The following is a 57,671-nucleotide window of genomic DNA, read 5'->3' on the forward strand; positions in this document are numbered from 1 at the left end:
AGCTCGCCGAGGCCGAGGACGACGCCGACACCCGCGCCGAGGCCGACCGTGAGCTGGAGCAGCTCCGCAAGGAGATCGGCGAGCTGGAGGTGCGCCCGCTACTCCTTCGGGGCCTCCTGGCCGGGCAGCCCCAGATCCGCCAGGGCGGTCCGTACCCGGCCCCGGGACTTCTCCAGCGACCGCGCCGCCGTGATGGCGTCCACACCGGCCAGCAGCGACACCAGGGCCGCTCTGGTGTCCCCGTCCGCCTCGGTGAGGGCGCGCGCGCAGTCGGCCTCGGACAGGCCGGTGGCCTCCATCAGGATGGTGACCACGCGCCCGCGCAGTTTGCCGTTGGTGGCGTCCACCCCCACCATCAGGTTCGAGTAGGTACGGCCGATCCGCACCATCACGGCGGTCGAGAAGGCGTTGAGCAGCAGCTTCTGCGCCGTACCCGCCTTCATCCGGGTCGATCCGGCGATCACCTCGGCACCCGTCGACACCCCCACGTGGACGTCGGCGCCGGAGGCCAGGGGGGCCTCCGGGTTCGCGCTGATCAGCACCGTGGCGGCCGACCGCTCCCGCGCCGCCTCCAGGGCCCCGCCCACGTACGGGGTACGGCCGCTGGCGGCCAGCCCCACCACGAGGGCCCCCGGCTCCACCGCGGCCGCGTCGATACGCCCCGACTCCCAGTCGTCCTCGATCCCCTCGACGGCGCGCGCCATGGCCTCGGCGCCGCCCGCGTGGTGGGCCACCACCCACTCCGGGGGGACCCCGTAGGTCGGAGGCAGCTCCGCCGCGTCCAGCGCCGCTATGCGCCCGGAGGTCCCCGCGCCGAAGTAGTGGATGCCCGCGCCGCGCTCCAGCGCCGCCACACCCAGCTCCACGGCCCGGGCCAGCTCCGGCAGCACCGCGGCCACCGCCGCGGCGACGGTGGTGTCCTCGGCGTTGATCTGCCGCAGCACGTCCAGGGCGGGGAGCAGGTCGATGTCGTAGGTGCCCGAGTTGCGCTCCTCAGTGGGCGCCCGCACGATCACGGCCTCACCCCCCGCCGAACCGTCCGCTTCCCGGGAGGGGTTCCTCGGGTCCTGCTCCGTGCCACCGTGCACTGCGCTCTCCTGTCCGGTCCGCACACCCGTCCTTCACGGCGGGGGCGGGTCAGTCGTCGTTACCAGTGGTGTCGGGGGTGTTCCTCGCGGCGGAGGCGTCGCCCCGCCGCCGTCTGCGGTCGTCACTCAGACGCAGCCCGCGGACCGCCTCGTAGGTGGTCTCCAGGGCCGTCCTGCTGTCGGTGTAGCGGATCTGCGCCAGGCCGACGAACAGGCAGTCCACCACGGTCAGCTGTGCCAGCCGCGAGGCCGTGGCACCCGAGCGGAACATGGTCTCCCGCGCGGCCGTGGTGAGCACGTGGTCGGCGAAGCCGATCGGTGACCGCGGGAAGTTCGTGATCGCCACCGTCCGGGCACCCCTGCGGCCCGCCTCGGTCAGGGCCTGCACGGTGTCGATGGTGGTGCCGCTGTGCGAGATGCCGATCGCCACGTCGCTCTCCTCCAGGAGGGCGGCACTGGTCAGCATCACGTGCGCGTCCGACCACGCGAACGAGGCCAGACCGATCCGGTGCAGCTTCTGCTGGAGGTCGGCGCCGACGAACGCGCTCGCGCCCACACCGTAGATGTCGACCCGCCGCGCGTTGGCCATGGCGTCGATGACCGCGCGCAGTACCTCGACGTCCATGGCGGCGCCGGTCTCCTCCACGGCGCGCGCGTCCGTGTAGGCGATCTTCTGTACCACGGTGACCAAGGTGTCGTCGGGGTTGATGTCGCTGGCCAGCTCGGCGGTGTTGCCGCGCGCGCCCCGGGCCTGTCCGGCCTCGGTGGCCAGGGCCAGCCTCAGCTCGCGGTACCCGCTGAAGTCGATGGTGCGGCAGAACCGGATGACGGTGGCCTCGGAGGTCGCGCAGTCCTTGGCCAGCTGGGTGATCGAGGAGGCGGCGGCGCGCTCGGGGTCGTCGACGACCCGCTGTGCCACACGCTGCTCGGCGGGTGCCAGCGAGGGGAGCAACGACCTGATCCGCAGGACCGTCGTGGGGACGGGTGGCGGAGCGACGTCGCCCGGGTGCACGCGGCCGCCAGACGGCTTCGGGATTTGCGCCATGGAGGAAAGTTTCTTTCGGTCGTGGTGCAGAGTCAACGCACTGGCGGGAAAAACCGGGAGATTCAAGGATTTCAAGGGACGGCCCCCTCGGCAAGTGTCCCCGATCCGATTGCGATGCCGCAGCTCAGAAGGCACCCTGGAGGCGAGGCGGCACGTTTCCACCCAGCACACCCGTGTCGGCCTCGCAGAGGGGATGGAGCCGTGCCGCTGTACAGCCCGCCGGAGGCCCGGGGCGCGGCGACCGTCGAATCCGCGCCCGAACCCGCCTCCCGGGGGCTCTACGTGAGCCTCCTCGGCCGCTTCGGTGTTCAGGTCGACGGCGCTCCGCTGAGCCTGCGCGGCGACCGCCGCCGCGCGCTGCTGGCGACCCTGATGCTCAACGCGGGACGGACCGTCTCCACCGAGGAGCTCATCGAGCGGGTCTGGGACGCTCCGGGGCCCGCGGCCAAGGGCGCCCTCCAGGTCCACGTGGCCCGGGCGCGGGCGCTCCTCGAACGCCACCTGGGTACCCCGCTCATCCTGGGAGCGGACGGCGGCTACCGCATCGACCTGGAGCGGGAGCGGTCCGACCTCCTGCTCTTCCGCGACCTGGCGGCCCTGGCCGAGCGCGCGGCCGAGCGGGGCGCGTCCGACGCCCACGCGGACCTCCTGCACCGGGCCCTGACCCTGTGGCGCGGGCCGGTCCTGACCGACGTCGCCGCGCCCCTGCTGCACTCCAGGGACGTGGCCCGGCTGAACGAGGAGCTGCTCGGTGTGGCCGAGCGGGGGTTCGAGACGGCCCTGGCCCGGGGCGAGCACGAGCTCGTCGCCGTCCGGGCGGGCTCGCTCGCCGCCGACCACCCCGAGCGCGAACCGCTCGTCCGGGTGCAGATGACCGCGCTCTTCCGCTCCGGCCGCCAGAGCGAGGCCTTGCGCGTCTACGCGAGGACGCGCGCGGTCCTCGCCGAGCGGTTGGGGGCCGACCCGGGCCGCGAGCTCCAGGAGACCTTCCACGGCATCCTGCGGGGCGACCTCGACTCCCGGCCCGGGGCCCGTCCACGGGCGACGACCGGCCCCGCCGGCGCCTCCACCGGGGCGCTCGTCCCGCGACCGCGCATCCATGACGAGGTCCGGCCCTGCGCCGCCCGCCGGACCCCCCGGCCCGCCTCGGCGCTGCTCCCCGCCGAACTCCCCTCGGCCCCCCGCGCGCTGGTGGGGCGGGCCGACGCCCTCGCCGAACTCGACCGCCTCGTCGACCCCTGCTCACCGGACCCCGGCAGTGTCCTGGTCCGCGGCCCCGCGGGGGCGGGCAGCAGTGCCCTGGCGGTGCGGTGGGCGCACTCGGTGGCGACGCACTTCCCCGACGGGCAGCTGTACGTCAACCTGCGAGGACCCGACGGGGCCCCGCGTCACCCGGCCGAGGTCCTGCGCCGCCTGGTGCGGTCCCTGTCGGCGGGGACGGTGGACACCGGGGAGCGGGGGGAGGAGGTGCCCGAGGCCGACGAGGTGGCCGCGCGGGCCCGCTCCCTGATGGCCGGGCGCCGCGTGCTGATCGTTCTTGACAACGCCTCCACCGCGCACCAGGTGCGGCCCCTGCTGCCGGGCAGCCAGGGCAGCTGCGCCGTGGTGGTCAGCCGCAACTGGCTCACCGACCTGCTGGTCCGGGACGGTCTGCGAGCGCTCCCGGTGGACGCGCTGCCGGAGGAGCACGCGATCACGCTGCTGCGGTCGCTGTTGGGACCGGAGCGCTGTCCCACGGCGGAGCTGCGCCGGGTCGCGGAACTGGCGGGCCGTCTACCGTTGGCGCTGCGCATGGCGGTGGCGTGGATGGACGCCCACCCGGAGCGGTCCGCCTCGGACCTGGCGCGGTTGGTGGAGAGGGAGGACCCGGCGCACGGGGTCTCGCCCACGGCGCGGATGGCCGCAGTACTGCGCGCCGGGCCCTTGGGGGCGGGCACGGCCGCGGGGAAGTACCGACCGGGACCGGAACCCCGGGGATGAGTCTGCGTGACCCGTCTTACGGACGGCTTTCATCCAGGCGAAGTCCTCGGTGTCGCGGCGCACCGCCCGAGGGTGAAGCGGTGCCCATGTGGCGGGAGTGACCTGGGGTCTCGGGAAAAGTTCGGGTTCCGGTCACCCCAACGGACGGTTGTGAGATCGACCAGATCTCGCCCAAGGGGTGCTCAGCGGTCGGATCAGTCGCTAGTGTCAAGGCCATGACGCAGAACAACGATCCCAACATGGACCCGGCGGGAACCACCCAGCACTTCCGCCGTTTCGTCGACGAGAACCCCGAGCCCGAGGAGGCTCCGCGCCGCCCGATCCTGCCGCTGGTACTCGCCGGAGTCGGTGTCGCCCTGACGGTCGGCGTCATCGTCGCCCTGTTCGTGGCCTTCTTCTAGCCGGAGCGGTACGGACCGTGCCCGGCGGGTTCCCCCTTCCGGGCCTGGGCCGTGGTGTGACCGGGCCTGTCCCGGTCGGACCCGGAATCGGTTCGCGGTGACCCCGAGGTCCTGCTAGAGTTAACTCCGTTGCCGCAGAGAGCCGCGAGGTTCGAGGCGGAGACCGGCGTCATTAGCTCAGTTGGTTAGAGCAGCTGACTCTTAATCAGCGGGTCCGGGGTTCGAGTCCCTGATGACGCACATGAAGGGCCCCGGCGGGTGGAGTTCGTCTCCACCGGCCGGGGCCCTCTCTCGTGCCCGACCTCCGCGTCCGACCAGGTCATGTCCGATGTTCCGGGAACGAATCCGCGAATCGGCCGAAACCTTCCGGCCTCCGGGTGCGTCTGGATAGGTACCGCCGTTCCCCTCCCAAGTCGGCGGGCAACCAACACCCCGTGGAGCCGTCATGCTGTCCGAAGCGCGCCGCCCCCTGCTTGGCCGTATCGCCCTCGCGGCGCTGGCCACCGGTGCCGCCCTGTCCCTGTCCGGGTGCGGTCTGCCGCTGCTGCCGCCCGCCCTCACAGGGGGAGGTGACGAGTCCACCGAGGCGTACGAGCCCGAGGCGGCCGAGGAGACCGACTACGAGGAGGAGACCGAGGAGGCCGACCCGCCCGCTGACGCCGAGGACCAGGACGTCAACGACCTGGCCGTGGGCGACTGCCTCAACGAGATGGAGACCGGGTACGACGAAGCCGTCAGCTCGGTGCCGATCGTCGACTGCTCGGAGGCCCACGACCTGGAGGTCTACTGGGGGGGCGACTTCGACAGCGGCCTCGACTACCCGGGCCGTGACGAGGTCATCGACATGGTCAACGAGAACTGCCTGGAGTTCTTCCAGACCTTCGTGGGAACGGCCTACGAGGAGTCCGTCCTGGACATCCAGACCCTCTTCCCCATGGAGGAGGGCTGGGAGATGGGCGACCGCGAGTACCTCTGCCTGATCGGGCAGATGGACGGTTCGCAGACCACCGGGACCCTCGCGCAGTCCAACCTGTAGCCGTCGAGCGGCCTTGGAGTCGCAGATCCGGATCGCCTCCCACGCCCTGACGACGAGGGCCCGCGCCACCCGGCGCGGGCCCTCGTCGCGTCCCGGGGCCCCGAACTGTCAGTGGTCCGCGAGATGATCTCCGGAGGGCCGTTCCCTTTCCGTTATGAGAAGGCTCGTGGAATCGTCGGAATCGATGTCTCCCATCGTTTTCCCGTCCTTCTCTTCTCCTCTCGCCTGATGGGAGAGCCTCCCTCTTGCGTGTGTTCTTCGTCAAGTGTTCCCAGGTCAAGTGGTCGGGAGTGTCCTCGGTTGCTCACGTGGAGTATTCCTTCGCTACGTATTCGTGTTCGCCCGGAAAATCAGATTGACATTCCGCGCGACCTGGTGAATTCTTTCGTTCTCGCCATCGCCGTCCCGGCAATGTCCCGCGAGTATTCATCCCCGGAGTATCCACATGCCTTCCCTCTCCCGCGCCGTGCGCGGCGCGGCCGTCACGGCCGCCGCTGCCTCCGCCGTTCTCAGCCTGTCCGCCTGCGACCTGCTCGACTCCGTCCTCGGTTCGGGCAACGTGATGGAGATCGGTGTCGGCGACTGCTTCACCGAGAGCGAGATGTTCACCTCCGACGCCGGCGACGAGGTCGGTGACGTCCCCCTGGTCGACTGCTCCGAGCCGCACGACTCCGAGGTGTTCCACGTCGAGGAGCTCCCGGACGGTGACTTCCCGGGCGCCGAGTCCGTGAACGCCTCCATGGAGGAGGTCTGCACGGGCCCCGCGTTCCAGGAGTTCGTCGGTGTGGACTTCATGGAGTCCGAGATCTACGCCAGCGGGCTCATGCCGACCGTCGAGTCCTGGGACCTGCTCGAGGACCGCGAGATCCTCTGCTACGTGTTCTCCGAGGAGCCGATCAGCGAGAGCCTCCAGGGCGCCAACCGCTGATCCGGGGCGGCCCGTGACGGGCCGCCCGGAGTCGCACACCGCGAACGAACGGCCCGCGCCATCGGATGGCGCGGGCCGTCGTCGTGTGTCGGTCGCCTCAGCGGGTCTCGTACGCCGACCTAGCCCAGGGGGCTCAGCAGCGGCCACTCGTGCGGGCGGTCGGTCCTGGGCAACGGGACCTCCGGAGCGCCGTCGAAGGTCGTCGCTCCCGGGTTCTCCGGCCGGGGAACGCCCCCGCACTCGATGTCGTCCGGGACCACGCCGTCGACCAGGTAGGCCTCCACCACGTCGTCCACACAGGGGTAGGCGGGCCGCCCGGTGTCCGGGGCGACCATCAGGGTGAAGCCGTGGCCGCCCTCGTCCGTGACGGTGAGCAGGGGGCTCTTCAGGCGCTCGGCCATGGCCGGTCCGCCGTCGTAGGCGGTGTTGGCGTCGTAGTCGGCGGCGATCACCAGCGCTTCGGGGTAACCGTCCCGCGCCAGCTGGACCTCGTCCTCGACGGGGGCGTTACGGGTGAAGGTGCAGGCCTGCGGCGTCGCCCACATGGCGCCGGAGCTGTACGGGTGCGCGTCCCGGTACTCACGGGCCTGCTGGTGGTAGAGGCCGAGCCGGTCGGGCCACTCGGCCTCGCAGGCCACGGCCGAGAACAGGTCGAAGTTCATGTCGAACACGGGGTCGGACTCGGGCCACTCCTCGTCCTCGCCCGGAACGGGCGCGTCGTCGACCAGCAACCGCAGGAACTGGGAACTGGAGTCCCAGTAGCCCTGGGACCGTGCCAGGCTCGCGACCAGCGCGTCGAACTGGGCCCCGTCGAGGTGCCCGGCGTTGGGGACGTCGTCCCGGGGCTCCTCGTCGAGTCGGGCGGAGGTCTCGTCGAAGACCGCGACGATCTCCTCCGGGTCGGTGCCGAACCCGTACACGTCGTCGTGCTCGGCGAGCCAGTCGGTGTAGCGCTCGACGTTGGCGGTGCCGGCGGGTCCCTGTCCCATGAACACGTCCCGCCAGATCCCGTCCGGGTTGACGGAGGAGTCCAGGACGCTGCGGTCGAGCCGCTCCGGGAACAGGGTGCCGTACACCGCGCCCAGGTAGGTGCCGTAGGAGTAGCCGAGGTAGTTGGTCGTCTCCTCGCCCATGGCGGCGCGCAGCACGTCCATGTCGCGGGCGGTGTTGGCGGAGGTCATGTGCGGCATGCGGTCGCCCTCGTTGGCGTCGCAGGCACGGGAGTAGCGGATCTTCTCCCGGGTGTCCTCCCTGATCTGGGCGTCGCTGGCCCGGGGGCGGATCAGCGGGAACTCGACCCCGCAGTCGAGGGGTGAGGAGGCGCCGGTGCCGCGCGGGTCCATGCCGATGAGGTCGTACGCCTCGTGCGCGAAGGTCCCGGTGAACATGCCCGCCATCATGCGGGCGGGGCCCCCGGGGCCGCCGGGGTTGATCATGAGGACGCCGCGGCGCTCCTCCGGTTCGGTGGCCTCGGCGCGGGCGGCGGCGATGGTGAGCCGCGCGCCGTCGGGGTCGGCGTAGTCGAGGGGGACCTCGTACTCGGCGCACTCCATCCCGAGTTCGACCAGTTCGGGTTCGGGGCACGCGGCCCAGACGATCTCCTGGTCGTGGAAGGGGGCCAGGGCGGTCCCCTCCACCGGGTAGCCGGTGGAGGCCGCGGTCGGGGGTGCGGCGACGGGGTCGGCGGAGGCCGGGAGGGCCGCCGCCAGGGAGAGGGCCAGGCCGGTGGCGGTGACCACCGAGACCGAGCGGATGGTGGTGCCGGGTCGTGGCACGGGGGGCTACCTCCGTTGTCCTGCCGCCGGGTGGGGAGCGGGCCCGCTCCGGCAGGTGGTGTGTGGTGACCCCGTCACGGTACGAAGCGCCCGATCAGCCGGAAAACCATCGAAAGTAGCGTCTTCGGGCTTCTTTGGAGAGGTGACCGCATGCGGCCATGAAGCGTTTGGTCTTTTGGGTGGTTTTGTTGCCCTTTGTTCTTTTTGTGATGCCGATCATGTCGCACAAAAGACGCCGTTTGGTCACGAAGGTGGCGTGGGACACAGGGGTGGCGTTACCGTGTCGTTCTATTAGGAAAGTTTCCTAATAAATCTGTGCCTGCCCCCACCCCATCCCCCACCACCGCCGTGCCCCCTGCTCGAAGGAGCCTCGTGGCCACCGAAATCGCGGCCTCCCCACCCCCACCGGACACCGGCGACCCCGGGCCCGCCGCCCCCGGGACGGCCCAGCGCCTCCTCAGCCGGATCTGGCGCAACTACGTCTTCGTGAAGGTACGCAAGGCCGTCGTCGTGGTCTTCGTGGTGGCCAACGTGACGTTCTTCCTCGGACGCGCCATGCCGGGCGACCCCATCGACGTCATGGCGGGCCGCCTCACCCAGGGCGGCATGTCGATGAACGAGGCCCGGGCCATCGCGATCCACTCACTGGCCTACGACCCGGACGCGCCCCTCTTCAAGCAGTGGTGGGAGTTCATCGTCGGGCTGTTCACGCTCGACCTCGGCGGCACCATCAACCGCCCCGGCTTCAGCGTCACCGACGCCATCGGCGCCTACCTGCCCTGGACCCTCTTCAGCATCGGCGTGGGCACCCTCGTCGCGATCGCCCTCGGCCTCGCCCTCGGCATGATCATGGCCTACCGGCGCAACCAGATCCTGGACCACGTGCTCAGCGTCCTGGCCTCGGTCCTGGGCGCCATCCCCAACTACCTCATCGCCATGGTGCTGGTCGTCGGCGGCGGCATGTACCTCGGCTGGTTCAACCCCATCGAACTGCGCGGCACCCTCAGCCCCGGCGTCCAACCGGAGTTCACGTTCAGGTTCGTCGGCGACGCGCTCTTCCACGCCGCCCTGCCGATCTTCACCTACGTGCTCGCCATCATCGGCACCTGGATGCTCGTCATGAAGGCCTCCACCACCGAGGTCCTCGGTGAGGACTACGTGACCGTGGCCCGCGCCCGGGGGCTGCGCGACGGCCGCATCGCCACCGCCTACGTCGGCCGCAACGCGGTCCTGCCGTTGGTCGCCCAGATCGCCATCTCCTTCGGCACCCTGGTCGGCGGTGCGATCTTCGTCGAACAGGTCCTCGTCTACAAGGGCGTCGGAGGCCTGCTCCTCGACGCGGTCAACTACCGCGACTACCCCCTCCTCCAGGGGCTGCTCATCATCATCACCTCGTGCGTGGTGATCGCCAACCTCGTCGCCGACCTGCTCTACAGCAGGCTCGACCCGCGCATCCGGAAGTAGGGGGACGCACGCATGGCCGTCACCACCGCACCAGCGTCAGCGGGCGTCTGGGGCACCATCTGGCAGGGCATCACCCGCAGCACGAGCGGGTTCATCGGACTCTGCCTCGTGCTCAGCGTCCTGCTGTTCTCCTTCGTGGGCCCGCTCCTGATCGACCACCACAACCCCACGGACGTCAGCAAGATCTGGGGTCCGATGAGCTCCGAGCACTGGCTCGGCACCAACCACGAGGGCAAGGACACCTTCACCCAGCTGGTCCTCGGCGGGCGCGAACCCATCCTGGTCGGCCTCATGGCCGCCCTGATCACCGTCGCCATCGCCGTCGCCCTCGGGGCCGTCGCCGGGTACGTCCGGGGCCGGGTCGACCACTTCCTGCTCCAGCTGACCGACATCACGATGACCATCCCCTTCATCGTCCTGATGCTGGTCATCGCCTCCTTCTACCGGACCTCCTCTCCGCTGGTGGTCTCCTTCATCATCGGCCTGGTCACCTGGCCGTACCTGATGCGGTCCATCCGCGCCCAGGTACTCACCCTCAAGGAACGCGAGTTCATCGAGGCCGCCCGCCTCCAGGACCTGGGCACCGCCCGCATCCTCTGCGTCGAGGTGCTGCCCAACATGGCGGGCTACATCTTCATCAACTTCATCATCGCCATCACCAACGCCATCTACGCGGTCGTCGGCATGTACCTGCTCGGCCTGCTGCCCAGCACCGCCGAGAACTGGGGCCTGATGATCCAGCAGGCCTGGTCCAACAACGCCTTCCTCCTCCCGCAGGCCGCGCCCTTCCTGGTCGCCCCGATGGTGATGATCATGCTCTTCCAGATCGGGCTGGTCACCATGACCCGCTCCCTGGAACAGGCCCTCAACCCACGACTCCGGGACAGGTGAGCCCCGTGAACGACCACCCCGCCGCCCCGGACGAGCCCGGCGGCCCCCTGCTGTCCGTCCGCGGGGTCGACGTCGGCTACCGCACCGGCCGCCGCACCCACGTCACCGCCGTCCACGACGTCTCCTTCGACCTGCACCCCGGCCAGTCCATGGCCCTGGTGGGGGAGTCCGGCTGCGGCAAGACCACGCTCGGACTCGGCCTACTGCGCCTCCTCCCGCGCACCGGAGTCGTCTCCAAGGGAGAGATCCTCTTCCGCCGCAAGGACGGTACGCGCGTGGACGTGCGGACCCTGGAGAAGGAGAGGCTGCGCCGCTTCCGTTGGAACGAGGCGGCCATGGTCTTCCAGGGCGCCATGAACGCCTTCAACCCGGTGCTGCGCATCGAGGAGCACTTCCTCGACACCTTCCGCGCCCACGAGCGGGCGGGCGGCCGCAGCTCCCGCAAGGAGATCACCGAGCGCTCCGCCGAACTGCTGGAGATGGTGCGCCTCGACCCGGCCCGCGTCCTCAGCAGCTACCCGCACGAGCTCTCCGGCGGCATGCGCCAGCGCAGCCTCATCGCCCTGGCGCTCGCGCTCCGTCCCCAACTGCTCATCCTCGACGAGCCCACCACGGCCCTGGACATCCTCACCCAGCGGTCCATCGTGGAGCGCCTGGCGGAACTGCGCGAGGAACTGCGGTTCTCGATGGTCTTCATCACGCACGACCTCGGTCTGGCCGCCGAACTCGCCGACCGGGTCGGCACGATGTACGCGGGACGCCTCATCGAGACCGGGACCACCCGGGACATCTTCTACCGCTCTCGGCACCCCTACACCTCGGCGCTGATCAACTCCGTGCCGCCGGTGGTCGGCGACCTCCACGTCCCCGAGTCCCTGCCGGGCGGCCCGCCGAGCCTCAACGCCCTGCCCACGGGCTGCTCGTTCGCCCCCCGTTGCGCGCACGCCCTGGACGTCTGCACCACCACGCGTCCGACGCTCGACGTTCTCCAGCACCGCGACGCGGGCCTGAGCCACACGGCGGCCTGCCTGCGCTCCACCGACGCCGCACTCCACGCAGAGGGGGTCTCCCGTGATTGACCGGACCGTCAACCCCGCCCACGCCGAACCGCGTCCCGACGACACGGCTCCGCGCTCCGCGAGCACCATCGGCCGGACCGGGGCCCCCGCTCCCGGCGAACCGGCCCCCGGCACCGTGATCGGCGCCGACGACGCCGCACGGGCCCTGGAGGCGGACGAGCGTCGCGCCCAGCCCCCCGTGCTCACCCTCAAGGGTGCCCAGCAGGTCTTCAGGACCCCGCGCGGCGACGTGCCCGCCGTGGCCGGGGTCGACCTCGACGTCCGCCCCGGCCAGGTGCTCTGCCTGGTGGGGGAGTCCGGCTGCGGCAAGACCACCACGGCCCGGATGGCGGCCGCCCTGTCCAGCCCCACCGCGGGCTCGGTCCTGTTCCGGGGCAAGGACGTCGCCACGATGGACCGCGGGGAGCGGGCGGCCTTCCGCCGCTCGGTCCAGTACATCCACCAGGACCCCTACGCCTCCCTCAACCCGGTCCGCACCGTCTACTCCACGGTCTCCGCCGGACTGCGCCGCCACAAGCTGGTGAAGGACCGCCACGAGGCCCGCCGCGTCGCCGCCGAACTGCTGGAGCGCGTCGACCTCTCCCCGGCCGAGGACTACCTGGACAAGTACCCCCACCAGATGTCCGGCGGCCAGCGCCAGCGCGTCGCCGTGGCCCGGGCCCTCGCGATGGAGCCCGAGGTGATCATCGCGGACGAGTCCACGTCGATGCTCGACGTGTCCATCCGCGTCAGCCTCCTCAACACCCTCGGGAGGCTCCGCGACGAACTCGGCGTGAGCTTCCTGTTCATCACCCACGACCTCGCCGTGGCCAAGTACTTCGCGTGGCGGGGCGAGATCGCGGTCATGTACCTGGGCAAGGTCGTGGAGCACGGACCCACCCCACAGGTGGTCAACGACCCCCAGCACCCCTACACCAAGGCCCTCATCTCCGCGGTCTGCGAACCGGACCCGGACCTGGCCAGGAACAAGGAGCGGGTCCGGCTGCGCAGCGCGGACATCCCCGACCTCACCGACCTGCCTCCGGGGTGCGACTTCCACCCGCGCTGCCCGATCTTCGCGCAGGGCAGCTGCGACACCGTTCGGCCACCGCTGGTCCGCAGCCACGACCGGCTGCTGGCCTGCCACGTCGTCACCCGGGGGTGAGGGGGAGTTGCTGCTCCTCATCGGACGCTTCGGCCTGTTCGTCGGGGCGTTCCTCACCCTCTCCTGCACCCTCACGGCCGTGATCACATCCCCCGGCACAGCCGAGTTCGTCATCAGCGTCGTCACCATCGGTGTCGGCCTGGCCGTGCTCGCCCTCGGTCTGATCGCCGTCCTTCTGGAAAGGAAGCGTCAAGAATGACCTCCACCCCCTCTCGCAACGCGATCCTGAACGACCTGAGCAGGAGGCGACTCCTCAAGGCCGTCGGCTTCAGCACGGTCGGGGTCGCCGGCGCCGGACTCCTGTCCGCCTGCTCCGCCGACTCCGGCGGCAGTTCCGACGCCAAGCAGTTCACCGGGGTCTTCGACTACGACCTGGACTCCATGACGCGCAACGTCCACCGCGAGGACGGCGCGCTGCTGCTCAACTCGGTCTACAAGGACCTGTTCCTGTGCCCCGGCGGCGTCTACAACTGGGCCGAGCACGAGTGGGACTACCTCCTGCTGGAGGGGCACGAGTGGGACGGCAACGACCTCGTGCTGAGCCTGCGCTCCGGACTGAAGTGGAGCGACGGGAACGACATCAACGCGGACGACATGATCCGCAGCTACGCCATGCGCGTCCTGGAGGCCCCGCCGTGGGGATTCGGCTTCCCCCAGGTCCAGGACCTGGAGAAGCTGGACGACCTCAGCGTCCGCCTCGGGTTCGAGAACCCGTTCCCCAACATCGAGCGCAGCGTCATCAAGCACCGCATCGTCTCGAAGGCCACCTACGAGAACTTCGGTGAGCGCGCGGTCGAGATGGTCAACGACGGCGTCCGCCAGGGCGACGACGAGCACGCCGAGTGGAACGCCGAGTTCATCGAGTTCAACCCGGACGAGATCGTGTGCAGCGGCCCGTACATGTTCGACGAGGCCCAGATGTCGGACGCGCGCATCACCCTGGTGCGCAACGAGAACGGCTACCAGGGCAAGGAGGTGAAGTTCGACGAGGTGGTCGTGCACAAGGGCGACAACCGGCAGTCGGCGCTGCTGGTGCAGCAGGGCGAGGTCGACTACTCCAGCCTGGCACCCTCCGCCGCCGACCAGCAGGCCTTCCAGAGCGTGGAGGGCTTCCGCTGGATCGAGCACGCGGGCTACGACGGCTGCGGCATCATGTTCAACCACAAGGCCAAGCCCGAGGTCCAGGACGTGCGGGTGCGCAAGGCGCTGGCCTACGTCCTCGACGGCGACCAGATCGGCCAGGTCGCGCGAGGCGAGGGTTACAGCAGGGTCACGCACTACGCGGGTCTGGCCGACATCCAGGCCGAGGAGATCCTCACCGCCGAGGAGCTGGCGGACTTCGAGACCTTCGACCAGGACCTGGACAAGGCCACGGAGCTGCTGGAGGAGGCCGGCTGGACCAAGGAGGACGGCAAGTGGTACCTCCCGGACGGCAAGGAGGCCAGCTTCGAGGTCATCGGTGTCTCCGGGTGGGGTGACTTCGAGCTGACCGCGACCCAGGTCGAGGAAGCCTGGAACGACTTCGGGATCAAGACCGAGGCGCGCAACGTCCCCGAGGACAACCCGTGGGGCATCTGGGGCGCCGGTGACTTCGAGGTCGCGGTGCGCCACTGGGGCAACCCCGAACAGCCCGACTACTGGGGCGCCTTCCAGATGAACTTCCTCACCGAGAACGCCGGTACCGAGGACTCCCCGGGCCAGGGCTTCGACCTGGAGGTCGAGAGCCCCTCCCAGGGAGACGTGGACATCAGGGAACTGGTGGACACCGCTCAGCGGGCCGAGAGCGAGGAGGAGCAGAAGGAGGCCCTGAAGACGCTGGCGATCGTCTTCAACGAGCTGCTTCCGCGCATCCCGATCTGGACGTACAAGTACCTGGCCCCGGCGGTGGAGGGCATCCGGGTGAAGGAGTTCCCGAGGGACACCCCGACCTCCCAGAACGAGCAGTACCAGGACAACCACGTCATCCTGTCGCTGATCAAGGGCGAGCTGGAGCCGGTCGAGGGCTGAGCCGCCGACACGGCGGTGACTGAGTGACGAGCCCCGGCGGGGGCGGTGCCCGGGGCGGGCGCCGCCCCCGCCGCCGCGTCCGTTCCCGGTCCGGATTACGGGCACGCGCACGTTTGCCCCTTCGGAGGACCGTTTGTGCGCGTTCGGGGCGAAGAAGGATAGTCTCCCGTGCATTCGCACGCGCACACGCCGTCACCCCCGACCCCACCCGTCTCCCCGCCCCCGGCGGGCCCGGCGCCGCGTCGCCCGCACCCCCGCCCGCCCCGCCCCCGGACCTGGAAAGGACTGGCGCACCATGCCCAAGGACCTGAAGGACCTGAAGGACCTGTACGACCTCGGCGAGGTTCCGCCGCTGGGCCACGTCCCGGCGCGGATGCACGCCTTCACCCTCCGCCGCGAGCGCTACGGCGAGCCCCGCGACGCGTTCGCGCGCGAGGTCGTCCCCGTGCCGGAGCTGCGGCCGGGCCACGTCCTCGTCTACACGATGGCCGCGGGCATCAACTACAACAACATCTGGGCGGCCCTGGGGCACCCCGCCGACGTCATCGCCGCGCGTGAGAAGGCCGGGGCCACGGAGGACTACCACATCGGCGGCTCCGACGGCTCGGGCGTGGTCTGGGCCGTCGGCGAGGGCGTGCGCGGTGTGGAGGTGGGCGACCACGTCATCCTCTCGCCGGGGCAGTGGGACGAGAGCTCCGACGACATCCGGATGGGCGGCGACCCCGTCGCCTCCCGCAGCATGCGGGTGTGGGGGTACGAGAACAACTTCGGCTCCTTCGGCCAGTTCACCCTGGTGCAGGACATCCAGTGCCTGCGCAAGCCGGAGAACATGACCTGGGAGGACTCGGGGGGCTTCCTCGTCAGCGCCGCGACCTCCTACCGGCAGCTCTTCGGCTGGGAGCCCAACATCGTGCGCCCGGGTGACCCGGTGCTGATCTGGGGCGGTGCGGGCGGCCTGGGCACGTCGGCGATCCAGCTCGCCCGCCAGGTGGGCGGCAAGCCGATCGCCGTGGTCTCGACGCCGGAGAAGGCCGAGGTGTGCCGGGAGCTCGGAGCCGTCGGCACGATCCTGCGCACCGAGTTCGACCACTGGGGGCGGGTCCCCGACGAGGGGGACACCCAGGCCTACGCGGAGTGGATGCGCGGGGTGCGCGCGTTCGGGCGGAAGTTCTGGGAGGAGCTGGGGGAGCGGCGGGCGCCCCGGATCGTCTTCGAGCACACGGGGGCGGACACCCTGCCCACCTCGCTCTACCTGTGCGACAACTCGGGGATGGTGGTGCTCTGCGGGGCGACCACGGGGTTCCAGGCCGACCTGGACCTGCGCTTCCTGTGGATGCGCCTCAAGCGCATCCAGGGTTCGCACTTCGCGACGCCCGCACAGTGCCGCATGGTGATCGACCTGGTGGCCGGAGGCCAGCTCGATCCCTGTGTGACCAAGACCGTACCCTTCGACGAGATCGGCGCGGCGCACCAGATGCTGAGGGAGAACAGGCAGCCTCCGGGGAACATGGTCGCGCTGGTCAACGCGGTTCCGGGGCAGGTGGGGTTCGATCACTGACGACCTCGCCGAAGGGTCCGGGGAAGGCCGTCGCAAGAAGGTGACACCCGGCAAGAATCAGACATATGTGTACAAATCCACCCCTTCCGAGGTGGTTCCGGCGGCGTTTTTCGACGTGTTTCCGCACGTCACCCGGGTGGTGCGCGGTGCCCTTTCGGCGGATCTTCGATTCTTCTGTCAAGCTGGGCGTCCTTTGTTAGTCTGACGAACCGAACGACGGTTCCCGGTGGAAGTACGGGAATTGTGCGGAGCGTGGACACTTGTCCACCGGAACGCGCGCTCGCGGTCGAACCCCGGACACACTCCGCGGCCCCCTCCCGCCAGAACCGTCGAGACGTCCCCCCGGCGTTCGGGACGTCTGGTCGTCTCCCAGGTCGAAACGGCCTGAGAAGCGATTTCCTCCCTGGTCAGGGCGGTGGTGCGGGGCCACCGCCATCCGCCCACCTGATGCGAGGAGACGAGATTGTGGCACAGGCGCAGTCACCGCACGATCGCGATGACCACTCCCTGGCCAAGATGATGTCGACGGAGGATGGGCGTGGAGCCAGGCGCGAAGGAAGGTTCCGCCGGGCCATCTCCCGGATGGTCAAGTCCCAGGAACCCCCGTCACCGGAGACCGAGCAAGGACATCCCGTGCATCAGCCCGTGCATCCGCACTCGCAGGACGCCGACCGAACGTCGGTCGGCGAGGAGACAGCCGCGACGGAGCCCCCCACCGGACCCTTCTCCGCGTCCGCCGAGAACGGTTACCGTCCCACCTCCCGGGTGAGCGTCCCCAACCCCTACACGACCCGGAGCCTGGAGATCGACGACGTCGACACCGGGGCCAACCCGGTCGGCCAGTGGCGCGGCGTCGGCCTCAACGAGCCCGAGCCGCGCAGCCCACACATCCCCGCCACCACGGACACCATGACCGACAGCCCCACACCTTCCGAGCGCGCGGAGCGGCCCCAGGCCCCCGTGCCACCCACGGCCCAGGCGGCCCACGACCCGGCGGGCGCCACACGGCACACCACGAGCGCCCACAGCGCCCACGAGGCGGCCAGGACCGAACCGTCCAGGGCCGAACCGGGCGTGCCCGAGGCCGCCGACACCCGGTACGCCGGCCCCCGCGCCGACCCGTACCGGGCCGCGGCCGAACCCGCCGCGCCTCCGGCGCCCGCGCCCGCGCCCCACGAGCAGCGCTACCCGGCCCCCGCCCAGGGCGCCGAGCCGGGCCGGGAGTACCGTCCGGCCGGGCAGGAGTCCCAGGCTCCCTACGGCGGTCACCTCGCGCACCAGGAGCGCAACGGCCACCCGGGCGAGTGGAACCAGCGGACCGCCCCGGCCCACCCGGAGCCGTACGGTCACCCCGAGGCGCGGCCCCGCCGCGATCACGGCGGCTACCCCGAGAACGCGGGCTACCCCGAGCAGGGCCACGGCTACCCGGGACACGGCTACGCCCGCCCCGAGCCCGCCCCGCACGCCTACCCGCGTCCGCCGCACGAGGCCCAGGGCCCCGCGCACTACCCCGGGTACGCCCCGCAGCCGCCCGCGTCGCACTACCCGGCCTACCCGCCGCTGCCCTACCAGAGCGCCTATCCGCTGCCCTACCAGCCGCCCGGCTACGTCCTCCCGGGCCAGCCGGTGGTCTACCCCGGTCAGTTCGCGCCCTACGGTCAGCTGAGCCCCTACGGGCAGCCGGTCCAGCACGTCATCGTGCTCGCCGCCGGACAGCAGCCCCAGGTGGTCACCGCCGAGTCGGCCGCCACGCTCCTGTCCGAGCGCGCCGAGTCCACCGTCGCTCCGGAGCTGGGCCAGGACCGCGCGCTCACCCGCTCCGAGCCCGGAACCGACTCCGAGACCGACGGCGGGGCCGCACCGGAGGCGGAGGCCGACCCGGCGCCCGCGCCCGTCCGGGACCGCGTCGAGGAGAGCGCCCCCGTGGCGCCGGTCGCGGCCGACGCCACGGAGGTCGCGACACCCGCCGCCGACCAGACGGCCCCCCAGGACGACCTCCTCAACGAGGCGCTGGCGGGTCTGGCCATGCGCGACCTCTCCCTGGTCGACGCCCTGCTGGAGATGGTGGAGTCGCTGGAGACCAGCGCCCAGGACCCGGACCTGCTCGACAAGCTCTTCCAGATCGACAACTTCGCGACCCGTATGCGACGCAACGGGGAGAACTTCCTGGTGCTGACGGGGCACGACGGTGGCGAGTCCGACGCCCACGACGAGATCGTCCCGCTGTTGGACGTCGCGCGCGCCGCGACCTCGGAGATCAAGGACTACCCCAGGGTCAGCCTGGGCAAGATCCCGCAGACCTCCATCACCGGTCTGGCCGCCGACGACATCAGCCACCTCCTGGCCGAGCTGCTCGACAACGCCACCGCCAACTCGCCGGAGCACTCGCAGGTCGTGATCAGTGCCCGCGAGCTGGACGACGGCCGCCTCATGATCGTCGTCGAGGACGAGGGCGTGGGCATCCCCGAGTCCCAGCTGGCCGAGCTCAACAGCCGTCTGGACGGCGAACCGGTCCTGGACGACGAGGTGCCCAAGCACATGGGCCTGTACGTCGCCAGCCGCATCGCCGAGAAACACAACCTGGAGACCAGGCTGGAGTCGCGCTCCTTCCGGGGGGTCAGCGCCTACACCATCGTCCCCAAGGAGCTCCTGCGGGTGGCCACCCCCCGGACCCCCGGACAGTCCAGTACCGCCACGATTCCGAGCGCGAGCCCCGCCGTGACCTCGACCGGACCGATTCCGCAGCAGTCCGCCAACGGCTCCTCGGGCAAGGGTTCCGCGGGCAACGGCCCCAGCGGGCCCAAGGCAGCGCCGAAGCCTCCCGTGGGAGGGACCTCGGCCGTCACGGCCGCGGGCCTGCCCCGGCGCAGCGCCACCCCGCACGGTTCGCCGCTGCGGATGCTGCCGCATCCCGACGCGCTGTCGGACAACCCGCCGCCGCCGCCGAAGGGCCGGGAGGACACCCCTGCCCGTCTCACCGGCGAGGCCCGCGCGGAACAGATCCGCGACGAGATCGGCGACTTCCTCGACGGTGAGCGCGCCGCGCTCGACGGCGAAGAGCTCGAGGACGGCAAGGAATGACCTCACACACGGGGGCCCGTGTGTTGCGCACGGGCCCCAGACCCCAGACCCCCAGCGAACACGACCTTCGGCCGAGGCAGGTAGAGCACAACCATGACTGAATCCACGAACGACAGCGTTGAGAACTTCTCGTGGCTCATCGACCGGTTCGTCCGGGACGTGCGCGGTGTCGAGCACGCCGTGGTGGTCTCCTCCGACGGCCTGGTCCTGACGCACTCCAGCGACTTCCCCGAGGTCCACGCCGAACAGCTCGCGGCCATCGCGAGCGGTCTGCACAGCCTCGCGGTCGGGGGCGCCAGCCTGTTCCAGAGGGGGGAGTGCGAGCAGCTCCTGGTCCGTTTCAACCACGGACACCTGTTCATCATGGCCATCAGCGACGGTTCCTGCATGGCGGTGCTCACCGCGCCGGGTACGGAGCTGAAGATCGTCGGTTTCCAGATGGCCAAGCTCGTGGACAACGTCGCCCACGTGCTCACTCCGCAGTTGCGCTCGCAGCTGCGCGAGGTCATCCAGAACTGACGACGGTGACCCGTAACGGTTCGGCAGGAATGAGGTTGCCGCGGCTATGAGCTTCCGCAGGCGAAGGAGTAACCGTGTTCGCCCGTTCACCTTCACGGGTGGGCGGACGCGGTCACGGCATCCGCTGATGGTGCAGACCCTGGTCTCGACGTCCGAGCCCGGGCAGGAACCTCCTGGCACCCTCATGCCGGAGTCGATCAGTATCTACAAACTGTGCCGGGAGACGCGGTCTCTCGCCGAGGTGTCGGCCGAGTTGAACATCCCCCTGGGTGTGACCCAGGTCCTGGTCAGTGACCTGGCCGAGCAGGACCTGGTGTACATTCACCCGACCATCACCGGTAGCAGTCCGTCCGAAAACCAGGTTCTGGAGAGGGCTCTTCGTGGTCTCGAACGACTTTTCCAGTGACAACAGGTCGAATCGCAAGAAGATGTCGAGCAAGATCGTCATCGCCGGTGGCTTCGGTGCCGGCAAGACGACCTTGGTGCGCTCGGTGTCGGAGATTCCGCCGGTCACGACTGAAGCGATCATGACCGAGGCCAGTGTCGGGCACGACGACACCTCGGTCACACCCGACAAGACGACGACCACCGTCGCGATGGACTTCGGCCGCATCACCATCGACGACGAACTGGTCATGTACATGTTCGGTACGCCGGGGCAGGCCCGGTTCTGGTTCATGTGGGACGATCTGGTCCGCGGCGCCGTGGGTGCCGTCGTCGTGGTCGACTGCCGAAGGCTCGCGGACTCCTTCGACGCGGTCGACTACTTCGAGACGAACAAGCGGATTCCCTACATCGTCGCGCTCAACAAGTTCGAGGGCCGACTCGACTACACCGCCGAGCAGGTCCGCGAGGCGCTGGAGGTCAGTCCGGAGGTCCCCATCATCGACTTCGACGCGCGGCACAGGACGTCCGGCGGCGACGTGCTCAAGACCCTGTTGCGGTACGCGCTGGAGCACAACCGAGCGAGCGAGCCCGTCGCCTGACGGGCGGGGGCGTTCGGACTCCCTCTGGCCGATCCTCCCCCGCGGCCCCGTAGATTCCCAGGAAAGTTAGCGACACAATGCGCAAGATCCTTATCGTCGGCGCTGGCCACGCCGGCCTGCACTTGGCCCACGGTCTCCTGACCCATGGCTACGACGTCACGGTGATCACGGGGCAGTCCTCGACGGAGATCCGGACGGGGCGGTCCTCGGTCACGCAGTTCACCCTCCCCACGTCGCTGAGCCACGAGCGCGAGTACGACCTCGACCTGTGGAGTGTGCTCTGCCCGCAGGTCCGCAACCAGCGCATCCACCTCTACCCGGGTTCGGGGCAGCCGGCCCTGTCCTTCTCCGGGCGCACGGGCCTGAACAACGACTACATGGTGTCCGTGGACCGCAGGGTGAAGATGGCCGACTGGCTGGAGTTCTTCGAGGACCGCGGGGGCAAGGTCGTCATCCACGGCGTCACCGTGACCGACCTCGACTACTTCTCCCGGATGTTCGACCTCATCATCGTCGCCGTGGGACACGGGGAGCTGGGTCAGCTCTTCGACTACGACGAGAGCAGGTTCAGCGGTGCGCGTCCCCGGTCGATGGCCCAGGCGCTGGTCTACGACGTCTGGCCGGACTCCAAGGACGACGTCAACGTCGGGTGGGCGGCCTCGGCGGCCGAGGCCGGGAACACCATCCTCATGCCGATCCTGAGCCAGGAGGGCCCCTGCCACGCCCTGGTGATGGTCGACAAGCGGGGTGGCCCCATGGACGCGTGGCCGGACCGGCCGGGTCCGGAGGAGCAGCTGCGCCGGATGAAGGACCTGTTGCGCCGCTACGCGCCGGAGTACTACGAGCGCGTCAAGGACGCGGCGCTGGTGGACGGCTACGGCAGCACCCTCACCGACGAGGTCACGCCGCAGGTGCGCAACCCCGTCGGGGTCCTGCCGTCCGGGGGCAAGGTCCTGGGGATGGCGGACGTGGTCGTCACGATGGACCCCTACGTCGGTCAGAGCTGGAACAACTCCATGCACTGCGCGAAGGCCTACCTCGAGGCGATCATGGAGCACGGGGACCGGGAGTTCGACGAGAACTTCCTGGTCAGCATGTTCGACCGCTTCTGGGAATTCGGTCTGCACAACCAGTTGTGGTCCGAGATGAATTCCACGATCTGGGATCGGGGTGACATGCCGGAGTACTTCAACGACCTCATCGCGGGGGCTCAGCGCTACCCCGAGATCGCGGACCGTTGGATTCGTGGGTGGGACTACCCGCCTGACTACGCCAACTGGCTTCTGGACCCCGAGGAGGCCATGAAGTACGTCGCGGAGGTCCGGGCTCGGCACGGAGACTGACCGCCGATCGCGCCGCCGCACCCCTGCCCGATGTCTCCGGACATCGGGCATTTCCTTTTGGTAACAATGTGGAGAAAAAGGGGGTTCTGTTGCGCTCTGAATGGGCGTCGTCTAATGACCGAAAACAAGTGATCCGTTGTCATGTGTCCTGAATCGCGGATACGATCCACTCTGCATAAGGCGTGAAAGCGCATATGCGGCACGTGCGCTCCACGTGAGAATGGAGTCGTGTGCGGCTTGTCCGCCCCGCCGCTCGGCGCCCCGGAGGCACACCGGGTAGCCGCGGAGGGGCCTCGTGCCTGTCACCACCGCCTCGCGCCGCGCGGCCCGGGCGGTGCGCGTGCACCTTCACGAGAACCGCAAGCCGGCCCCGTGACATGCCCCGGGCCGTGACCCGTTCGGGGCGAGGACGTCGAGTTCGACCGGAGGAACGCGATGACCAGGGACCCTGACAGCGGTGACGTCGCCCGTCCGCCCGTTGCGGTCGTGGGGATGGCCTGCCGCCTCCCCGGGGCCTCCAACCCGGAATCCTTCTGGCGACTGCTGTGCGAGGGCCGCGAGGCCATCACCCCGCCGCCCGAGCGCCTCGGATGGAGCTCCCCCGAGCGGGACCGCAACTGGGGCGGCTACCTGGACCGCGCCGAGGACTTCGACGCCGCCTTCTTCGGCGTCTCGCCGCGCGAGGCCGTGGCCATGGACCCCCAGCAGCGGCTGATGCTCGAACTGAGCTGGGAGGCGGTCGAGAACGCGCGCACCGCGCCCGACAGCCTGCGCGGCACCCGGACCGGCGTCTTCACCGGCGCGATCGCCTCCGACTACGCGCTTTTGCTGCGCGACCTTCCCGCCACGCACCACAGCCTCACCGGTGGCCAACGCGGCATGATCGCCAACCGCGTGTCCTACACGCTCGGTCTGCGCGGCCCCAGTATGACTGTGGACAGCGGCCAGTCCTCGTCCCTGGTCGGCGTGCACGCCGCCATGGAGAGTCTGCGCGACGGCGCCTGCGACCTCGCCCTGGCGGGCGGGGTCAACCTCATCCTCCAACCCCACAGCACCGAGCACGTGGCCCAGTTCGGCGGTCTGTCGCCCGACGCCCACTGCTACACCCTCGACGCCCGCGCCAACGGTTACGTCAGGGGCGAGGGCGGGGTCGTGCTCGTCCTCAAGCCGCTCGACCGCGCGCTGGCCGACGGCGACCACGTCCACGCGGTGCTGTCCGGCGGGGCCGTCAACAACTCCGGCCCCACCGCCTTCCTCGCCCGGCCCGAACCCGAGGGCCAGGCCGAGGTCGTGCGCACGGCGCACCGCCGGGCGGGGATCGACCCCGCCCACGTGGGCTACGTGGAACTGCACGGGACCGGCACCCCGGCGGGCGACCCGGTCGAGGCGGCCGCCCTCGGCTCGGTCTTCGCCGGTCGCCCCGGAGTCCTGCGCGTCGGCTCGGCCAAGACCAACGTCGGGCACCTGGAGGGCGCGGCCGGCATCGTCGGCCTGCTCAAGGTGGTGCTCAGCCTCTCCCACGGGCTGCTGCCCCCCACCCGGAACTTCTCCACCCCCCACCCCGAGATCGACCTGGAGGGGCTCGGGCTGCTCCCGCAGACCGCGAGGGAGCCCTGGCCGACCGACGCCCCCCTGGCCGGGGTGTCCTCCTTCGGCATGGGCGGTACCAACTGCCACCTGGTGCTCGCCCCACCGCCCCGGCGCTCGCCCGACACCTCCCAGCAGTCCCCCGGAGAGGGGGCACTGGACCCGGTGCCGTGGGTCCTCTCGGCGGGCTCGGACGACGCCCTGCGCGCGCAGGCCTCGGTGCTGCACTCCTTCGTGTCCAAGCGGCCCGGCCTGCGCCCTGAGGACGTGGGGTACTCGCTGGCCACCACCCGCACGGTCATGGACCACCGCGCCGTCATCCTGGCGCCGGGCGGCAGCGGCACCCGCGAACTGGAGTCGATCCGCCCCTCCGGCACCCCGGTGACGACGCGCGACGGCCGGGGCCCCGTCCTGGTCTTCCCCGGGCAGGGCGGGCAGTGGGCGGGCATGGCCCGCGCGCTCCTGGACGGTGACGGCCGCCTGGCCCGGCTCTTCGGCCGACGGCTGCGTGAGTGCGAGCGGGCCCTGGACCCGTACGTGGACTGGTCCCTGACCCGGGTGCTGCGGGGGGAGCCCGGCGCCGCCCGTTACGTGGGCCCCGACTCCCGTGTGGACGTCGTGCAGCCGGTCCTGTGGGCGGTCATGGTGGCCCTGGCCCGGGTGTGGGAGGCCATGGGCGTGCGCCCGGCCGCCGTGATCGGCCACTCCCAGGGCGAGATCGCGGCGGCCCACGTGGCCGGTGTGTTGACCCTGGAGGACGCGGCCAAGGTCGTGGCGTTGCGCAGCCAGGCGCTCACGGCGCTCGGCGGCAGCGGGGCGATGGCCTCGCTCGGGGTCGGTCCCGAGCGGGCCCGGGAACTCGCCGAGGCCCTGCCCGACCTGCACCTGGCCGCCGTCAACGGTCCGGAGTCCGTGGTGGTCTCGGGTGCCCCCGCGTCGGTGCGCGCCGCCGTGGACCACTGCGTGGACGCGGGAGCGCACGCGGCCCTCGTGGACGTCGACTACGCCTCGCACTCGGCCCACGTCGAACGGGTGCGCGAGCCCCTGCTCGAACAGCTGGCTGACGTCACCCCCCGCCCGGCCCGCGTCCCGGTGCTGTCGACGCTGACCGGCGGCGGGCTCGGCGAGGACGGGCCGCCCATGGACGGCCGGTACTGGTACGAGGGCCTGCGCAATCCGGTCCTGTTCGCCGAGACGGTGGCGGGCGCCGTCGCGGACGGGCACACCACCTTCCTCGAGGTCGGCCCGCACCCGGTGCTGCACCACGGTGTCGAGGGCGTGCTCGCCGCACAGGGGGTGCGCGGCTCGGTCCTGGCCACGCTGCGCCGGGACCACGGGGACGTGGCGCAGCTGTTGACCGCCGCCGCACAGGCCTTCACCTCGGGGCTCTACGTCGACTGGGGGAGTCTGTTCCGCGGTTCGGGCGCGCACCGGATCGACCTTCCCACCTATCCTTTCCAGCGGACCCGGTTCTGGCCGGAGACGGCCCCGGCGGCGCCGGTCGCCGGGGCGCCGACCGCGCTCCCGGCCCCCCACGCCTCGGAGGCGGAACGAGCCGGGGAGACCACCGGGCTGGTCGCGGCCCTGTGCGCGCGGGTGCTCGAACGGGACGCTCTGGACCCCGCAGACGAACGAAGGGCCTTCCGGGACCTCGGCTTCGACTCCATCATGCTGCTCGAACTGGCCGACCTGGTGGAGGACGAGACCGGGGTCCGGCTGGAGGACGCCGTCCTGTTCGAGCTCCCCACCCCCGCGGCCCTCGCCGGGCACGTCGCCGGGGAACTGGGTGGGGAGCCGGTCACGGCGGAGCGGCCCGCCGCCGCGTCGCGCGGGGCCGTCTCCACGCCGCCCTCCGGGGCGGTCGCCGACGACGACCCGATCGCCATCACCGCGATGGCCTGCCGACTGCCGGGCGGGGCGCGCTCCCCGGAACGGCTGTGGCGGCTCGTACAGGACGGGACCGACGCCATCGGGGCCTTCCCGGAGAACCGGGGGTGGGACCTGGACGCCCTGTACGACCCCGAGCCCGGCACCCCCGGACGCACCTACACGCGACACGGAGGCTTCCTCTACGACGCCGACCTCTTCGACCCCGGCTTCTTCGGCATCAGCCCCCGCGAGGCCGATGCCATGGACCCGCAGCAGCGTCTGCTGCTGGAGACCTCCTGGGAGGCGATCCAGCGGGCCGGGATCGACCCCGCCAGCCTGCGCGGCGAGCAGGTGGGCGTGTTCGTCGGAGCGATGCCGACCGAGTACGGCGCGCGCCTGGCCGACCCCTCCAGCAGTGCCGACGGCGGATACCGGCTCACCGGGAGCACCCTGAGCGTCGCCTCCGGGCGCATCGCCTACGTTCTCGGTCTCCACGGCCCCGCGCTCACCATCGACACCGCCTGCTCCGGTTCGCTCGTGGCGCTGCACCAGGCCGCCGCGGCGCTGCGCCGGGGCGAGTGCTCGATGGCGCTGGCGGGGGGCGCGACCGTCATGGCCACCCCCGGCATGTTCCTGGAGTTCTCCGCCCAGCGCGGCCTGTCCGCCGACGGGCGCTGCCGCGCGTTCGGAGCCGGGGCCGAGGGCACGGCGTGGGCCGAGGGCGCCGGCGTCCTCCTGCTCGAACGGGTCTCCCAGGCCCGCCGCAACGGTCGTCCCGTGCTGGCCCTGCTGCGCGGCAGCGCGGTCAACTCCGACGGGGCCTCCAACGGCCTGACCGCACCCAACCCGCAGGCCCAGGAACGCGTGATCCGCCAGGCCCTGGCCTCCGCCGACCTCGCCCCGCACGAGGTCGACGCGGTCGAGGCGCACGGAACGGGCACCCGCCTCGGCGACCCGGTCGAGGCCCGTGCCCTGATGTCCGTGTACGGGGGCGACCGCGAGCACGACCTCCTGCTGGGTTCGCTCAAGTCCAACATCGGCCACGCACAGGCGGCGGCCGGCGTCGCGGGCGTGATCAAGACCGTGGAGGCGCTGCGCCACGGCCGCCTGCCCCGGACCCTGCACGTGGAGCGCCCCACGGACCGGGTGGAATGGGACGACAGCGGGGTACGACTGCTGGCCGAGGAGACGCCCTGGCCCGACACCGGGCGCCCCCGGCGCGCGGCGGTGTCCTCCTTCGGCATCAGCGGTACCAACGCCCACGTGGTGTTGGAGGGGGTCGCCGACGAGGGCGCCCCGGTCACCGTGCCCGACGACCCCTTCGAGCGGACCCGGCACTGGTTGACACCGCAAGCGCCCCGGAGCGCGGAACCGCGAACGGCCCAGCGCCTGCTGGGCGAGGGGTTGAGCCTCGCCGACGGCGGCGCGGTGTTCCAGGGCCGGGTCGCCGTGGCGGACCACCCCTGGGCGGGCGACCACCGGGTGCTGGGCCGCGTCATGCTCCCCGGTACCGCCGTGGTGGACCTGGTCGCCGAGGCGGCCGCGTCGGTCGGAGCGGACACGGTGTCCGACCTCGTACTGGAGGCTCCCCTGACGCTGGGCCGGGCCGGTACGGCCCAACTCCAGGTCATGGTCGGCGCACGGGAGGCCGGGGGGCCGCGCCGGGTCAACGTGTACGCGCGCCGCGAGGGAGCGGACGAGGCACCCTGGATACGCTACGCCAGCGGTTCCGTGGTCCGCTCCCAGGAGGGGACCGAAGGAACGGAGGACGGCACTGGTGCCGACACCGTCGCGCCCCCCGGCGCGGTACGGGTCCCGGTCGACTACCCGGGCCTTCGGGGTCTGGGCTACGACTACGGCCCCGCCTTCCAGGGGCTGACGTCGGTGTGGGAACACGGCGGGGAGTACTTCCTCGAAGCCGGACTACCCGGTACCGCCGGCTCGGCGGCCCCCTTCCACGGCCTGCACCCGGCCCTGTCGGACGCCGTGCTGCACGCGGTGCTGCCGGGGGGCGCGGGCGGCCGCGAGGGCACCGCGGTGCCGTTCGCCTGGAGCGGGGTCCGTGTGACCCCCAGCGGCGGCGCGGCGGCTCCGGGAGGCCTGCGGGCCCGGATCACCCCGTTGGGCGGGGACCGCTACCGGGTCCTGGCCACCGACACCGGCGGCTCGGTCCTGTGGACCGTGGACGAGCTGACCCTGCGGCCGCTGGGAGCCGACACGCTCCCTGATCCCGAGCCGGGGGAGGTTCCCGAACTCCACGAACTCGTGTGGGAGCGGGTGACCCCGCCGGGTGCCGACGGGACCGACCCGTGCCCGGCCCCCCTGCCGGCCTTCGAGGACCTGGACCCCGAGGCCCCCGTGCCGGGGCTGGTCTGCGTCGAACTGCCCGCGTCCGTGGTCTACGCGGACGGCGGCACGCTTCCCGACGCGGTCCGGCGGGGGCTGGAGTCGGCCCTGGAGTCGGTCCGCGCATGGCTGGCCGACGAGCGCACCGCCGACTCCCGCCTCGCCCTGATCACCTGGCGGGCGGTCCCCGCCACACCCGGCGAGGCGCTGCCCGGTATCGCGGCCAGCGCGGTCTGGGGCCTGCTGCGCACCGCGCAGCGCGAGCACCCGGGACGCCTCGTCCTGCTGGACTCCGACGGGGCCGAGGAGTCCCACCGGGTGTTGTCGGTGGCGCTGGCACTCGACGAACCACAGGTCGCCCTGCGTTCGGGTGAGGTGCTGGTGCCCCGGCTGCGCAGGACCGCCGACGGCGAGGAGGGGCCCCTGGCGCCCGCCGGACGCCTGTGGCGCGCGGACACCCGGAGCCCGGGCTCCCTGGACTCCTTGGAGGCGGTGCCCTCCGGCGCGGCCGGGGCCCCTCTGGGCCGTTCCGAGGTGCGCCTCTCCGTCCGGGCCGCCGGGCTGAACTTCCACGACGTGGTCACGGCGCTGGGCGTGGTCGACGACGGTGTCGGCGTCGGTATCGAGGGCGCCGGGGTGGTGCTGGAGACCGGTGCGGACGTCACGGACCTGGCCCCCGGTGACCGGGTGTTCGGCATGTTCGACGGCGCCTTCGGTCCCTTCGCCGTGGCGGACCGACAGCGGTTGGCCCACGTGCCCGGAGGCTGGACCTTCGAGCAGGCCGCCGCGGTCCCGGTGGCGTTCCTCAGCGCCTACCACGGGCTGGTGGACCTGGCCGCCGTGCGCCCTGGCGAGAGCGTGCTCGTGCACGCGGCCGCCGGAGGCGTGGGGACGGCCGCCGTGCAGCTCGCCCGCCACATGGGGGCCCGGGTGTTCGGTACCGCGAGCCCGCACAAGTGGCCCGGACTGGCCGCGTACGGGCTGGCCCCGGACCAGCTGGCCTCCTCCCGCACGCTGGAGTTCGAGAACCGACTGCGCGAGGCCAACGACGGCCGGGGCGTGGACGTGGTCCTCAACTCGCTCTCCGGTGAGTTCGTGGACGCCTCGTTGCGCCTGCTGCGCTCGCCCAGGGACGGCAGGGGGCCGGGCGGCCGGTTCGTGGAGATGGGCAAGACCGACGTGCGCGCCGCCGCCGGGGTGGCCGAGCGGCACCCCGGCTGCCACTACGAGGCGTTCAGCCTGCCCCACGTGGACGCCGACCGTGTCGGGCAGATGCTCGCCCGGGTGGTGGAGTTGTTCGAGGAGGGCGCCCTCACCCTCCCGCCGCTCACCGTGTACGACGTGGGCGACGCCCAGTCGGCCTTCCGCGCCCTCCAGCGCGGCGAGACCGTCGGCAAGCTGGTCCTGCGCGTCCCCGCCCCCTTCCCCCGGGAGGGCACCGTGCTGGTCACGGGCGGCACCGGGGGCCTCGGCCACCGTGTGGCCCGCCACCTGGTCACCGGGTACGGGGTCCGGGACCTGCTGCTGCTCGGCCGCCGGGGCCCCGACACCCCGGGTCAGGAGGAGCGCACCGCGCAGCTGGAGGCGCTCGGCGCCCGCGTGGAGGTGGTGGCCTGCGACGCCTCCGACCGGGAGGCCCTCGGCCGGGTCCTGGCCGCGATCCCCGAGGACCGTCCGCTGCGGTCCGTGGTGCACGCGGCGGGCGCGCTCGACGACGCCACCGTCGCCGCCCTGACCCCCGAACGGTTGGACGCGGTGCTGCGGCCGAAGGTGGACGCGGCGTGGAACCTGCACGAACTCACCGACGACCTCTCCGCGTTCGTGGTGTTCTCCTCGGCGGTGGGCGTGCTGGGCAACCCGGGGCAGGCCAACTACGCGGCCGCCAACGTCTTCTGTGACGTCCTGGCCCACCTGCGCCGGGAGGCGGGCCTGCCGGCCATCTCGCTGTCGTGGGGGCTCTGGGCGGGTGGCAGCGGCATGACCGGCCACCTGGAGGAGGACGACCTGGCCGCCCTCGGCCGGAGCGGACTCCTACCGATGCGGCCCGACGCCGCGCTGGACCTGTTCGACGCCGCCGTGGCCCGGAACCCCGTCCACGCGGTACCGGCGTGGCTCTCCCCGGCCGCCGACGCCAGCGTGCTCCGGGGGCTCCTGTCGGGCCCCGGAACCGACCCGGCCGCGGTCGCCGTGGTGTCCGGCGCCTCCCCGCACGGGGCGGCAGCCGAGGGGGAGGACACCGACCCCGCCGCGAGGTTCGCGGCCATGGGCGCCGACGAACGCTCCCGAGCCCTGCTGGAGGAGGTCCGCGCGCACACCGCCGTGGTCCTGGGCCACCGGGCCGGGTCGCCGTCCGGCGTGGACCCCGACCGGCCCTTCACCGAGCAGGGAACGGACTCGCTCACCAGCGTCGAACTACGCAACCGGCTCAGTGCGGCCGTGGGGGTGCGGGTACCGGCCACCGCCGTCTTCGATCACCCCACGCCCCGCGCGCTGGCGCGCTCGCTCGACGTCCTCCTGGCACCCGGGCCCGAGGCCGCGGGGGAACGCCCCGGGAAGCACCGCACGGGCGGGGCCGCAGAGGCGGGGGGAGACGGGGAGGCCATCGACGCGATGGGCGTCGACGAACTGGTGGACCTCGCCCTGCGGGGCCCCGGTGTATGACGAGGAGGCTTGAGTTGAGCAGTGACAGCGAACGCCTGGTGTCGGCGCTCAGGACCGCGATGAAGGAGAACTCGCGCCTCCGTGCCGAACTGGAGGGCGGGCCCGAGCCGATCGCCGTCGTCGCGACCGGGTGCCGTCTGCCCGGCGGGGTCGACACCCCCGAACAGCTGTGGGACATGGTCTCCCAGGGGCGGGAGGCGCGCGGCCCCCTCCCCGACGACCGGGGGTGGGACCTGCCCGGGCTGGTGGCCGGGTCGGACGACGACCGCCGCGTCGCCATGGACCGGGGCTCCTTCCTGCGGGGCGCCTTCGACTTCGACCCGGCCTTCTTCGGCATCTCGCCGCGCGAGGCCGAGGCCATGGAGCCCCAGCAGCGGTTGCTGCTCGAACTGGCGTGGGAGACGCTGGAACGCGGGGGTCTGGCCCCGACTTCGCTGACGGGCAGCGACACGGGCGTCTACGTCGGACTGGCCCACCAGGAGTACGGGCCGCCCGTACACGCCGCGGAGTCGGACGGGGTCACACTGACCGGGGTGTCGGCCAGCGTGGCCTCCGGACGTATCTCCTACTGCCTCGGCCTGGTCGGTCCGGCGCTGACCGTGGACACCGCGTGCTCCTCCTCACTGGTCGCCCTCCACCTGGCCGTGCGCGCCCTGCGCGACGGCGACTGCTCCCTGGCACTGGCCGGTGGGGCCACGGTCATGTCCGGCCCCGGCACCCTCACCGAGTTCACCCGCCTGCGCGGGGTGGCGCCCGACGGCCGCTGCAAGGCCTTCGCGGACGGCGCGGACGGCGCCGCCTTCTCCGAGGGCGCGGGCATGGTCCTTCTGGAGCGCCTGTCCGACGCGCACCGCAACGGCCACCCGGTCCTGGCCGTGGTCAGGGGAGGCGCGGTCAACCAGGACGGCGCCTCCAACGGGCTCACCGCTCCCAACGGCCCCTCCCAGGTCCGCGTGATCGGCCGGGCCCTGGCGGACGCCGGTCTGGAACCGGGGGAGGTCGACCTGGTCGAGGCCCACGGAACGGGGACACCGCTGGGCGACCCGATCGAGGCCCAGGCACTGATCGACGCCTACGGCCGTGGACGCGACCGGGACCACCCGCTCTGGCTGGGGTCCCTCAAGTCCAACATCGGACACCCGCAGGCGGCCGCCGGGGTGGCGGGCGTGGTCAAGGCGGTCGAGGCGCTGCGCCGTGGCGTCATGCCCCCCACGCTGCACGCGGACCGGCCCAGCGCCCACGTGGACTGGGAGGACGGCGGGGTCCGGCTCCTCCAGGAGCCCCGTTCCTGGACACCCGAGGGTCGGCCGCGTCGGGCGGCCGTCTCCTCCTTCGGTATGAGCGGGACCAACGCCCACCTGATCCTGGAGCAGGCGCCCGAGCCGCGGACGGACCCTCCGGCCGAGGGGACGCCCGACCGCTCCCGCCCGGCTCCGGTCTCGGGCGCCGTGGCCTGGCCGCTGTCCGCCCGGAGCCCCGAGGCACTCGGCGCGCAGGCCGCGAGGTTGCGCGAGCACGTGGAGCGGCGTCCCGGACTGGCTCCCGCCGACGTCGGGCTGTCGTTGGCCACCACCCGGTCGGCGCTCGAACACCGTGCCGTGGCCGTGGGCCGCGACCGTGAGGAGCTCCTGGCCGCGCTGGGCGCCGTCGAGGCGGGGACGCCGGGCGCGTCCACGGCCACGGGCCGGGCCCGTCCGGACCGGCGCCCCGTGCTGGTCTTCCCCGGCCAGGGCGGTCAGTGGGAGGGCATGGCCGTGGAGCTGCTGGACTCCTCCGCGGAGTTCGCCTCTCACGTGGACGCCTGCGAACGGGCCCTGGAACCGCACGTGGGGTGGCGGCTCACCGACGTGCTGCGCGGACGGGCGGGCGCGCCCGCCCTGGACCGCGCCGACGTCGTCCAGCCCGCCCTCTGGGCGGTCATGGTCGCGCTGGCACGCCTGTGGATGGCCCACGGTCTGACCCCGGCCGCCGTGGTCGGGCACTCCCAGGGGGAGGTCGCCGCCGCGCACATCGCCGGGGCCCTGAGCCTGGAGGACGCCGCCAAGGTGGTGGCGCTGCGCAGCGGGGCCGTGCTCGAACTCGCCGGGACCGGGGCGATGGTCTCGGTCGCCGCCGCCGAGCCCGACCTGCGCGACCGGCTGGCCGCCTGGGAGGGGGTGGTCGGCGTGGCCGCCACCAACGGTCCCGGGAGCACCGTCATCGCGGGTCGGCCCGACGCGGTGGCCCTGGTGGTCGAGGAGTGCGAGGCCGACGGCCTGCGCACCAGGACGATCGCCGTCGACTACGCCTCGCACACCCCCGCGGTGGACGTCCTGGAAGAGCGCGTCACGGCCGAACTGTCGGGTGTCACCCCCGGACGTCCGATGATCCCCTTCTACTCCACCCTCACCGGTGGCGCCCTGGACGGGCGCCCGCTCGACGCGGCCTACTGGTTCGAGGGGTTGCGCCGACCGGTGCGCTTCGCCGAGGCGACCCGGGCCCTGGTCGAGGCGGGCCACGACGTGTTCGTCGAGGTCGGTCCGCATCCCGTGCTGACGCCCGCGATCCAGGAGACCCTGGAGGAGGCGGGCGCCGACGACGCGGTGGCGCTGGCGACCCTGCGCCGGGACGAAGGGGGCCCGGTCCGGTTCCTGACGTCCCTGGGACAGGCCCACGCCCACGGAGTGGACCTGGACTGGACCTCGCTCTCGGGCCCGGACGCCGTCCCCGTGCCCCTGCCCACCTACGCCTTCCAGCGTCGGCGCTACTGGCGTCCGGGTCCCGGACCGGCCCCGTCCGGGCGGGAGGACGGCCCGGTGGACGCACCGGCGCGGGCCTCCGGCGACGCCTGGACCTACCGCGAGGAGTGGGTGCCCCTCCCGGTCTCATCGGAACCGGGCGCACCGGGGGACGCCTCCCGGGACCGGGGCACCTGGTTGCTGGTCGGCTCCCGCCCCGGGGCCGCCCTCCAGGGGTGCGCCGAGGCCCTGGAGCGCCACGGGTACCGCACGCGCGTGCTCGACCTGCCGGACGGCGCGGGACGGCGGGAAGCGGCCGCGCTGCTCTCCACCGCCCGTGACGGCGCGGTCCCCGTCGCCGGCGTACTGCTGTCCACCTCCCTCGACACCGGGCCCGGCCCCGTCCGACCGCCCTCCGCCGCTCCCGCCCACCGGGACGCCGTGGCCGTCCTCCAAGCCCTGGTCGACACCGGGACCGACGCGCCGCTGTGGTGCCTGACCAGCGGCGCCGTCAACAGCGGCGCGGGTACGGGCGACCCTGCCGCAGCCCTGTTGTGGGGTTTCGGCCGGGTGGCGGCCCAGGAGCACACCGACCGCTGGGGAGGGCTGGTCGACCTGCCCGACCCGGACGACCCGGGTTCCGGGGCCGCGCTGGCCTCGGTCCTGACCGGCCGGTCCGCCCGGGGCGAGGACCAACTCGCGATCCACGGAACCACGGTGCTGGCCCGACGCCTCGTCCGCGTCCGCGTCCCCGACGACGGCCCCCGCGACTGGCGGCCCTCGGGCACCGTGCTGGTCACCGGAGGAACCGGTGGACTCGGCGCGCACACCGCGCGCTGGCTCGCCGAGCGGGGCGCGCCGCACCTGCTCCTGGTCAGCCGTCGCGGCCCCGAGGCCCCCGGCGCCACGGAACTCGTCGACGAGCTTCGCGCCCTGGGCGCCCGCGTCACACTGGTCGCCCGTGACGTCGGTGACCGCGACCAGCTCCGCGAGACGCTGTCCGAGGTGCCCTCGGACCTGCCCCTGACGGCGGTCTTCCACACGGCGGTCCACCTGGACGACGCGCCCGTGGCCGACCTCGCCCCGGAGGCCCTGGCCCGCGCCCTGCGCGCCAAGGCCGACGGAGCCGTGCATCTGCACGAGCTCACCCGCGACCTGGACCTGTCGGCGTTCGTGCTGTTCTCGTCGGTCGGGGCGGTGTTCGGCGTCACCGGCCAGGGCAACTACGCCCCCGGCAACGTCTTCTGCGAGTCCCTCGCCCATCACCGCAGGTCGCTGGGCCTGACCGCGACCTCGATCGCCTGGGGCGCCTGGGAGGGCGCCGGGATGGCCGGACGCGAGGCGGTGGCCGGGCTGCTGCGCCGCCACGGACTGCCCACGATGAAGCCCGAGCTGGCACTGGCCGGTCTGGGCCGCGTCCTGGACCACGACCTCACGGCGCTGGCCGTCGCCGACGTCGACTGGCCGCGTTTCCGGGTGGCCTTCACCGCGAACCGGCCCAGCCCGCTGGTCGGCGACCTCGGCGTGACCGGCTCCGCCGGGAACGGGGGCCGCACCGGTCCCGCTGAGGGGGCCGTGACCGGCACCGAGCCACGCGAGGGCGGCGCGGGTCTGCGATCGCGCCTGTCCGGGGCGGGGCGCGCCGAACGCGTGCGCGTCCTCACCGGTCACGTGAGCGAGCACGTGGCGGCCATCCTCGGATACGACTCCGGCGACGCGGTCCCGGCCGACCGGGGCCTGAAGGACCTGGGCATGGACTCGGTCACCGCCGTGGAGCTGCGCAACCGGCTCACCGCTCTCACCGGGGTCCGCCTGCCCCCGGCGGTCGCCTTCGACCACCCCACCTGCTCCGCGCTGGCGCGCCACGTGGAGGAGCGGGTCTTCGGCAGCGCGGAGGAGGTCGTCCTGGAGCGCCTCGACGGGCTCGCCGCCGCGCTCGACGAGTACGAGGGCGCCGACGGCTCCCGCGTGGCGGAGCGGCTCCGCGCCCTGCTGGGGAGGCTGGAGCCGGACGCACCGGGGAGCCTCGGCGGGAAGACCGACGGGGCCGACCTCGACTCCGCGTCGCGGGAGGAGCTCTTCGCCCTCATCGACGAGACCCTGGCGGACTGAGCCCGCCCTCCTCCCCGTCCGGCCGCGCGGCCCCCACGATCCCCAGTCCCCACCACCCCCGGCGCCCCGGTGCCGCGAAGTGAACCGATGAGGCACACCCATGACTGACGACGCCCAGGTCCTCGACTACCTCAAACGGGTCACGGCCGACCTCCGGCGCACCCGGGCCGAACTGAACCAGCTCCGGGAACGCGACAGCGAGCCCATCGCCGTGGTGGGCATGGGGTGCCGACTCCCCGGTGGGGTGAACGGCCCCGAGGAGCTCTGGGACCTGCTGGAGCGGGGGGACGACGCCATCGGCGACCTGCCCGACGACCGGGGCTGGGACGTCGAGGACATGCGCGGCCGCCCCGGTATGTCCACGGGCGGGGGGTTCCTGGAGGACGCGGCCGGGTTCGACGCCGCCTTCTTCGGGATCTCGCCCCGCGAGGCCGAGGCGATGGACCCCCAGCAGCGACTCATGCTGGAGGTGACCTGGGAGTCCCTCGAACGGGCGGGCATCGACCCCCACACCCTCGCCGAGACGCGCACGGGCGTCTTCACCGGGATCAGCACCACCGACTACGCCCGGACCACGACCTCGGGACGGGTGCCCATGCCGGAGGGCGTCGAGGGTTACCTGATGACCGGCACCGCCGCGAGCGTCGCCTCGGGGCGGATCGCCTACACGCTGGGACTGCGCGGGCCCGCGCTGACGGTGGACACCGCCTGTTCCTCCTCCCTGGCCTCCGTGCTGTTGGCCGTGCGCTCCCTGCGCCGGGGTGAGTGCGTGATGGCGCTGGCGGGCGGCGCGACCGTGATGTCGGGGCCCTCGCTCTTCGCCGAGTCGGCCAAGCAGGGCGCCCTCTCGCGGGACGGGCGCTGCAAGGCCTTCGGAGCCGGAGCCGACGGAACCGGGTTCGCGGAGGGCGCCGCCTCCCTGGTCCTGGAACGGCTGTCGGACGCCCGGCGCCACGGGCGCCCGGTCCTCGCGGTGATCCGGGGCGGCGCGATCAACCAGGACGGTGCCTCCAGCGGTCTGACCGCGCCCAACGGCCCCGCGCAGATCCGGGTGGTCCGCGCCGCGCTGGAGGACGCGGGCGTGGTCGCCGACGACATCGACGCGGTGGAGGCGCACGGCACCGGTACCGAGCTCGGCGACCCCATCGAGGCCGGAGCCCTCCTGGAGGTGTTCGGCTCCAGGTCCGCTCCCGACCCGCTGTGGTTGGGCTCGGTCAAGTCCAACCTGGGGCACACTCAGGGCGCTGCCGGTGCGGTCGGCATCGTGAAGATGGTGCTGGCCCTGAGCCGAGGACGGCTGCCCAGGACCTTGCACGCCGACCGCCCCACCCCCCTGGTGGACTGGGACTCGGGCAGGGTGCGCCCGATCTCCGAGGCCCGGGACTGGCCGCGCGGGGAGCGCGTGCGCCGAGCGGGGGTGTCGTCGTTCGGCATCAGCGGGACCAACGTCCACCTGGTTCTGGAGGAGGCCCCCGAGCCCGCCCCGGAGGAGGGAGCACTCGCCCCCGGCCAGGGCGACGGGTCCACCGCACCCCTGGTCGCGGGCCGTACCGCGTGGCTGCTGTCGGCCCGTGACGAACCCGCGCTCCGGGCACAGGCGCAACGCCTCGCCGACCACGCGGACACCCTGCTCGTGGACGCGCCGGGCGCGGGCCCCTCCGCGCACGACGTCGCACGGACCCTGGCCACCGAACGCGCCCGCTTCTCCCGGCGCGCCGTCGTCGTCGGAGGCTCCGCCGAGGCCCTCACCGGCGGACTCCGATCCCTGGCCGCGGGCGAGGAGGCGGACGGGACCGCCACCGGTACGGCGCGGCGGTCCGGACCCGCCGAGGGGCCGGTGTTCGTCTTCCCCGGCCAGGGCAGTCAGTGGTCGGGCATGGCCCGCGACCTGATGGCCGACTCCCCGGCCTTCGCTGCCTCCGTGGCCGAGTGCGAGGGAGCCCTGGCCCCCCTCGTCGACTGGTCGCTCTCGGCGGTCCTGCGCGAGGAACCCGGCGCTCCGGCCTTCACAGGCGAGAACGTGCGCCCCGACGTCGTCCAGCCCGTCCTGTGGGCGTTCCTGGTCTCGCTCGCCCGGCTCTGGCGTGCGGCCGGGGTCGAGCCCGCGGCGGTGGTCGGCCAGTCACAGGGGGAGGTGGCGGCCGCCTGTGTGGCCGGGGTCCTGTCCTTGGCGGACGGCGCCCGGGTGGTCGTCGCCCGCAGCCGCGCGCTGGCCCGGGTCGCGGGAGAGGGCGGTATCGCGGTGGTCGGGCTCAGCGCCGACCGCGCGGCCGCCCTGATCGCGGGCATGGAGGACCGCCTGGCGGTGGCGGGCGCCAACGGTCCCGAGACCTGCACGGTCGCCGGCTCCGTCGCCGCCGTGGACGCCTTCGTGGCGGCACGGGAGGCGGAGGGCACCTTCGTGCGGCGCATCCCCGTCGACTACACCTCGCACTGCTTCCTCATGGACCGGGTCGAGGACGAGATGCTCACCGAGCTGGCCGACCTCCGGCCCCGTGCGGGCACCGTGCCGTTCCACTCCACCGTCGCGCCCGCCACCACGTGGACGCCGGGATACGTACCGCCCACCGCGCCCGTGGACGGGACCACCCTGGACGCCGGGTACTGGTACCGGAACCTGCGCCATGGCGTGGTCCTCGAACCCGTCGTCCGCGCCCTGGCCCCGACCGGCATCCCGTTCGTCGAGGTCGGCGCGCACCCGGTGCTGTCGGTTCCCCTGCGCCAGACCCTGGACGCGGCGGGGGCCGACGACCGCCCCCTGGTCCACACCCTGCGCAGGGACCAGGACCCCCGCGACCGCTTCCTGACCGCGCTGGCCGAGGCCCACTGCCTGGGGATCGGCGTCGACTGGGCGAAGGTCCTGGGCGAGGGCGCGGGGAGGGTCCCGCTGCCGACCTACGCCTTCCAGCATCGGCGGTACTGGCTCACCGAACCCGTGCTCTCCGGCGACCCCTCCTCAGTGGGGCTGAACTCCGCCGACCATCCGCTGATCGGGGCCTGGACCCCCCTCGGCGGGACCGGGCAGACCCTCTTCACCGGGAGGCTCGACACCGAGGGCACCCCGTGGCTGACCGAACACGCGCTCTCCGGCCGGGCCCTCCTCCCGGGAGCCGCCACGGTCGAGCTGCTCCTGCGGGTCGGGCACCTGTGCGACCGGCCCGAGATCGCCGAACTCACCCTGAGCGCCCCCCTCGAACCCGACCCGGACGGCGGTGGAACCCCCGTCCAGGTCATCGTGGACGCCCCCGACCTGCGCGGCACCCGCGCGTTCCGGCTCCTGTCGGCCACCGCCGACGGCCGGGAGTGGACCGAGCACGCCCAGGGCCTCCTGGCTCCGGCCACCCGGACGCCCGCCCCGACCCCCGTTCCGCCCGGCCCGGGCGCGTCCGAGCTCGCGGTGGCGGGGGTCTACGAGCTCCTGGAGGCCCGGGGCGTCCGCTACGGGCCCTCGTTCCAGGGTCTGCGCACGGTGCGGGCCGAGGGCTCCCGCACGTGGGCCGAGGCGGGCCCCGCGACCCTGCCCGCCGACGCGGCCGCCATGACCGGCCCCCACCCGGTCCTGCTCGACGCGGGCCTGCAGTCCCTGCTCCTGCGTGAGGCGGACGAGGGGGAGAGCCCCCGGCTCCTCATGCCCTTCTCCTGGAACGGGGTGCGCGCGTACGGCCGACACGCCACCGACCGCGTGCGGGTCCAGCTCACCCGGACCGGACACGACACGTACGAGGTCCTGTGCACCGGCCCCGACGGGGCCCCGCTCCTGAGCGTCGACTCCCTCACGGTCAGGGAGGCGGCCGACACGTCTCGCCCGGACCGGGACGCGCTCTTCCACCTGGAATGGGAGGACGTCACCGGCCGGGGCGAGGCCGCGACTCCCGACCCCCGCACGTGGGTCGCGACCCCGGGCACGCCGCTGGACGACTGCCCCACGGAGGAGGGGGAGACGGCGCCCCCCGTGATCGTGCTCGGGTCGGACACCGCCGCGAGCGCCGATCCCGACCAGGCGCTCGCCCGGCTCTCGGGACTGGTGGCGTCCCTGCGCGACCGGATGGACGACGACCACTACTCCGCCACCCGGTTCGTGGTGCTCACCCGAGGCGCGGTGCGCCTACCGGGCGACGCCGACCCGCCCGCGGACCCGGCGGGGGCGGCACTGTGGGGACTCGTCGCCTCAGCGGAGACCGAGAACCCCGGCCGCTTCCTGCTCCTTGACGCCGACCGGGCCGACACGGGGCTGGTCGCCGAGGCGCTGCGCACGGAGGAGCCCCGGCTGGCGGCCCGGGAGGGGCGGCTCCACGCACCCCGCCTGGCCCGCAGCCGCTCGGAGGCCGATGACGGTGCCCTCCCGCCCGCGCGCAGTCCCGGCTGGCGCCTGGACGCCGACGGCCGGGGCATCGTCGGGGGACTCCGGCACCTCCCCGCGCCCGAACGGCCGCTGGCCCCCCACGAGGTGCGTGTGGCGGTCCGCGCCGCCGGGCTGAACTTCCGCGACGTGCTGATGACCGTGGGCATGTACCCGGAGCCGGGTGACATCGGCAACGAGGGTTCCGGCGTGGTGCTGGAGGCCGGGCACGACGCCGGGGGCCTGCGACCGGGTGACCGCGTCATGGGACTCTTCCCGGGCGCCTTCGGGCCCGTGGCGGTGGCCGACCACCGCTACCTGACCCGGGTCCCCGACAGCTGGGACCACGCACGGGCGGCCGCCGTCCCCGCCGTGTACCTGACCGCCTACCTCGCCCTCGTGGAGGAGGCCGGGCTGAGCGCGGGTGAGACCGTGCTGATCCACTCCGCCGCCGGTGGCGTGGGCCAGGCGGCCCTCGGCCTGGCCCACCACCTGGGCGCCCGGGTGCTCGCCACCGCCAGCCCCGGCAAGTGGGACCTGCTCCGAGCGGCCGGGCTGGGCGACGACGAGATCGCGCATTCGCGCGAGCCCGGGTTCGAGGAGCGGTTCCGGAACGCGGCGGGCAGCGTGGACGTCGTCCTCAACTCCCTCACGGGCGAGGCGATCCCGGCCTCCCTACGGCTGCTCGGCGAGGGCGGCAGGTTCGTGGAACTGGGCCGTAACGAACTGCTCGGGGCCGACGAGGTCCCCGACGGCGTCACCTACCGGGCCTTCAACGTCCTGGAGTCGGGGCCCGAACGCATCCAGCGGGCCTTCGCCGCGCTCGTACCCCTGCTCACGGACGGCACCCTGGACCAGGGGCCGCTGCACCGGTACCCGATCGAGGAGGCCGCGGAGGCGTTGCAGGTCATGCAGCGCGGCCACAACGTCGGCAAGACGGTGCTGGACCTGACCGGCCGTTTCCGGCCCGGCGGAACGGTGCTGATCACCGGCGCCAGCGGACAGCTCGGCAAGCTGGTCGCCCGCCACCTCGTGGTCCGGCACGGCGTGGACGACCTCCTCCTGGTCAGCCGTCAGGGCTCCCGCGCCCCGGGCACCGAGGCGCTCGTCGCCGAACTCACCGCCCTGGGCGCCCGCGTCCGGGTCGAGTCCTGCGACGTCGCCGACGCCGAGCGGTTGGGGGAGCTCCTGGCCGACACTCCGCTCACCGCCGTCGTGCACTCGGCCGCCGTGCTCGACGACGCCACCTTCACGGGTCTGACGGACGGCACCATGGCTCGGGTGATGGCGCCCAAGGCCGTCGGCGCCTGGAACCTGCACCGCCTGACCGAGCACCTCGACCTGGACGCGTTCGTCCTCTTCTCCTCGGCGGCCGCGGTGTTCGGCAGCGCGGGCCAGTCGGCGTACTCGGCCGCCAACGCCTACCTGGACGCCCTGGCCGCGTACCGCAGGGAGCGGGGCCTTCCGGCCCAGTCACTGGCCTGGGGCCGCTGGCTCACCGAGTCCGGGGACTCGGCGCAGATGAACCCGGTCAACGCGAACCGGATGTCCCGCACCTGGGGCGTCCAGGGGATCGACGAGAGCGAGGGGCGCGCCCTCCTGGACGCCGCGCTGTCGACCGACCGCGCCCACCTGGTGCCCTCACCGCTGGACCTGGTCGGACTCCGCACCCGCGCGGTCACCCGGGGGCACGTGCCCGCGCTGATGCGCGGGCTGGTCCGGGCCCCCGAGCGGACCGGGCCGGACACGGTGCCGTTGGGCTCGGTTCCCGCGGGCGCCGAGCGGCGGGAACTGCTCACCCGCCTGGTGCGCGAACGGGCGGCCGAGATCCTGGGCTCTTCGGAGTACGGCGCCGACCAGGAGTTCCCCGAGTCGGGGTTCGACTCGTTGACCGCCGTGGAACTGCGCAACCACCTCCAGTCGCTCACCGGGCTGCGCCTGCCCGCCACCCTGGTGTTCCAGCACGCCACACCCGTGGCCCTGGCACGGTTCCTCGACCGTGAGATGGGGCAGACCGCGCCCGAGCCGGAGCAGGGCTCCCGCCGCCCCGCCCCGGAGGGCCCGGGCGAACGGACCCCGGGCGCCACCGGAGTCAACGACAGCCTCGTCGGCCTCTTCCTGGACGCCTGCGTCCAGTACCGGCCCAGGGAGGCCATCGACCTGGCCCTGGCCGCCTCGCGTACGCGGGCGGTCTTCACCGGGGACTCGCCCGCCGCCACCACGGTCCTGGCCACCGGGCCCGAGGAACCGGTCCTGATCTGTCACCCGTCACTGGTCATGACCTCCGGTCCGCACGAGTTCGCCCGGTTCGCCAGCAGGTGGCAGGGACGACGACGCGTCGTCGCTCTGTCCGCGCCGGGCTACCTGGACGGCGAGGAGCTTCCCGCCGACCTGGACACCTTCGTACGGACCCAGGCGGACCAGGCGCTGGCCGCCGCCGACGGCCGCCCCTTCGTGCTGGTCGGCCGGTCCTCCGGAGGGTGGACCGCGCACGCCGTCGCGGAGGAGCTCGCGCGCCGGGGCACCCCGCCGGAGCGGGCGGTGCTGCTCGACACCGTCGTTCCCGGTGACGACGAACTCCTGCCGATGGTGACGGAGTTCGTCACCGACCGCGCCAACGAGTTCGAGCTCCTCGACACCGCCCGGCTGACCGCCATGGGCGCCTACCTCGACCTGTTCTCGCAGTGGCGCCCGTCCGACTGGCGGGGGAGGACCGTGCAGGTCAGGCCGACCGAGGCGGTGGTCACGGCGGACGGGGGCAAGCTGGGCCTGGGGTGGAGCTGGCCGACCGGGCACGAGCGGGTCGAGGTACCGGGCGACCACTTCACCATGATGGAGGAGTGGGCGCCGCACACCGCCGAGGCCGTCGGCCGCATCCTCTCCGAGCGGGACGCCGCGGAGTGAACCCGGGCGGGGCGGGCGCCCACCGGCGTCCGCCCCGCCCCCCCCGGCGGAACAACTCCGGCACTCCGGGCGTTGACCCGTCTGTGTGCCCGGGACGACCCGTTGGGTGCGCCCGGGACGCGTCCGCCGGTAGGGGCCCGCCCCGACCAGAACCGTGCCCGCCGGGAAAACCGGTTGCCAGCCCTCCTAACCTTGAGTACTGATGAGCACCACCACGCCCGCGCCCGCCACGGACCAGCTCCGTTCCCGGTTGCGCGACCTCATGCCCGCCGACCGGCACCGGCTGCGCCGCCGTATCGACGGTCTGGCCAGAATCAGCGACGAGCGCCGCCGTTCCTCGGTGACCGCACAGATCGCGGGTGACATCGACCGCGCCGAGCTCCGCGTGGCGGAGCGCCGCGAGGCCGTGCCCCAGCTCAGCTACCCCGAGGACCTGCCGGTCAGCGCCCGGCGCGAGGACATCGCCGAGGCCATCCGCGACCACCAGGTCGTCATCGTGGCCGGGGAGACCGGCTCGGGCAAGACCACCCAGCTGCCCAAGATCTGCCTTGAGCTGGGGCGCGGTGTCATGGGCACCGTGGGCCACACGCAGCCGCGACGGCTGGCCGCCCGCACGGTGGCCGAGCGCATCGCGGACGAGATCGGCACCCCGCTGGGCGAGACGGTCGGCTACAAGGTCCGGTTCACGGACTCCTCCAACGACAACACGCTGGTCAAGCTGATGACCGACGGCATCCTGCTCGCCGAGATCCAGCACGACCGCATGCTGCGGCAGTACGACACGCTCATCATCGACGAGGCGCACGAGCGCAGCCTCAACATCGACTTCCTGCTCGGCTACCTCAAACAGCTCCTGCCCAAACGGCCGGATCTGAAGGTCGTCATCACCTCCGCGACCATCGACCCCGAACGGTTCTCCCGCCACTTCGACGACGCCCCCATCGTCGAGGTCTCCGGGCGCACCTACCCGGTCGAGGTCCGCTACCGGCCGATCTCCGAGGACATCCTCGACCCCGAGGAGAGGAACCCCGGGCCCGGCACCGACAAGGACCAGACCCAGGCCATCCTGGACGCCGTCGACGAACTCTCCCGCGAGGAACCCGGAGACGTCCTCGTCTTCCTGAGCGGCGAGCGCGAGATCCGCGACACCGCCGAGGCGCTGGAGAAGAAGAAGATCCGCGGCCTGGAGGTGCTGCCCCTCTACGCGCGCCTGTCCGTGGCCGAGCAGAGGCGCGTGTGGTCCCGGCACGGCGGACGCCGCGTCGTCCTCGCCACCAACGTCGCCGAGACCTCGCTGACGGTCCCCGGCATCAAGTACGTGATCGACCCCGGCACCGCGCGCATCTCCCGCTACTCCCACCGCACCAAGGTGCAGCGCCTGCCCATCGAGGCGGTCTCGCAGGCCTCCGCGAACCAGCGCAAGGGCCGGTGCGGCCGCGTGTCCGAGGGCATCTGCATCCGGCTGTACTCCGAGGAGGACTTCCTCTCCCGCCCGGAGTACACCGACCCGGAGATCCTGCGCACCAACCTGGCCTCGGTCATCCTCCAGATGGCCGCCCTCGGCCTGGGCGACGTCGCGGCGTTCCCGTTCGTGGACGGGCCCGACCACCGGCAGATCAAGGACGGCGTCAACCTGCTGGCCGAGCTCGGAGCCCTCCAGCCCGAGCCCAAGGGCGAGCACAACCGGCAGCGCCGCCTCACCCCGATCGGCCGACGCCTCGCCCAGCTACCCATCGATCCCCGCCTGGGCCGGATGGTCCTGGAGGCCGAGAAGCGCGACTGCCTCGCCGAGGTCATGGTCATCACCTCCGCGCTGTCCATCCAGGACCCGCGCGAGCGGCCCACCGAGAAGCAGCAGCAGGCCCAGCAGGCGCACGCCCGGTTCACCGACAAGGAGTCGGACTTCCTCGCCTTCCTCAACCTGTGGAACCACCTGCGCGACAAGCAGCAGGAGCTGTCCGGCAACCAGTTCCGCCGGATGTGCCGCGAGGAGTTCCTCAACTACCTGCGGGTGCGCGAGTGGCAGGACATCCACGGCCAGCTCAAGCAGGTCCTGCGCACCATGGACATCGAGGTCCCGCCGCTGCGCGCCGAGGCCGCCGACCCCCGCGCCGTGCACATGTCCCTGCTGGCCGGGCTGCTCTCGCACGTCGGCCTCAAGGACCCGGACAAACACGAGTACCTCGGCGGGCGGGGCGCGCGGTTCGCGATCTTCCCCGGTTCGGCGCTGTTCAAGAAGCAGCCGCGCTTCGTGATGGTCGGCGAACTGGTCGAGACCTCCAAGCTGTGGGGGCGGATGGTCGCCCGGATCGAACCCGAGTGGGCCGAGGAGCTCGGCGCGGACATCGTCAAGCGGGGCTACAGCGAACCGCACTGGGAGCGCAGGCGGGGCGCCGTCATGGCCTTCGAACGGGTGACCCTCTACGGGGTGCCCATCGTCGTGCAGCGCAAGGTCTCCTACGGGGGGATCGACCCGGAGCTGTCCCGGGAGCTGTTCATCCGCCGCGCCCTGGTCGAGGGCGACTGGGAGACCCGCCACCAGTTCTTCCACGACAACCGGAAGCTTCTGGACGAGGTGGAGGACCTGGAGCACCGGGCCCGCCGCCGCGACATCGTCGTGGACGACGACACCCTGTTCGACTTCTACGACCGGCGCGTGGCGGACACCGCCGTCTCCGCCGCCCACTTCGACTCGTGGTGGAAGAAGACCCGGCGCACCGAGCCCGCGCTCCTCGACTTCACCCGCGAGGAGCTCATCAACGACGGTGTGGGCGCGGTCAGCGAGGACGACTACCCGGACGTGTGGCGCCAGGGCGCGTTCGTCTTCCCCCTCACCTACCAGTTCGAGCCGGGCAGCGACTCCGACGGCGTCACCGCGCACGTACCGGTGAAGTTCCTCAACCAGGTCGAGAACACCGGGTTCGACTGGCAGATCCCGGGCCTGCGCGACGAGCTCATCACCGCGATGATCCGTTCGCTGCCCAAGCCGCTGCGCCGCAACTTCGTGCCGGTCCCCGACAACGCGGCCCGCGCCCGGGGCGGGATCACCCCCTACGAGGGCTCGCTCCGCGAGGCGCTTGCGGCCGAACTCACCGTGATGGCCCACGGAGAACGCGTCCGCCCGGAGGACTTCCAGCTGGACCGGGTTCCGGACCACCTGCGCATCACCTTCCGCGCCGTCGACGACCGCAAGCGCACCCTGGCCGAGTCCAAGGACCTCGAACAGCTGCGGGCCAAACTCAAACCGCGCCTGCGCGAGGCGATCGCCACCGAGGCGAAGGGCGTGGAGAAGAAGGGCCTGACCTCCTGGGACTTCGGCCCGCTGGAGCAGACCCTCGAACGCAAGGCCCTGGGCCCCAAGGTCAAGGGCTACCCGGCCCTGGTCGACGAGGGCGAGAGCGTGGCGATCCGCATCTTCGACACCCGGCCCGAGCAGCGGGCGGCGATGCGCGCGGGCACCCGGCGCCTGCTCATGCTGACCATCCCGTCCCCGGCGACGGCGGTCAGCAAGGGGCTGAACAACCCCGACAAACTCGCCCTGGCGGACAACCCACACGGGTCGATCCGCAAGATGCTGGAGGACGCCGAGGCGGCCGCCGTCGACCACCTGCTCACGCGCGAAGGCGGGCCGGTGTGGAACGGTGACGACTTCGCCCGGCTCGCCGACCGGGTGCGCGCCGACCTCGGAGACACCCTCGCCGAGATCCTGGGGAGGACCGCGCGCGTGCTCGTGCTGTGGCGCAAGGTGTCGAAGAAGGTCAAGGGCACCACGTCGCTCGCGGTGCTGCCGTCCCTCAACGATGTGCAGGGGCAGCTCGGCGACCTCGTCGGTCCGGGGTTCGTCACGCGTGCGGGGCTGGCACGGCTGGACGACGTGCACCGCTACCTGCGCGGCGTCGAACACCGGTTGGGCAAGCTCCCCGAGAACCCTCGCCGCGACCAGGTCAACATGTCCAAGGTCGAACAGATGCGCCAGGCCGTCGCGAAGGTCCGCGGGGCCCTGCCCGCGGGGCGGGCCGACGACCCGGACGTGGTCGAGCTGGGCTGGATGCTGGAGGAGTACCGGGTCAGCCTCTTCGCGCAGGAGCTGCGCACCGCCTACCCGGTTTCGGACAAGCGCATCATGAAGGCGGTCGAGGCCGTCAGGGAGGCGGGCAGACGCTCCTAGGTCGTGTTCTGTGGATCATTCCGCGCTCGCGTGGCCAGGCTGCCTCTCGCTGCGCCGATGAAGCTCGGACAGCCAAACCCGGGCTGACCGTCGCTCATCGTCTTGCGAGAGATGGCCTGGCGGCCGCTCGCGGGGCTGGCGGCTCCGCCGCCAGAAGGCGAAAGCATCCACAGAACACGCCCTAGGTCGTCGGGGCGGTCCCGCCGTCACGGGGCCGCCCCCTCCGCTACCAGGGGCCGCTACCAGGGGCCGGTACCGGCGGTGGCGCGCCTGCCCTCCCTGGCCCCGAAGTAGTCGCCGCCCTTGCGCAGCGCGTCGTCGGTGCCCCAGGACTCCTCGGCGCCGACCCGGCGCAGGTGCGGGATGTGCTTGCGGCAGTGGATGTAGGCCTCCTCGACCTGCACCATCATCCACATCTGTGTGCGCTGCCCCGGCACCTGCGGCAGCGGTAGGCCGGGAACGTGGGGGCGCAGGGTCTCGTCCTCCATGATCTTCACGCGCCCGTTGACGTGCAGCCCGATCCGCTCCCGCTCGAAGTCGAGGAACATCAGCCCGATGTGCGGGTTCTCCAGGATGTTGCCCGCGCTGGCGAACACCCCGTTGCCCCGGTACTCGGGGTAGACCAGGGTGCGGTCGTCGACGACGTGCACGAAACCGGGAGGGCCCGCTCGGAAGCTGGAGTCGCACTCGCCCCGGGCGTCGGACGTCGCCACGAACACCATCTCCTGGCGGGCGACGAAGTCCCGCATGAGCGGGTTGAGGTGGTCGAGCATCTGGTCGCGGTAGAAGCGGTCGGCCCGGTCGGTGGTGCCCAGGACCGCCTGTACGTGGCGTTCCCCCTCGGTGCCGGGGGTGCGGTTCTGATGGCTGTGAGTCATGAACGGTGGCTTTCGACGGGGTGAGGGACGGCAGGCAGGGGAGGCGGGTGTCAGGCCCGCCGGAACGCGTGGGGGGCGGCCGACGGAGCCGGGGCGCGGGTGGGGGCGGGCTCCGGAGCCGGAGCCGGAGCGGGGCCCGGGGCTTGGTCGGCCCCGGCCATCATGTTCGCGGTGACCCACTGGTAGACGAGGACCCAGGCCGAACTCATGGAGGACGACCAGGTGGGGGAGACCTCGCTGACGGCGCGGACCAGGGCGCGGCCGACGTGCGGGTAGTGCTCGGGTAGCACGCCCAGCTCCACACGGTGCTGGCGGCCCAGGCGCCGGAGGTAGTGGGCGACGTCGTCGGGGGTGTCGAGGTGGCGCACCACGGACAACAGGGCGTCCGCCATGCGCTGCTGCTGGGGCTTGATGTCCTCGGAGAACATGCTCCTCACCTCGGGGACCATCGAGAAGAGGTTCTCGTAGAAGGACCGGGCCAGACGTGTGGAGCCCTCGGGGATGTCCACGCAGGACTGGCGGACCAGCTCGATGGTCTCCTTGTCGGGCAACGGCACTTCGGACAGTCGGCGAAGGGTCAATTCGGGTCCAGACGTCGGGTGAGCGGGGAACCACGGTCCGCGAGTGCGCGTGGACGCGCCGCTCGCGGTCACCGAGGGGGATGAGGACCTGCGGTGGGGTGGTCCTTCCGTGGGGGCGCGACGGACGCGTACGGGGAGCCCCGGGAGCCGCCCGACCGATCGGGACCACCGTCGGTACGGACAGCCGAATCCGGTGGTCGCGAACAGGGCGGGTGCGAGGGAGACGGCCCTGAATCTCCCATCTCGGCCTGTTGAGGAGGAACTGTAACAGAAAGGCTACGCACGTCACCGTTTTCTCTGTGTGACCGGTGGGTAGCGGGGCGGTTCCGGAGGCGATCGCGCGCGTCCTTCCCCGCTGACGGCGGGAGCGGTAGCATTCCGGCCGTGGTCCGGACCACGGCCCATCCCGAGGCGACGGAAACGAGGCTCACGGTGGACACACCACGACGGCTCCTGCTCGTGGGGACCTACACCCCCGACTCCGACCCGCCCGGCAAGGGCGAGGGCGTCCACCGGGTGTGGTTCGACCCCGAGAGCGGGGAGCTGAGCGCCGACGGCGTCGCCGCGCGCACCACCGGCCCCTCGTTCCTGGCCTTCCGACCCGACCCGCCCACGGTGTACGCGGTCAACGAGAGGGCCCGGGGAACCCTCACCGCCTTCCGCGTGCGCGGCGACACCACCCTCACCGAGATCGGCTCCGTACCCACGGGCGGCGGTTCGCCCTGCCACGTCCGCTACCTGGGCCCCGAACGCGTCGCGGTGGCCAACTACGCCAACGGCGTGGTCGCGATCCAGCCCACCACGGAGGACGGCTCCCCCTCCGGGCCCGCCCGCGAACTCGCGCACCGGGGCCGCGGCCCGGTCGCCGACCGCCAGGACGGCCCCCACGCGCACAGCACCGCGGTGCTCCTGGACACGCACGACCCCCGTCTCCGGTACCTGGTCGCCGCCGATCTCGGCACCGACGAACTGCGCGTCCACCACTACGCCACACCGCTCACCGAGGAGAACCAGGGCCCGGTGCCCGCCTATGACGAGGGCCTGCTCGGCACCGTCCGCCTTCCGTCCGGCACGGGCCCCCGACACATGGCGGTCAACGGCGCGTACGTCTACGTCGCGGGGGAACTGGACTCGCGCGTGCACACCGTGCGCTGGAACCCCCGCAACGGCACCGGCGAGCACCTCGGGTCGGTGCCCGCCCTCGGCGCGCGCACCGCAGCCGTCACCGGAGCCAACCACCCGGCCGAGATCGCGCTCCACCGGCTCAGGGTCGAGGGTCGGGAGATCGCCGACGGCGACGCCCTGCCCATGACCACCGGCTACGAGGGGCGCGTGTACGTCTCCAACCGGGGCGCGGACACCGTCTCGACCTTCGCCGTCCGCGACGAGGGCGCCCGTCTGGAACACCTGGCCGACACCCCCGTCGGCGCCTGGCCGCGCCACTTCGCCGTGGTGCGCGGCCACGGCGGGCAGCCCGACCACCTGGTCGTGGCCGCCCAGAACGGGGACTCCCTGATGTCGCTGCGCGTCGACCCGGACACCGGAATCCCCGAGGACACCGGCCACCGGGTCGACGTCCCCGTCCCCGTCTGCGTGCTCCCCGTCCCCATCAAACGCATCCAGCGCGCCGAGGCCGCCCAGGCCTGACCGGTCGGAGCACGCCCCCGTTCCTGGGCGAACTCCTACAAGAGTCGTGCCCGGCTTCTGTGCCCCCCGCCCCGTGCCGCGGGGCTCCGCATATCGGACAATGGACGGTGATCCACTCCCGACTCCTCCCCGAGGGGGACCACGCATGCCCACCACCGTGACGGCCCACGTCCGCTACCGGGGCCTCACCGCACGGGACCTCGCGCTCGTCGCCGTGTTCGCCGCGCTCATCGCCGCGCTCAGCGTCACCGTCGCCATCCCCATCGGCCCGGTGCCCATCACCCTCCAGACGCTGGGCATCATGCTCGCGCCCAGCCTGCTCGGGTGGAAGCGCGGCTGCCTGGCCATCGCCGCCTTCCTCGCGCTCGGGCTCGCCGGGCTGCCCCTCTTCGCGGGCGGTCGGGGCGGACTGTCGGTGCTGGCCGGTCCCACGGGCGGCTTCATCGTGAGCTGGATCTTCGCGGGCCTCGTGATCGGTCTCCTCACCGACCGCATGGTCGCGCGGGGGCGCTACGTGTTCTGGCGGGGCCTCGCCGCCAACGTGCTGGGCGGCGTCGTCGTCATCTACGCCATCGGAGTTCCCTGGATGGCCGTGGTGCTCGGAGACGGAGTCCTCGCCGGCGCCCTGTCCATGGCGGCCTTCCTACCCGGTGACCTCCTCAAGGCCGTGGCCACCGCGTCGATCGCGAGCGCAGTGTTCCGCGCCTACCCGATCCCCCCGGCGGGCCGCCCGGTCGTCGACGACCGGGTCCCCGAGGAGAACGGCTGATGCTCCGCCTCGAAGGGGTCTCGCACTCCTACGACGACCGCGCGGTGCTCCGGGAGATCGACCTCGAACTCCCGGAGCACCGCATCGGCGTGATCGGGGCCAACGGTTCCGGCAAGTCGACCCTGGCCCGCACCCTCAACGGCCTGGTGCTGCCGGACCGGGGCCGGGTGTCGCTGGGGGAGTGGGACACCCGGCGGCACGCCCGGCAGGTCCGGCGCCGGGTCGGCTTCGTCTTCTCCGACGCCGCGCACCAGATCATCATGCCGACGGTCGCGGAGGACGTGGAGATCGGACTCCGCTCCCAGCGGCTGGGCAGGGCCGAGACGGCGCGGCGCGTGGACGAGGTCCTGGACCGGTACGGCCTGGCCGACCACCGCGACCACCCGGGCCACCTGCTCTCCGGAGGGCAGAAACAGCTCCTCGCGCTGGCGTCGGTCCTGGTGACCGGCCCCGAGGTCCTGGTGTGCGACGAACCCACCACCCTGCTCGACCTGCGCAACACCCGTATGGTCCACCGCACCCTGGCCGGGCTCGACCAGCAGGTCGTGCTCTTCACCCACGACCTGGACCTGCTGCCCGACTTCGACCGGGTCCTGGTCATGGCCGGGGGGCGGGTGGCCTTCGACGGAGGCCCCGAGGACGCGGTGACGTTCTACACCAAGCTCATGGACGAGGAGGACGGGGCCGCGTGAGCGCGATCGGCCTCTACGTCCCCGGTTCCGGCCCGCTGCACCGGGTGCCCGCCGGACCCAAACTCCTGGGCCTGCTGGTGGCCGGTACGGCGCTGGTGGTCGCCGGGAACGCGTGGGTGTCCCTGGGCACCCTGGCGGTGAGCCTGGTCCTGTACCCGCTGGTCGGGCTGCGGCCCCGGCGGGCCCTCGCGGTGGTGCGCGCCCTCTGGCCCTTCCTGCTCGCCATCGGCGCCTTCCAGGCCCTGTTCGGGGCATGGGAGGAGGGCGTGCGGCTGTGCGCCCAGCTCTCCGCACTGGTCCTGCTGGCCAACGCCGTCACCCTCACGACGCGCGTGCGGGAGATGCTGGACCTCTTCGAGCGCCTGGCCCGGCCGCTGCGCCACGTGGGAGCCGACCCGGACCGGATCGCGCTGGTGCTCGCCCTAACCGTCCGGTCGATCCCGATGGTCGCCGCCGCCTGGCGCGCGGCCCGCGAGGGGTACCGCGCCCGGGGCCTGTCCGGCCGCCCCCACCTGCTGGTGGTTCCCGTGATCGTCCAGCTCCTCCGGATGGCCGACGCCACCGGAGAGGCGCTCGTGGCCCGGGGGATCGACGAGGACACCCGAGCACGGTCCGGGTGACCCCCGCCGAGGCCGCCCGGAGCGGTGCCCGCCCCGGGCCCGAACACGGCGATACGGGGCCACGGCGGTGCGCGGACCGGTTCCGACCAGCACGTTGTGTCAAGGTGGGAGCACGACGGCTCCGTACGAGAGCGCGGGTCCACCACAGGGGAGACGACGGACGCCATGGACGGCTACGGGGCGCAACTCGGGTTGGTTCTGGCCCTGGTCCTGGTCAACGCGGTGTTCTCGGGCAGTGAGATCGCTCTGATCACGCTGCGTGAGAGCCAGGTCCGGCGGCTGGCCGGACGAGGGGCCGGTGGGCGGGCCGTGGCCCGTCTCGCGCGAGACCCCAACCGCTACCTCGCGACCATCCAGATCGGCATCACCCTCGCCGGGTTCCTGGCCTCCGCGGCCGCCGCAGTGTCCCTCGCGGGCCCGCTCGTGGAACCACTCGGATTCCTGGGCTCCGCGGCCGGACCCGTGTCGGTCGTGCTCGTCACGGTCGCCCTGACCTTCGTCACCCTCGTTCTGGGCGAGCTCGCGCCCAAACGGGTCGCCATGCAGCGCGCGGAGACGTGGGCACTGGCCGTGTCACGTCCGCTCGACCTGATGGCGACCCTGTCCCGTCCGGTCGTGTGGTTGCTCAGCGCGTCCACCAACCTCCTGGTGCGGATGACCGGCGGCGACCCCGCGGCCGCCCGGGAGGAGGTCTCGGAGGAGGAGCTGCGCGACATGCTCGCCTCGCAGCGCGACATCACGCAGGAACAGCGCACCATCATCACGGGCGCGTTCGAGATCGACGACCGGCGTCTGCGCGAGGTGGTGGTGCCGCGCGGTGAGGTGTTCTCCATCCCGGAGGAGACTCCCGCCGCCGACGCGGTGCGGATGCTCGCCGACCACGGGCACTCGCGGGCTCCGATCGTGTCGGGGGCGGGGCTGGACCAGGTACTGGGCGTGGTGCACTGGTCCGACCTGGTGCGGGGCTCGGGGAGCCTGCGGGAGGTCGCCCGGGAGCCGATGCTGCTCCCCGACTCGCTCGTGGTGTCCCAGGCCCTCCAGAGGATGACCGCGGAGCGGGCCCAGCTCGCCGTGGTCGTCAACGAGACGGGCTGGATCGAGGGGATCGTCAGCCTGGAGGACCTCCTGGAGGAGATCGTCGGGGAGATCTACGACGAGACCGACACCGACGTCCGCGCGGCGCGGTGGCACGAGGACGGGTCGATGACGCTGCCGGGCACCTACCCGGTGCACGACCTGGCCGACCTCGGTCTGGAGACGACCGCCCCGCCGGAGGGCGACTACGTCACCGTGGCCGGGATGATCCTGGCCGTCCTGGAGCACATTCCACGTGAGCCGGGGGAGCGGGTGGACTTCGGAGGATGGACGGCGGAGGTGGCCGAGGCCGACGGGAGGGCCATCACCGAGGTCCGGGCCCTGCCCGCGGCCGGGGGAGCCGGGGAGGAGCCGCGCACACGGCCGCCCGGGGGCCCGGAGCCCGTCTGAGGGGCCCGTGGCACGCCGGGCGGCGCGGATGGCCGGAACCGGCCAGTGTCCCGCGGCGGCCCTGTCGGAACGCTCCGAGGGCGCACCGGGGACGGATCAGTCGAGGGGACCTCCCGCGACGTACAAGATCTGCCCGGACACGAATCCGGCGTCCTCGCCGGTGAAGAACGCGACGGCGTTGGCGATGTCCTCCGGGTACCCGACCCGCTGTACCGGGATCTCCGCCTGCTTGAAGGCCTTCATGTCGTCGTAGGCGACACCGATCCGTTCGGCGGTGGCGCGGGTCATCGCGGTCTCGACGAACCCGGGGGCGACGGCGTTGCAGGTGACGCCGAACTTCCCGAGCTCGATGGCGAGCGTCTTGGTGAAGCCCTGGAGACCGGCCTTGGCGGCCGAGTAGTTGGCCTGGCCGCGGTTGCCGAGCGCGGACGAGCTGGACAGGTTCACGATCCGCCCCCACCCCGCGGACGTCATGTGCGCCTGGGCGGCCCGGCTCATCAGGAAGGAGCCGCGCAGGTGGACGCCGAGGACGGTGTCCCAGTCGTCGGCGGACATGCGGAACAGCAGGTTGTCGCGGAGCACGCCCGCGTTGTTGACCAGGATGGCGGGCGGTCCGAGGCGCTCGGCGACGGTGTCGACGGCCGACGCGACCTGGTCCTCGTCGGCAACGTCACAGGCCACGGCGACGGCGGTCCCGCCGTCGGCGGTGATCCGGTCCACGACCTCACCGGCCTCGGAGGCGTCGAGGTCCAGTACGGCGACGGCGCGGCCCTCCCGGGCCAGGCGCTCGGCGGTCGCGGCGCCGATACCGCGTGCCGCTCCGGTCACGATCGCCACACGAGGCGTTGGGGACATGGTGTTACCTCCGTTGTTCGCGTGCTGGGCGCGGGGGAATCCTATCCACGTGCCTACCGGTCGGTACGTCCCCGGGGGGCGCTTGGGAGGCACTTGTGAAACGCTCGGGTAACGCTTCCGCGACAGCCCGCCGATACCTCCCACCTGCGCACCGGTAAACCTTCCCGGTTCGTGTCCGCGTTTGCCTGCACTTTGCCGGGGGGTGCCTTACGATTGCGTGCAGCGCCGAGATGCACGTGCATTCGGGACGTGCACCGGCACGAGCCTTCCTTTCGTCGGCGGCCCGGCGCGCGAGCGTCAGTGAGGAGTTGAAGGGCATGGAGTGTGCGGAGGCGGTGGCCAAGCCGACCGGTGCCTGGTGGCTCAAGGTCCTGACCCACGGTTCGCGGCGCTGGAACACCCCGGTCTGCGGCGACCGCCACGACGCCGTCACGTGGACCTTCGAGTCCCGTCCCCGGGCCGTCGCCGCCGCCCGGGAGATTTCCGCGGCCCTGCTCCTCGAATGGCGCATGGAGTACTTGTCCGGCGATGTGGGGGTCGTTGTTTCCGAATTGGTCACGAATGCGGTACGGCACGGAGGCCCGCTGGCCTTGACCAGGCAGGGCCAGGCCGGTATTCAGCTGTCCCTCATGCGTAGCGGCGGTGAATTCATCTGCGCCGTTCGCGACGGCGGAGATCGACTGCCCCGTAGAAGGGAAGCGGAGCCGAGCATGGAGGGCGGCAGAGGGCTTGCCCTGGTGAGCGCTTTCGCGCGAGAGTGGGGTGTGATTCCCACACCGCCCGGCGGAAAGTTCGTTTGGGCGCAATTCGTGTGAGTGGGCGACCCGGGTCACGTTCTCGGGCGCCGGCCGCCGGGGCGGGTTCCGCGGGAGCCCATCCAGCGGTCCGACGGGTCGCGGCATCGGGCCGCGACCGGCTCGCGGTTGCTCGGGAGCGCGCGCTATATCGTGTACGTGTAGTGTCCGGACCGCCCGGCAAAGGGGTGCGGCCGACCCGATACCCTTGTTCGGAGAATGACAGAGAGGCGGCGAAGGTGGATATCGCTCAATTGCGTCAGGGGAGTGGACCCACCGTGCGTCGCATGCTCCTCGGGCACCAGCTGCGCAAGCACCGTGAGCGCAGCGGTCTCACGCGTGAGGCCGCGGGCGAGAAGATTCGTGCCTCGGCCTCCAAGATCAGCCGCATGGAACTCGGCCGGGTCGGATTCAAGACCCGCGATATCGAGGACCTCCTGAAGTTGTACGGGGTCACGGACCGCAAGCTCCTCAAGCAATTCCGCGAACTGGCGGCCGAATCCAACAAGCCTGGTTGGTGGAAGGAGTACGGCGACGCCCTCCACAAGTGGTTCATCCGCTACGTGGGCTTCGAGGAGGCCGCCGACCAGATCCGGATCTACGAGTCCCAGTTCGTCCCCGGCCTGCTGCAGACCGAGGAGTACGCCCGCGAGATCATCTCCGGCGGTGTCGACACCGACGTGGTGACCGAGCAGCGCATTCAGGCCAGACTCACCAGACAGAAGCATCTGGAGGCCGGGAAGAAGATGTGGATCATCCTCGACGAGGCGGCCGTGCGCCGTCCGATCGGGGGCCGGGAGCGCGGTCCGGCGATCATGGGCGGCCAGCTCCGCCACCTGATCCACCTCTGTGAGAACCACGAGAACGTCACCCTCCAGATCATCCCCTTCGAGGTGGGCGCGCACGCGGCGGAGGCCGGTTCCTTCACCCTGCTGCGCTACTCCGAGTTCGAGCTCTCCGACATCGTCTACCTCGAACAGCTCACCGACGGCGAGATCATCGACAAGCCCGCCACCGTGGAGGCCTACACCAAGGCCATGACGCGGCTGAGCGTTTCCGCCGCCACTCCCGACGAGACCCTCTCCCTGCTCAGGGACATGCTCAAGGACCTCGAAGGCAGCTGATCCCCCGCAGGCTCCGTGACCTGGGCGACCCGCCCCTCCGGTCCGCGCACGTATGAAGGGCTCCGTCCGGCATGGACGGAGCCCTTCGGCGTCGCACGGGCCCCTGAGGCCTGGGAGAGAGCAGGGGGCAGGCATACCAGGCCGTGGTCGGCGCACCGCCCCGGGGCGCGCCGTTCAGGGGCCGGGGAACACGTCCTAGCTGAGCAGGTTGTCGAAGTCGCCGTCCTTGGCACCCAGGATGAGGCAGTCGATCTCCTCCTGGGTGTAGACCAGGGCCGGTCCGGTCGGGAAGCGCGAGTTGCGCAGGGCGATCGAACCGTCGGTGAGGCGGGCCATCTCGACGCAGGCGCCTTGCGAGTTGCTGCGCTTGGCCTTCTGCCAGGCGGCCTCGGTCAGCTCGGTCGCGCGGATGCCGTTGTGTGCGGTCATGTTCCAGTAGCTCCTTGGTCCGTCTGAGGGGATGTGCGTGCCGATGCACTGCCAGATGCACGTGCATTGGCACTGACACTCTCCCGAGCATAGCGTGACCATCGCCACTTGTCCGGGCGTTTGTGAGGATGTAAGCGCCATGTAATCGGGACGCTTCTCCGGAGCTGATTCGGACCTGTTCCATCCCAGGTCAGGTGGGTGATGGCAGGGAGAAACCGTCGCTGGAACGGGAACCCGGTCCCGAATGCGCTGTAGTACCGAAGGCCCCGCCGTGGGAACGGCGGGGCCTTCTCAAAGGGGGTGGCGCGTGTGTCAGTCGCAGGTGAGCGCTTCCGACAGCGCGTCGAGGTTGCCGCGCATGATCGACGGGTAGTCGTCGCCGGGAGAGCGCTCGGTGACGCCCTCCAGCGGGTCGAGTACCTCGACACGGGCCCCGGTCTCGGCCGCGATGGTGTCGGCGGTGGCCGCGGGCATCAGGGGTTCGGTGAAGATCGTCGAGATGTCGCGGTCCCGCACGATGTCGGTGATCGCCGCGATCTGCGCGGGGGAGGGTTCGGTGTCGGGGTCCACACCGCTCACTCCGATCTGCTCCAGGTCGTACCGCTCGGTCAGGTAGCTGAAGGCGGTGTGGCCCACGACCACCTCGCGGTGTTCGCAGGAGCCCAGGCCCGCCTCGTACTCCTCGCCGATGCCGGAGAGTTCGCCGATGACGCGCTCGGCCCCCTCCTGGTAGCGGTCGGCGCCGTCCGGGTCGACCTCGCCCATACGC

At 72.2% G+C, this 57,671-nt stretch carries 35 protein-coding genes and 1 tRNA gene (1 of these 36 running past the window's edge); 28 read left to right on the forward strand and 8 right to left on the reverse strand.

Annotation, left to right across the window (positions count from 1 at the left end; all coding sequences use genetic code 11):
* Window positions 1–98: 98 nt before the first annotated feature.
* Together ABZ635_RS17295 and ABZ635_RS17300 are read right to left on the reverse strand one after the other, a co-directional pair.
* On the reverse strand, window positions 99–1,088 hold the full coding sequence (locus tag ABZ635_RS17295; RefSeq protein WP_357765778.1) for an N-acetylmuramic acid 6-phosphate etherase: 990 nt from the start codon (window positions 1,086–1,088) through the stop codon (window positions 99–101).
* A 49-nt stretch (window positions 1,089–1,137) separates the two neighbouring features.
* The gene (locus ABZ635_RS17300) at window positions 1,138–2,133 is read right to left on the reverse strand and encodes a MurR/RpiR family transcriptional regulator (protein WP_357765781.1); all 996 of its coding nucleotides are present in this window, start codon (window positions 2,131–2,133) and stop codon (window positions 1,138–1,140) included.
* A gap of 201 nt (window positions 2,134–2,334) precedes the next feature.
* Between ABZ635_RS17300 and ABZ635_RS17305 the strand changes: the two genes are divergently transcribed.
* The 5 genes from ABZ635_RS17305 to ABZ635_RS17325 all read left to right on the forward strand — a co-directional run bounded on the left by ABZ635_RS17305 (window position 2,335) and on the right by ABZ635_RS17325 (window position 6,478).
* Window positions 2,335–4,113: an AfsR/SARP family transcriptional regulator gene (locus ABZ635_RS17305; protein ID WP_357765784.1), complete on the forward strand. Its 1,779-nt coding sequence runs from the start codon at window positions 2,335–2,337 to the stop codon at window positions 4,111–4,113.
* A 215-nt stretch (window positions 4,114–4,328) separates the two neighbouring features.
* Window positions 4,329–4,514: a hypothetical protein gene (locus ABZ635_RS17310; protein ID WP_357765787.1), complete on the forward strand. Its 186-nt coding sequence runs from the start codon at window positions 4,329–4,331 to the stop codon at window positions 4,512–4,514.
* Window positions 4,515–4,680: 166 nt separating this feature from the next.
* Window positions 4,681–4,754, forward strand: a tRNA-Lys gene (locus ABZ635_RS17315).
* 205 nt (window positions 4,755–4,959) lie between these two features.
* Window positions 4,960–5,550: a septum formation family protein gene (locus tag ABZ635_RS17320; protein ID WP_357765789.1), complete on the forward strand. Its 591-nt coding sequence runs from the start codon at window positions 4,960–4,962 to the stop codon at window positions 5,548–5,550.
* 445 nt (window positions 5,551–5,995) lie between these two features.
* Entirely contained in the window at window positions 5,996–6,478 is a 483-nt protein-coding gene (locus ABZ635_RS17325; RefSeq protein WP_357765792.1) for a septum formation family protein, read from the forward strand.
* A 119-nt stretch (window positions 6,479–6,597) separates the two neighbouring features.
* On the opposite strand, the gene ABZ635_RS17330 is transcribed toward ABZ635_RS17325, so the two are convergent.
* The gene (locus tag ABZ635_RS17330; protein WP_357765795.1) at window positions 6,598–8,253 is read right to left on the reverse strand and encodes an alpha/beta fold hydrolase; all 1,656 of its coding nucleotides are present in this window, start codon (window positions 8,251–8,253) and stop codon (window positions 6,598–6,600) included.
* A gap of 372 nt (window positions 8,254–8,625) precedes the next feature.
* On the opposite strand from ABZ635_RS17330, the gene ABZ635_RS17335 reads away from it, so the two are divergent.
* From ABZ635_RS17335 to hrpA, 16 genes are all read left to right on the forward strand, one after another.
* Entirely contained in the window at window positions 8,626–9,717 is a 1,092-nt protein-coding gene (locus ABZ635_RS17335; protein WP_357765797.1) for an ABC transporter permease, read from the forward strand.
* Window positions 9,718–9,729: 12 nt separating this feature from the next.
* Window positions 9,730–10,608, forward strand: coding sequence for an ABC transporter permease (locus ABZ635_RS17340; RefSeq protein WP_357765800.1), 879 nt, complete (start codon window positions 9,730–9,732; stop codon window positions 10,606–10,608).
* A 5-nt stretch (window positions 10,609–10,613) separates the two neighbouring features.
* Entirely contained in the window at window positions 10,614–11,687 is a 1,074-nt protein-coding gene (locus ABZ635_RS17345) for an ABC transporter ATP-binding protein (RefSeq protein WP_357765803.1), read from the forward strand.
* The gene (locus ABZ635_RS17350; RefSeq protein WP_357765806.1) at window positions 11,680–12,831 is read left to right on the forward strand and encodes an ABC transporter ATP-binding protein; all 1,152 of its coding nucleotides are present in this window, start codon (window positions 11,680–11,682) and stop codon (window positions 12,829–12,831) included. Before ABZ635_RS17345 ends, ABZ635_RS17350 begins: the two co-directional genes overlap by 8 nt.
* A gap of 7 nt (window positions 12,832–12,838) precedes the next feature.
* The gene (locus tag ABZ635_RS17355; protein ID WP_357765809.1) at window positions 12,839–13,030 is read left to right on the forward strand and encodes a hypothetical protein; all 192 of its coding nucleotides are present in this window, start codon (window positions 12,839–12,841) and stop codon (window positions 13,028–13,030) included.
* Complete coding sequence (locus ABZ635_RS17360; protein WP_357765811.1) at window positions 13,027–14,838, forward strand: ABC transporter substrate-binding protein; 1,812 nt, start codon at window positions 13,027–13,029, stop codon at window positions 14,836–14,838. Before ABZ635_RS17355 ends, ABZ635_RS17360 begins: the two co-directional genes overlap by 4 nt.
* A 295-nt stretch (window positions 14,839–15,133) precedes the next feature.
* Window positions 15,134–16,396, forward strand: coding sequence for a crotonyl-CoA carboxylase/reductase (gene ccrA, locus ABZ635_RS17365; protein WP_357765814.1), 1,263 nt, complete (start codon window positions 15,134–15,136; stop codon window positions 16,394–16,396).
* A gap of 633 nt (window positions 16,397–17,029) precedes the next feature.
* Window positions 17,030–19,477 (forward strand): ATP-binding protein, encoded by a 2,448-nt coding sequence (locus tag ABZ635_RS17370; RefSeq protein WP_357765817.1) that lies wholly within the window; start codon window positions 17,030–17,032, stop codon window positions 19,475–19,477.
* A 93-nt stretch (window positions 19,478–19,570) separates the two neighbouring features.
* A complete protein-coding gene (locus ABZ635_RS17375; RefSeq protein ID WP_017543700.1) occupies window positions 19,571–19,996 on the forward strand; it encodes a roadblock/LC7 domain-containing protein in 426 nt (141 codons plus the stop codon).
* A gap of 46 nt (window positions 19,997–20,042) precedes the next feature.
* Complete coding sequence (locus ABZ635_RS17380) at window positions 20,043–20,402, forward strand: DUF742 domain-containing protein (RefSeq protein ID WP_013151545.1); 360 nt, start codon at window positions 20,043–20,045, stop codon at window positions 20,400–20,402.
* Window positions 20,403–20,424: 22 nt separating this feature from the next.
* Complete coding sequence (locus ABZ635_RS17385) at window positions 20,425–20,982, forward strand: ATP/GTP-binding protein (RefSeq protein ID WP_049576901.1); 558 nt, start codon at window positions 20,425–20,427, stop codon at window positions 20,980–20,982.
* A gap of 77 nt (window positions 20,983–21,059) precedes the next feature.
* Window positions 21,060–22,325 carry a styrene monooxygenase/indole monooxygenase family protein gene (locus ABZ635_RS17390; protein ID WP_357765822.1) on the forward strand — a complete coding sequence of 422 codons (1,266 nt, stop codon included), beginning with the start codon at window positions 21,060–21,062 and terminating at the stop codon, window positions 22,323–22,325.
* Window positions 22,326–22,760: 435 nt separating this feature from the next.
* Window positions 22,761–30,788 (forward strand): SDR family NAD(P)-dependent oxidoreductase, encoded by an 8,028-nt coding sequence (locus tag ABZ635_RS17395; RefSeq protein ID WP_357765825.1) that lies wholly within the window; start codon window positions 22,761–22,763, stop codon window positions 30,786–30,788.
* 14 nt (window positions 30,789–30,802) lie between these two features.
* Window positions 30,803–35,617 carry an SDR family NAD(P)-dependent oxidoreductase gene (locus ABZ635_RS17400; RefSeq protein WP_357765827.1) on the forward strand — a complete coding sequence of 1,605 codons (4,815 nt, stop codon included), beginning with the start codon at window positions 30,803–30,805 and terminating at the stop codon, window positions 35,615–35,617.
* Window positions 35,618–35,717: 100 nt separating this feature from the next.
* Window positions 35,718–42,860 (forward strand): SDR family NAD(P)-dependent oxidoreductase, encoded by a 7,143-nt coding sequence (locus tag ABZ635_RS17405; protein WP_357765830.1) that lies wholly within the window; start codon window positions 35,718–35,720, stop codon window positions 42,858–42,860.
* A gap of 202 nt (window positions 42,861–43,062) precedes the next feature.
* On the forward strand, window positions 43,063–47,028 hold the full coding sequence (hrpA, locus tag ABZ635_RS17410) for an ATP-dependent RNA helicase HrpA (RefSeq protein WP_357765833.1): 3,966 nt from the start codon (window positions 43,063–43,065) through the stop codon (window positions 47,026–47,028).
* Window positions 47,029–47,267: 239 nt separating this feature from the next.
* On the opposite strand, the gene ABZ635_RS17415 is transcribed toward hrpA, so the two are convergent.
* Together ABZ635_RS17415 and ABZ635_RS17420 are read right to left on the reverse strand one after the other, a co-directional pair.
* The gene (locus tag ABZ635_RS17415) at window positions 47,268–47,906 is read right to left on the reverse strand and encodes a pyridoxamine 5'-phosphate oxidase family protein (protein ID WP_357765836.1); all 639 of its coding nucleotides are present in this window, start codon (window positions 47,904–47,906) and stop codon (window positions 47,268–47,270) included.
* A 50-nt stretch (window positions 47,907–47,956) separates the two neighbouring features.
* Entirely contained in the window at window positions 47,957–48,487 is a 531-nt protein-coding gene (locus ABZ635_RS17420) for a globin domain-containing protein (RefSeq protein WP_357765839.1), read from the reverse strand.
* Window positions 48,488–48,919: 432 nt separating this feature from the next.
* Between ABZ635_RS17420 and ABZ635_RS17425 the strand changes: the two genes are divergently transcribed.
* The 5 genes from ABZ635_RS17425 (at window position 48,920) to ABZ635_RS17445 (ending at window position 53,700) form a co-directional block, all read left to right on the forward strand.
* Window positions 48,920–50,134 (forward strand): lactonase family protein, encoded by a 1,215-nt coding sequence (locus tag ABZ635_RS17425; RefSeq protein WP_357765842.1) that lies wholly within the window; start codon window positions 48,920–48,922, stop codon window positions 50,132–50,134.
* A 145-nt stretch (window positions 50,135–50,279) separates the two neighbouring features.
* Window positions 50,280–50,903: a biotin transporter BioY gene (locus tag ABZ635_RS17430; RefSeq protein ID WP_357765843.1), complete on the forward strand. Its 624-nt coding sequence runs from the start codon at window positions 50,280–50,282 to the stop codon at window positions 50,901–50,903.
* Window positions 50,903–51,595, forward strand: a complete 693-nt coding sequence (locus ABZ635_RS17435; RefSeq protein WP_357765846.1) for an ABC transporter ATP-binding protein — start codon at window positions 50,903–50,905, stop codon at window positions 51,593–51,595. Before ABZ635_RS17430 ends, ABZ635_RS17435 begins: the two co-directional genes overlap by 1 nt.
* On the forward strand, window positions 51,592–52,215 hold the full coding sequence (locus ABZ635_RS17440) for an energy-coupling factor transporter transmembrane protein EcfT (protein WP_357765848.1): 624 nt from the start codon (window positions 51,592–51,594) through the stop codon (window positions 52,213–52,215). The genes ABZ635_RS17435 and ABZ635_RS17440 overlap by 4 nt, the downstream gene beginning before the upstream one ends.
* A gap of 165 nt (window positions 52,216–52,380) precedes the next feature.
* Window positions 52,381–53,700 carry a hemolysin family protein gene (locus tag ABZ635_RS17445; protein WP_357765877.1) on the forward strand — a complete coding sequence of 440 codons (1,320 nt, stop codon included), beginning with the start codon at window positions 52,381–52,383 and terminating at the stop codon, window positions 53,698–53,700.
* Between the two features lie 96 nt (window positions 53,701–53,796).
* Here ABZ635_RS17445 and ABZ635_RS17450 read toward each other — a convergent pair whose 3' ends face one another.
* Entirely contained in the window at window positions 53,797–54,555 is a 759-nt protein-coding gene (locus tag ABZ635_RS17450; protein ID WP_357765851.1) for an SDR family NAD(P)-dependent oxidoreductase, read from the reverse strand.
* 317 nt (window positions 54,556–54,872) lie between these two features.
* Between ABZ635_RS17450 and ABZ635_RS17455 the strand changes: the two genes are divergently transcribed.
* Both ABZ635_RS17455 and ABZ635_RS17460 read left to right on the forward strand, forming a co-directional pair.
* Window positions 54,873–55,370: an ATP-binding protein gene (locus ABZ635_RS17455; RefSeq protein ID WP_357765854.1), complete on the forward strand. Its 498-nt coding sequence runs from the start codon at window positions 54,873–54,875 to the stop codon at window positions 55,368–55,370.
* 266 nt (window positions 55,371–55,636) lie between these two features.
* Window positions 55,637–56,473, forward strand: a complete 837-nt coding sequence (locus ABZ635_RS17460) for a helix-turn-helix transcriptional regulator (protein WP_357765857.1) — start codon at window positions 55,637–55,639, stop codon at window positions 56,471–56,473.
* 195 nt (window positions 56,474–56,668) lie between these two features.
* On the opposite strand, the gene ABZ635_RS17465 is transcribed toward ABZ635_RS17460, so the two are convergent.
* Both ABZ635_RS17465 and ABZ635_RS17470 read right to left on the reverse strand, forming a co-directional pair.
* Window positions 56,669–56,902 carry a DUF397 domain-containing protein gene (locus ABZ635_RS17465; protein ID WP_357765859.1) on the reverse strand — a complete coding sequence of 78 codons (234 nt, stop codon included), beginning with the start codon at window positions 56,900–56,902 and terminating at the stop codon, window positions 56,669–56,671.
* 312 nt (window positions 56,903–57,214) lie between these two features.
* Window positions 57,215–57,671: the final stretch of a metal ABC transporter substrate-binding protein gene (locus tag ABZ635_RS17470; RefSeq protein ID WP_357765863.1), read on the reverse strand. Its footprint extends 551 nt past the window's final position; 457 of the gene's 1,008 nt are visible here — the last part of the coding sequence; the start codon falls outside the window, past its right edge — the gene reads right to left on this strand; the stop codon is at window positions 57,215–57,217.

Origin of the sequence: Nocardiopsis sp. NPDC007018 (assembly GCF_040635075.1) — a bacterium.
Taxonomy (GTDB): domain Bacteria; phylum Actinomycetota; class Actinomycetes; order Streptosporangiales; family Streptosporangiaceae; genus Nocardiopsis.

Coding starts and splice junctions, on each gene's coding strand:
- ABZ635_RS17390 (WP_357765822.1), top strand. CDS start 21,060: ATGCGCAAGATCCTTATCGTCGGCGCTGGCCACGCCGGCCTGCACTTG.
- ABZ635_RS17385 (WP_049576901.1), top strand. CDS start 20,425: ATGTCGAGCAAGATCGTCATCGCCGGTGGCTTCGGTGCCGGCAAGACG.
- ABZ635_RS17360 (WP_357765811.1), top strand. CDS start 13,027: ATGACCTCCACCCCCTCTCGCAACGCGATCCTGAACGACCTGAGCAGG.
- ccrA (WP_357765814.1), top strand. CDS start 15,134: ATGCCCAAGGACCTGAAGGACCTGAAGGACCTGTACGACCTCGGCGAG.
- ABZ635_RS17450 (WP_357765851.1), bottom strand. CDS start 54,555: ATGTCCCCAACGCCTCGTGTGGCGATCGTGACCGGAGCGGCACGCGGT.
- ABZ635_RS17325 (WP_357765792.1), top strand. CDS start 5,996: ATGCCTTCCCTCTCCCGCGCCGTGCGCGGCGCGGCCGTCACGGCCGCC.
- ABZ635_RS17375 (WP_017543700.1), top strand. CDS start 19,571: ATGACTGAATCCACGAACGACAGCGTTGAGAACTTCTCGTGGCTCATC.
- ABZ635_RS17435 (WP_357765846.1), top strand. CDS start 50,903: ATGCTCCGCCTCGAAGGGGTCTCGCACTCCTACGACGACCGCGCGGTG.
- ABZ635_RS17415 (WP_357765836.1), bottom strand. CDS start 47,906: ATGACTCACAGCCATCAGAACCGCACCCCCGGCACCGAGGGGGAACGC.
- ABZ635_RS17300 (WP_357765781.1), bottom strand. CDS start 2,133: ATGGCGCAAATCCCGAAGCCGTCTGGCGGCCGCGTGCACCCGGGCGAC.
- ABZ635_RS17430 (WP_357765843.1), top strand. CDS start 50,280: ATGCCCACCACCGTGACGGCCCACGTCCGCTACCGGGGCCTCACCGCA.
- ABZ635_RS17395 (WP_357765825.1), top strand. CDS start 22,761: ATGACCAGGGACCCTGACAGCGGTGACGTCGCCCGTCCGCCCGTTGCG.
- ABZ635_RS17380 (WP_013151545.1), top strand. CDS start 20,043: ATGAGCTTCCGCAGGCGAAGGAGTAACCGTGTTCGCCCGTTCACCTTC.
- ABZ635_RS17460 (WP_357765857.1), top strand. CDS start 55,637: ATGCTCCTCGGGCACCAGCTGCGCAAGCACCGTGAGCGCAGCGGTCTC.
- ABZ635_RS17320 (WP_357765789.1), top strand. CDS start 4,960: ATGCTGTCCGAAGCGCGCCGCCCCCTGCTTGGCCGTATCGCCCTCGCG.
- ABZ635_RS17455 (WP_357765854.1), top strand. CDS start 54,873: ATGGAGTGTGCGGAGGCGGTGGCCAAGCCGACCGGTGCCTGGTGGCTC.
- ABZ635_RS17340 (WP_357765800.1), top strand. CDS start 9,730: ATGGCCGTCACCACCGCACCAGCGTCAGCGGGCGTCTGGGGCACCATC.
- hrpA (WP_357765833.1), top strand. CDS start 43,063: ATGAGCACCACCACGCCCGCGCCCGCCACGGACCAGCTCCGTTCCCGG.
- ABZ635_RS17445 (WP_357765877.1), top strand. CDS start 52,381: ATGGACGGCTACGGGGCGCAACTCGGGTTGGTTCTGGCCCTGGTCCTG.
- ABZ635_RS17310 (WP_357765787.1), top strand. CDS start 4,329: ATGACGCAGAACAACGATCCCAACATGGACCCGGCGGGAACCACCCAG.
- ABZ635_RS17405 (WP_357765830.1), top strand. CDS start 35,718: ATGACTGACGACGCCCAGGTCCTCGACTACCTCAAACGGGTCACGGCC.
- ABZ635_RS17465 (WP_357765859.1), bottom strand. CDS start 56,902: ATGACCGCACACAACGGCATCCGCGCGACCGAGCTGACCGAGGCCGCC.